At 70.0% G+C, this 57057-nt stretch carries 51 protein-coding genes and 4 tRNA genes (2 of these 55 cut by a window edge); 44 read left to right on the top strand and 11 right to left on the bottom strand.

The annotated features are described in order from the left end of the window. The 12 genes from ACFYM0_RS21205 to ACFYM0_RS21150 all read left to right on the top strand — a co-directional run. Nucleotides 1-83 carry the end of an NADH-quinone oxidoreductase subunit B family protein gene (locus ACFYM0_RS21205; RefSeq protein WP_327254446.1) on the top strand. Its footprint begins 547 nt before the window's first position, so the window shows 83 of its 630 coding nt (coding positions 548-630); its start codon lies off the left edge, out of view; its stop codon occupies nucleotides 81-83. After that, the gene (locus tag ACFYM0_RS21200) at nucleotides 80-1273 is read left to right on the top strand and encodes an NADH-quinone oxidoreductase subunit C (protein ID WP_388503479.1); all 1194 of its coding nucleotides are present in this window, start codon (nucleotides 80-82) and stop codon (nucleotides 1271-1273) included. The genes ACFYM0_RS21205 and ACFYM0_RS21200 overlap by 4 nt, the downstream gene beginning before the upstream one ends. Beyond that, nucleotides 1270-2238 carry an NADH-quinone oxidoreductase subunit H gene (locus ACFYM0_RS21195; protein WP_388503478.1) on the top strand — a complete coding sequence of 323 codons (969 nt, stop codon included), beginning with the start codon at nucleotides 1270-1272 and terminating at the stop codon, nucleotides 2236-2238. The genes ACFYM0_RS21200 and ACFYM0_RS21195 overlap by 4 nt, the downstream gene beginning before the upstream one ends. Continuing rightward, a complete protein-coding gene (locus tag ACFYM0_RS21190; RefSeq protein WP_388503476.1) occupies nucleotides 2239-2829 on the top strand; it encodes a NuoI/complex I 23 kDa subunit family protein in 591 nt (196 codons plus the stop codon). Next, a complete protein-coding gene (locus tag ACFYM0_RS21185) occupies nucleotides 2826-3431 on the top strand; it encodes an NADH-quinone oxidoreductase subunit J (RefSeq protein WP_388503474.1) in 606 nt (201 codons plus the stop codon). The genes ACFYM0_RS21190 and ACFYM0_RS21185 overlap by 4 nt, the downstream gene beginning before the upstream one ends. Beyond that, nucleotides 3431-3811 (top strand): NADH-quinone oxidoreductase subunit NuoK, encoded by a 381-nt coding sequence (gene nuoK / locus ACFYM0_RS21180; protein WP_388503471.1) that lies wholly within the window; start codon nucleotides 3431-3433, stop codon nucleotides 3809-3811. The genes ACFYM0_RS21185 and nuoK overlap by 1 nt, the downstream gene beginning before the upstream one ends. Then, complete coding sequence (locus ACFYM0_RS21175; protein ID WP_388503468.1) at nucleotides 3808-5859, top strand: NADH-quinone oxidoreductase subunit L; 2052 nt, start codon at nucleotides 3808-3810, stop codon at nucleotides 5857-5859. The genes nuoK and ACFYM0_RS21175 overlap by 4 nt, the downstream gene beginning before the upstream one ends. 38 nt (nucleotides 5860-5897) lie before the next feature. Then, nucleotides 5898-7466: a NuoM family protein gene (locus ACFYM0_RS21170; protein ID WP_388503638.1), complete on the top strand. Its 1569-nt coding sequence runs from the start codon at nucleotides 5898-5900 to the stop codon at nucleotides 7464-7466. Next, a complete protein-coding gene (locus ACFYM0_RS21165) occupies nucleotides 7463-9046 on the top strand; it encodes an NADH-quinone oxidoreductase subunit N (protein ID WP_388503466.1) in 1584 nt (527 codons plus the stop codon). Before ACFYM0_RS21170 ends, ACFYM0_RS21165 begins: the two co-directional genes overlap by 4 nt. A gap of 289 nt (nucleotides 9047-9335) precedes the next feature. Then, a complete protein-coding gene (gene htpX / locus ACFYM0_RS21160) occupies nucleotides 9336-10199 on the top strand; it encodes a zinc metalloprotease HtpX (RefSeq protein WP_388503463.1) in 864 nt (287 codons plus the stop codon). Further along, nucleotides 10196-10588: a YccF domain-containing protein gene (locus tag ACFYM0_RS21155; RefSeq protein WP_327254454.1), complete on the top strand. Its 393-nt coding sequence runs from the start codon at nucleotides 10196-10198 to the stop codon at nucleotides 10586-10588. The genes htpX and ACFYM0_RS21155 overlap by 4 nt, the downstream gene beginning before the upstream one ends. A 101-nt stretch (nucleotides 10589-10689) precedes the next feature. Next, on the top strand, nucleotides 10690-11730 hold the full coding sequence (locus ACFYM0_RS21150) for a glycosyltransferase family 2 protein (RefSeq protein WP_388503460.1): 1041 nt from the start codon (nucleotides 10690-10692) through the stop codon (nucleotides 11728-11730). 244 nt (nucleotides 11731-11974) lie between these two features. Here ACFYM0_RS21150 and ACFYM0_RS21145 read toward each other — a convergent pair whose 3' ends face one another. The 3 genes from ACFYM0_RS21145 to ACFYM0_RS21135 all read right to left on the bottom strand — a co-directional run bounded on the left by ACFYM0_RS21145 (nucleotide 11975) and on the right by ACFYM0_RS21135 (nucleotide 15415). Then, a complete protein-coding gene (locus tag ACFYM0_RS21145) occupies nucleotides 11975-13231 on the bottom strand; it encodes an APC family permease (RefSeq protein ID WP_388503636.1) in 1257 nt (418 codons plus the stop codon). Between the two features lie 27 nt (nucleotides 13232-13258). Continuing rightward, complete coding sequence (locus tag ACFYM0_RS21140) at nucleotides 13259-14686, bottom strand: SulP family inorganic anion transporter (protein WP_388503458.1); 1428 nt, start codon at nucleotides 14684-14686, stop codon at nucleotides 13259-13261. Nucleotides 14687-14926: 240 nt separating this feature from the next. After that, nucleotides 14927-15415: a YajQ family cyclic di-GMP-binding protein gene (locus ACFYM0_RS21135; protein ID WP_243333311.1), complete on the bottom strand. Its 489-nt coding sequence runs from the start codon at nucleotides 15413-15415 to the stop codon at nucleotides 14927-14929. A gap of 198 nt (nucleotides 15416-15613) precedes the next feature. Between ACFYM0_RS21135 and ACFYM0_RS21130 the strand changes: the two genes are divergently transcribed. Together ACFYM0_RS21130 and ACFYM0_RS21125 are read left to right on the top strand one after the other, a co-directional pair. Next, nucleotides 15614-15695 (top strand) — tRNA-Tyr (locus tag ACFYM0_RS21130). 165 nt (nucleotides 15696-15860) lie between these two features. Further along, nucleotides 15861-16298 carry a DUF3574 domain-containing protein gene (locus ACFYM0_RS21125; protein ID WP_388503456.1) on the top strand — a complete coding sequence of 146 codons (438 nt, stop codon included), beginning with the start codon at nucleotides 15861-15863 and terminating at the stop codon, nucleotides 16296-16298. A gap of 86 nt (nucleotides 16299-16384) precedes the next feature. On the opposite strand, the gene ACFYM0_RS21120 is transcribed toward ACFYM0_RS21125, so the two are convergent. Together ACFYM0_RS21120 and ACFYM0_RS21115 are read right to left on the bottom strand one after the other, a co-directional pair. Further along, on the bottom strand, nucleotides 16385-17041 hold the full coding sequence (locus tag ACFYM0_RS21120) for an SDR family oxidoreductase (protein WP_388503454.1): 657 nt from the start codon (nucleotides 17039-17041) through the stop codon (nucleotides 16385-16387). A gap of 54 nt (nucleotides 17042-17095) precedes the next feature. Further along, entirely contained in the window at nucleotides 17096-18418 is a 1323-nt protein-coding gene (locus ACFYM0_RS21115; protein WP_388503452.1) for an amidohydrolase family protein, read from the bottom strand. Between the two features lie 802 nt (nucleotides 18419-19220). Between ACFYM0_RS21115 and ACFYM0_RS21110 the strand changes: the two genes are divergently transcribed. The 10 genes from ACFYM0_RS21110 (at nucleotide 19221) to ACFYM0_RS21065 (ending at nucleotide 25319) form a co-directional block, all read left to right on the top strand. Further along, nucleotides 19221-19293: transfer RNA gene (locus ACFYM0_RS21110), tRNA-Thr, on the top strand. Between the two features lie 48 nt (nucleotides 19294-19341). Next, nucleotides 19342-19414 (top strand) — tRNA-Met (locus ACFYM0_RS21105). Between the two features lie 88 nt (nucleotides 19415-19502). Then, nucleotides 19503-19667, top strand: coding sequence for a 50S ribosomal protein L33 (gene rpmG, locus ACFYM0_RS21100; protein WP_003956487.1), 165 nt, complete (start codon nucleotides 19503-19505; stop codon nucleotides 19665-19667). A gap of 116 nt (nucleotides 19668-19783) precedes the next feature. Next, nucleotides 19784-20275: a MaoC family dehydratase N-terminal domain-containing protein gene (locus ACFYM0_RS21095; protein ID WP_388503449.1), complete on the top strand. Its 492-nt coding sequence runs from the start codon at nucleotides 19784-19786 to the stop codon at nucleotides 20273-20275. A gap of 1 nt (nucleotide 20276) precedes the next feature. Then, nucleotides 20277-20705 (top strand): MaoC family dehydratase, encoded by a 429-nt coding sequence (locus ACFYM0_RS21090; RefSeq protein ID WP_388503446.1) that lies wholly within the window; start codon nucleotides 20277-20279, stop codon nucleotides 20703-20705. Nucleotides 20706-20921: 216 nt separating this feature from the next. After that, on the top strand, nucleotides 20922-21482 hold the full coding sequence (locus tag ACFYM0_RS21085) for a TetR/AcrR family transcriptional regulator (protein WP_388503444.1): 561 nt from the start codon (nucleotides 20922-20924) through the stop codon (nucleotides 21480-21482). A gap of 132 nt (nucleotides 21483-21614) precedes the next feature. Next, nucleotides 21615-23135, top strand: coding sequence for an MFS transporter (locus ACFYM0_RS21080; RefSeq protein ID WP_388503634.1), 1521 nt, complete (start codon nucleotides 21615-21617; stop codon nucleotides 23133-23135). Between the two features lie 158 nt (nucleotides 23136-23293). Continuing rightward, nucleotides 23294-23737 carry a DUF3291 domain-containing protein gene (locus ACFYM0_RS21075; RefSeq protein ID WP_388503442.1) on the top strand — a complete coding sequence of 148 codons (444 nt, stop codon included), beginning with the start codon at nucleotides 23294-23296 and terminating at the stop codon, nucleotides 23735-23737. A 92-nt stretch (nucleotides 23738-23829) separates the two neighbouring features. Then, nucleotides 23830-24885 (top strand): UDP-N-acetylmuramate dehydrogenase, encoded by a 1056-nt coding sequence (locus ACFYM0_RS21070; RefSeq protein ID WP_388503439.1) that lies wholly within the window; start codon nucleotides 23830-23832, stop codon nucleotides 24883-24885. 17 nt (nucleotides 24886-24902) lie between these two features. Beyond that, complete coding sequence (locus ACFYM0_RS21065) at nucleotides 24903-25319, top strand: hypothetical protein (RefSeq protein ID WP_388503437.1); 417 nt, start codon at nucleotides 24903-24905, stop codon at nucleotides 25317-25319. A 14-nt stretch (nucleotides 25320-25333) separates the two neighbouring features. Here ACFYM0_RS21065 and ACFYM0_RS21060 read toward each other — a convergent pair whose 3' ends face one another. Together ACFYM0_RS21060 and ACFYM0_RS21055 are read right to left on the bottom strand one after the other, a co-directional pair. After that, nucleotides 25334-26353, bottom strand: a complete 1020-nt coding sequence (locus tag ACFYM0_RS21060) for an adenosine deaminase (protein ID WP_388503435.1) — start codon at nucleotides 26351-26353, stop codon at nucleotides 25334-25336. 265 nt (nucleotides 26354-26618) lie between these two features. Then, entirely contained in the window at nucleotides 26619-27845 is a 1227-nt protein-coding gene (locus ACFYM0_RS21055; protein ID WP_327254468.1) for a pyridoxal phosphate-dependent aminotransferase, read from the bottom strand. A 191-nt stretch (nucleotides 27846-28036) separates the two neighbouring features. On the opposite strand from ACFYM0_RS21055, the gene ACFYM0_RS21050 reads away from it, so the two are divergent. From ACFYM0_RS21050 to ACFYM0_RS21005, 10 genes are all read left to right on the top strand, one after another. After that, a tRNA-Trp gene (locus ACFYM0_RS21050) sits at nucleotides 28037-28109 on the top strand. Nucleotides 28110-28216: 107 nt separating this feature from the next. Further along, nucleotides 28217-28498 (top strand): preprotein translocase subunit SecE, encoded by a 282-nt coding sequence (gene secE / locus ACFYM0_RS21045; RefSeq protein ID WP_243333337.1) that lies wholly within the window; start codon nucleotides 28217-28219, stop codon nucleotides 28496-28498. Nucleotides 28499-28582: 84 nt separating this feature from the next. After that, nucleotides 28583-29554: a transcription termination/antitermination protein NusG gene (nusG, locus tag ACFYM0_RS21040; protein ID WP_388503432.1), complete on the top strand. Its 972-nt coding sequence runs from the start codon at nucleotides 28583-28585 to the stop codon at nucleotides 29552-29554. A 180-nt stretch (nucleotides 29555-29734) separates the two neighbouring features. Further along, nucleotides 29735-30169: a 50S ribosomal protein L11 gene (rplK, locus tag ACFYM0_RS21035; protein WP_053682632.1), complete on the top strand. Its 435-nt coding sequence runs from the start codon at nucleotides 29735-29737 to the stop codon at nucleotides 30167-30169. Nucleotides 30170-30255: 86 nt separating this feature from the next. Beyond that, a complete protein-coding gene (gene rplA, locus ACFYM0_RS21030) occupies nucleotides 30256-30984 on the top strand; it encodes a 50S ribosomal protein L1 (RefSeq protein WP_243333339.1) in 729 nt (242 codons plus the stop codon). Nucleotides 30985-31212: 228 nt separating this feature from the next. Continuing rightward, nucleotides 31213-32154, top strand: coding sequence for a hypothetical protein (locus ACFYM0_RS21025; protein WP_388503427.1), 942 nt, complete (start codon nucleotides 31213-31215; stop codon nucleotides 32152-32154). 296 nt (nucleotides 32155-32450) lie between these two features. Further along, nucleotides 32451-32981, top strand: a complete 531-nt coding sequence (rplJ, locus tag ACFYM0_RS21020) for a 50S ribosomal protein L10 (RefSeq protein ID WP_215023401.1) — start codon at nucleotides 32451-32453, stop codon at nucleotides 32979-32981. A gap of 110 nt (nucleotides 32982-33091) precedes the next feature. Further along, nucleotides 33092-33472 carry a 50S ribosomal protein L7/L12 gene (gene rplL / locus ACFYM0_RS21015; protein ID WP_385374967.1) on the top strand — a complete coding sequence of 127 codons (381 nt, stop codon included), beginning with the start codon at nucleotides 33092-33094 and terminating at the stop codon, nucleotides 33470-33472. A 587-nt stretch (nucleotides 33473-34059) separates the two neighbouring features. Continuing rightward, on the top strand, nucleotides 34060-37542 hold the full coding sequence (gene rpoB, locus ACFYM0_RS21010) for a DNA-directed RNA polymerase subunit beta (RefSeq protein ID WP_243333342.1): 3483 nt from the start codon (nucleotides 34060-34062) through the stop codon (nucleotides 37540-37542). Nucleotides 37543-37639: 97 nt separating this feature from the next. After that, complete coding sequence (locus ACFYM0_RS21005; protein ID WP_388503423.1) at nucleotides 37640-41539, top strand: DNA-directed RNA polymerase subunit beta'; 3900 nt, start codon at nucleotides 37640-37642, stop codon at nucleotides 41537-41539. A gap of 86 nt (nucleotides 41540-41625) precedes the next feature. Here the strand turns inward: ACFYM0_RS21005 and ACFYM0_RS21000 are convergent, their stop codons facing one another. Further along, nucleotides 41626-44100: a YfhO family protein gene (locus ACFYM0_RS21000; protein ID WP_388503420.1), complete on the bottom strand. Its 2475-nt coding sequence runs from the start codon at nucleotides 44098-44100 to the stop codon at nucleotides 41626-41628. Between the two features lie 382 nt (nucleotides 44101-44482). Between ACFYM0_RS21000 and ACFYM0_RS20995 the strand changes: the two genes are divergently transcribed. From ACFYM0_RS20995 to tuf, 5 genes are all read left to right on the top strand, one after another. After that, a complete protein-coding gene (locus ACFYM0_RS20995) occupies nucleotides 44483-45112 on the top strand; it encodes an ankyrin repeat domain-containing protein (protein ID WP_388503417.1) in 630 nt (209 codons plus the stop codon). A 325-nt stretch (nucleotides 45113-45437) separates the two neighbouring features. Then, nucleotides 45438-45809: a 30S ribosomal protein S12 gene (rpsL, locus tag ACFYM0_RS20990; protein ID WP_007265893.1), complete on the top strand. Its 372-nt coding sequence runs from the start codon at nucleotides 45438-45440 to the stop codon at nucleotides 45807-45809. Between the two features lie 3 nt (nucleotides 45810-45812). Continuing rightward, nucleotides 45813-46283, top strand: coding sequence for a 30S ribosomal protein S7 (gene rpsG / locus ACFYM0_RS20985; RefSeq protein ID WP_215023410.1), 471 nt, complete (start codon nucleotides 45813-45815; stop codon nucleotides 46281-46283). A gap of 39 nt (nucleotides 46284-46322) precedes the next feature. Beyond that, nucleotides 46323-48452 (top strand): elongation factor G, encoded by a 2130-nt coding sequence (fusA, locus tag ACFYM0_RS20980; protein ID WP_388503413.1) that lies wholly within the window; start codon nucleotides 46323-46325, stop codon nucleotides 48450-48452. Between the two features lie 148 nt (nucleotides 48453-48600). Continuing rightward, complete coding sequence (gene tuf / locus ACFYM0_RS20975) at nucleotides 48601-49794, top strand: elongation factor Tu (RefSeq protein ID WP_266912806.1); 1194 nt, start codon at nucleotides 48601-48603, stop codon at nucleotides 49792-49794. 171 nt (nucleotides 49795-49965) lie between these two features. Here tuf and rfbC read toward each other — a convergent pair whose 3' ends face one another. Then, on the bottom strand, nucleotides 49966-50565 hold the full coding sequence (gene rfbC / locus ACFYM0_RS20970; RefSeq protein ID WP_388503410.1) for a dTDP-4-dehydrorhamnose 3,5-epimerase: 600 nt from the start codon (nucleotides 50563-50565) through the stop codon (nucleotides 49966-49968). Further along, nucleotides 50562-51437, bottom strand: a complete 876-nt coding sequence (gene rfbA, locus ACFYM0_RS20965; RefSeq protein ID WP_388503408.1) for a glucose-1-phosphate thymidylyltransferase RfbA — start codon at nucleotides 51435-51437, stop codon at nucleotides 50562-50564. The genes rfbC and rfbA overlap by 4 nt, the downstream gene beginning before the upstream one ends. A gap of 216 nt (nucleotides 51438-51653) precedes the next feature. Between rfbA and rfbD the strand changes: the two genes are divergently transcribed. The 4 genes from rfbD to ACFYM0_RS20945 all read left to right on the top strand — a co-directional run bounded on the left by rfbD (nucleotide 51654) and on the right by ACFYM0_RS20945 (nucleotide 54761). Then, on the top strand, nucleotides 51654-52574 hold the full coding sequence (gene rfbD, locus ACFYM0_RS20960; RefSeq protein ID WP_388503406.1) for a dTDP-4-dehydrorhamnose reductase: 921 nt from the start codon (nucleotides 51654-51656) through the stop codon (nucleotides 52572-52574). A 154-nt stretch (nucleotides 52575-52728) separates the two neighbouring features. Continuing rightward, entirely contained in the window at nucleotides 52729-53418 is a 690-nt protein-coding gene (locus ACFYM0_RS20955; protein ID WP_388503403.1) for a glycosyltransferase family 2 protein, read from the top strand. After that, a complete protein-coding gene (locus ACFYM0_RS20950; RefSeq protein WP_388503401.1) occupies nucleotides 53415-53855 on the top strand; it encodes a DUF2304 domain-containing protein in 441 nt (146 codons plus the stop codon). The genes ACFYM0_RS20955 and ACFYM0_RS20950 overlap by 4 nt, the downstream gene beginning before the upstream one ends. Before the next feature lie 6 nt (nucleotides 53856-53861). Further along, nucleotides 53862-54761, top strand: coding sequence for a glycosyltransferase family 2 protein (locus ACFYM0_RS20945; protein WP_388503398.1), 900 nt, complete (start codon nucleotides 53862-53864; stop codon nucleotides 54759-54761). A gap of 2 nt (nucleotides 54762-54763) precedes the next feature. Here the strand turns inward: ACFYM0_RS20945 and ACFYM0_RS20940 are convergent, their stop codons facing one another. Further along, the gene (locus ACFYM0_RS20940; protein WP_388503397.1) at nucleotides 54764-56425 is read right to left on the bottom strand and encodes a hypothetical protein; all 1662 of its coding nucleotides are present in this window, start codon (nucleotides 56423-56425) and stop codon (nucleotides 54764-54766) included. Nucleotides 56426-56515: 90 nt separating this feature from the next. On the opposite strand from ACFYM0_RS20940, the gene ACFYM0_RS20935 reads away from it, so the two are divergent. Continuing rightward, a protein-coding gene (locus ACFYM0_RS20935; RefSeq protein ID WP_388503395.1) for a hypothetical protein crosses the window boundary here: on the top strand, nucleotides 56516-57057 show its start. 1264 nt of this gene lie beyond the right edge of the window; the window shows 542 of its 1806 coding nt (coding positions 1-542); the start codon lies at nucleotides 56516-56518; the stop codon falls past the right edge of the window.

The raw sequence follows: 57057 nt of genomic DNA, 5'->3' as shown, positions 1-57057 counted from the left end.
CTCCGCCGTCCCCGGCGCAGCTCACCAGCGGACTGATCACTCCTCCCCCCGCCCCCACGCCTGCTCCCGGGACGGACGCGTGAACCTCTACGACTCCCTCCCCGACGCGGCGGGAACGGTCTTCGGCGAGGAAGCGGTCGGCTCCTTCGCGTACTCCGTCCTCACGGTCGACGTCCCCACCGCGAGCTGGATCCCCGCGCTGGAGATCGCCCGCGACAAGCTGGGCTGCACCTACTTCGACTGGCTGAGCGCGGTGGACGAGCCGGGCACCGGCTTCCGCATCTGCGCGCACGTCGTCTCCCTCGAGAACCACCGCGTACGCCGCCTCCTGCTGCGGACCACCGTCCCGCACTCGGCGCCCTCCCTGCCCTCGGCCGTCGCCGTCTACGCCGGCGCCGAATGGCACGAGCGCGAGACCTTCGAGATGTTCGGGGTCGTCTTCACGGACCATCCGAACCTGGTCCCGCTGCTCCTCCCCGAGAACTTCGAGGGCCACCCGCTGCGCAAGGACTTCGTCCTGGCGGCACGCGTCGCCAAGGCCTGGCCCGGCGCGAAGGAGCCGGGCGAGGCGCACGACCCGGACGCCCCGAAGCGCCGCCAGATGCTGCCGCCGGGCGTACCGGACCCCAACGACTGGGGTCCCATGAAGGGCCAGCTCCCGCCGGCCCCCGCCCGCCCCGCCCGCACCCCCCGCGCGGCGGCCGGCGCCCCCGGCGACCGCCCGGTCCGGACCCCGCGCGCAGCGGCGGGAGCTCCCGGCGACCGCCCGGCCCGCACGCCGCGCGCCGCGGCCGGCACCGCCGACGAAGCCACCACGCCCGGCGCGCAAGCCCCGGCGACCGAAACCGAAGCGGCACCGGCCCGCCCGGTCCGCCGCACCCGCTCGGTCGCGGACGGCTCCGCGAGCCAGGCGGCGGCCCCGACCGAAGCAGCCGCGGCCCCGACCGAGGCGGCCCCGGGCCGTCCGGTGCGCCGCACCCGCTCGGTCGCGGACGGCTCCGCGAGCCAGGCGGCGGCCGCCCCGGCTCCGGCGGAGGCCCCGGGGCCCTCCGAAGCATCGGCGGCCTCGGCGGAAGCCCCGGTCCGCCCGGTGCGCGGCAGCGCGGACGCCCCCTGGCACAACCCGAAGCCCGCCTTCGACACCCCGGCGGGCTCCGCCGAATCCGACCCGGAGCCCGAGTCCGGGTCCGAGTCCGGGTCCGAGTCCGTCCAAGAGACGGACCCCTCGGAGACGGACCCCACCCCCAACGACCCCAACGGAGGCGCCGCGTGAACGACGTCCTCGACGTCGCCCTGCGGCTGATCGTCGTCTTCGCCGTCTTCCTCGTGCTCCCGCTCGTCGTCGGGCAGGCCGAGCACAAGGTGATGGCCCACATGCAGGGCCGCCTCGGCCCCATGTACGCCGGCGGCTTCCACGGCTGGGCCCAGCTCGTCGCCGACGGAGTCAAGTTCGCGCAGAAGGAAGACATCGTCCCGGCCAACGCCGACCGCCGTGTCTTCCAGCTCGCCCCCGCCGTCGCGCTCCTCCCTTACCTCTTGGTCCTCCTCGCCATCCCCATCGGGCCCGGCGAAGGCGCCGTCGGCCAGGTCATCGATGCCGGGCTCTTCTTCGCGCTCGCCGTCATGGGCGTCGGAGTGCTTGGCTCGCTCATGGCCGGCTGGGCCTCCGCGAACAAGTTCTCCCTCCTCGGAGGCCTCCGCACCGCCGCCCAGCTGCTCGCCTACGAGCTCCCCATGCTGCTCGCGGCGGCCTCGGTCGCCATGGCCGCCGGAACGGTGTCGCTCCCCGGCATCGTCGGCGCCTTCGAGTGGTGGTGGCTGCCGTGGCAGATCGTCGGCGGACTCGTCTTCTTCACCGCCGGCCTCGCCGAACTCCAGCGGCCCCCCTTCGACATGCCCGTCGCCGACTCCGAGATCATCTTCGGCGCGTACACCGAGTACACCGGCCTGCGCTTCGCACTGTTCCTGCTCGCCGAGTACGCCGGCATCGTCGTCCTGTGCGCCCTGACCACCGTCCTCTTCCTCGGCGGCTGGCACGGTCCCTTCGGCGGCGAGGACTTCGGCTGGGTCTGGACCCTGCTCAAGATCGCCGTGCTCTCCTTCGTGGTGATCTGGCTCCGCGTGAGCTACCCCCGGCTCCGCGAGGACCAGCTCCAGAAGCTCGCCTGGACCGTACTCATCCCGCTCGCGCTCGCCCAGATCGCGCTCACCGGCATCGTGAAGGTGGCGATCCAGTAAATGCCCCCCATCCCCGGCTCCGGCCTCGCCAAGGGCCTGGCCGTCACGCTGCGCACGATGACGAAGCGCTCGCACACCGCCCAGTACCCCGAGGTACAGCCCGAACTCCCGCCGCGCTCGCGCGGGGTCATCGGCCTGTTCGAGGAGAACTGCACGGTCTGCATGCTGTGCGCGCGCGAGTGCCCCGACTGGTGCATCTACATCGACTCGCACAAGGAGACGCTCCCGGCCGCCGCCCCCGGTGGCCGTGAGCGCAGCCGCAACGTCCTCGACCGCTTCGCCATCGACTTCTCCCTCTGCATGTACTGCGGCATCTGCATCGAGGTGTGCCCCTTCGACGCGCTGTTCTGGTCGCCGGAGTTCGAGTACGCCGAGACCGACATCCACGAACTGACCCACGAGCGCGACAAGCTGCGCGAGTGGATGTGGACCGTCCCGGCCCCGCCCGCCCTGGACCCGGCCGCCGAGGAGCCCAAGGAAATCGCGGCCGCCCGCAAGGCCGTGGAGAAGGCGGAGACCGCCGCTGCCGCGGCAGCAGCTGCCGCCGCGGCCGAGACCCTCGACACCCCGGCCCCGGAAGGAGACGCGTGATCACCGCAGCCGCCCAAGGCAACGGCTTCCTCTCCCCGACCGGCGTCGAGATCGCCTTCGTCCTCGTCGGCCTCGCCACCCTCGGCGCGGCCGCCGTCACGGTCACCACCAAGCAGCTCGTGCACGCCGCCCTGTGGCTGGTCGTCGCCCTGGGCGGGATCGCCGTCGAGTACCTGCTGCTGACCGCCGAGTTCATCGCCTGGGTCCAGGTACTGATCTACCTCGGTTCCGTGGTCGTCCTCCTCCTCTTCGGGCTGATGCTCACCAAGGCCCCCATCGGCCGCTCGCCGGACGCGGACTCGGGCAACCGCCCGGTCGCGCTCGGCGTCGCCCTCGTCGCGGCCGCCGCGCTCGTCTGGGTGGTCGTCGACGCCTTCCGCACCACCTGGATCGACCTGGACGGCCCCGCCCAGGGCTCCACCAAGGTCTCGGGAGAGATCCTCTTCCGGCACTGGGTGCTGCCGTTCGAGGCGCTCTCCGTCCTCCTCCTCGCGGCCCTGATCGGCGCCATCGTGCTGTCCCGCAAGGACAGCCCCGACAGCGCGCCCTCCGCCGCCGCGACACCCGCCGCGCCCGCCACCGACAAGAAGGGGCAGCGCTGATGCACCTCGCCTACCCCGCCGTGCTGGCGGCGCTCCTCTTCTGCACGGGCCTGTACGGAGTGCTCGCCCGGCGCAACGCCATCCTGGTCCTGATGTCCGTCGAGCTGATGCTCAACGCCGTCAACCTCAACCTGGTGGCCTTCGACGTCTGGCTGCGCGACACCCTGCACGCCGGCCAGGCCCTCACCCTCTTCACCATCGCCATCGCCGCCGCCGAGATCGGCATCGGCCTCGCGATCGTGCTGATGGTGTACCGCAACCGGGGCACCGCGGACGTGGACCGACTGCGCGACACCGCCGAGGGCCACGAGCCGGCCGGCTCGAACCCGGCCGGCTCGAACCCGGACAGCGCGAACCCTGCGACCGGAGCCGCCGCGTGAGCACCCCGACCCTCGCCGTACTGGTCCCCCTCCTGCCCTTCCTGGGCGCGCTGGCGGGACTGCTCCTCGGCCGCACCGCCCCCGGCTTCGTCAAGCCGCTCGCCGTCCTGCCGACCCTGGCCGCCGCCGTCCTCGCCGTGCTGGTCGCCTTCCGCCAGGCCGGCGGCAAGGCGATCGACACGGCCACCGAGCTGACCCCGACCGGCTCGGTGCCCATCGAGCTCTCGCTCCACCTGGACGGCTTCGCCGTCATGGTGGCCGTCCTCGTGGGCGTCGTCGCCACCTGCGTGCAGATCTACTCGACGGCCTACCTGCGCGAGGACCCGCGCTACCCGTCCTACGCGGCCCTGGTCTCGCTGTTCACCTCCGCCATGCTGCTCGTCGTCTACTCCGGCGACCTGATGGTGCTGCTGGTCGGCTGGGAGATCATGGGCATCTGCTCGTACTTCCTGGTCGGCCACTACTGGGAGACCGAGGCGGCCCGCTCCGCCTCCCTGAAGGCCTTCCTCGTCACCAAGCTGGGCGACGTCCCCTTCCTCATCGGCCTGTTCGCGCTCGCCACCGACGCGGGGTCCTTCCGGATCACGAAGATCCTGGGCACCGTCGCCGCGGGCGGGCTCGACCACCCGACGCTCATCGCGCTGCTCCTGCTCGCCGGAGTCGCGGGCAAGTCGGCGCAGTTCCCGCTGCACACCTGGCTTCCGGACGCCATGGCGGGCCCCACCCCGGTCTCCGCACTGATCCACGCCGCGACGATGGTCGCCGCCGGTGTCTACTTCGTGGCGCGCCTCCTCCCCGTCTTCGCGGCTTCCCGGGCCGCGCTGGTGGTCCTGGCCGTCATGGCGGCCGTCACGATGGTCGGCTCCGCCCTCGCCGCCCTGGCACAGGACGACATCAAGCGGGTGCTCGCCTACTCCACCATCGGCCAGCTCGGCTACATGACCGGGGCCCTGGCCGTCGGCGACCGCGCGGCCGCCGTCTTCCACCTCCTGTCCCACGGCGCCTTCAAGGCGCTGCTGTTCCTCGGCGCCGGCGTGATCATCCACGCCGCCGGCACGAATTCCCTCGCCGCCATGTCCCGCATGGACGGCCTGGCCAAGCGCATCCCCGATGCCTTCTGGACGATGACGATCGCGCTGCTCGCGCTCGCCGCCTTCCCGCCCTTCGCCGGCTTCTTCTCCAAGGAAGCCGTCCTCGTCGCCGCCGAGCACACCGCCGGCGGCCACTCGGAGTTCGCCCCGAGCGCGGCCGGCTGGGTGGTCCTCGTCGCCGGTGTGCTGACCGCACTGCTCACCGCCGCCTACGCCACCCGGCTGTGGCTGATGGCCTTCCGCGGCCGGGGCGAAGCCGCCCCCGACCACGGCAAGGAGCCCGTCGCCATGACCGGCGTGCTGTGGCTGCTGGCCGTCCCGTCCGTGGGCTTCGGCCTGCTGGCCGGGCCCCTCTCCGACTTCTTCGACGGCCGCGAGCTCACCCCGTCACTGACGACCTCGGTCCTGGGCACCGGAGCCGCCGCCGTCGGCGCGGTGCTCACCTACGCCCTGTGGCAGCGCGCCCAGGCCCAGGCCGCCCTGGCCCCGGCAGCCCCGTCCCGAGCCGGAGCCGCCACCGCCGGACCGCACGCCGCCGGTGCCACCGCCGCGGTACCCGCGGCCGTCGTCGCCGCCGAGTCCGCCGCCGAGAGCCCCGAAGTCGCCGAGGTCACCCACGACCATCCGGTCGTTTCCACGGCCCCCGCCGCCGACCCCGGCCGCGCGTTCCTCGGCCCGCTGCACCGGCACGCCGCCGTCGGCTTCCACCTCGACGCCGTCTACGACCGCCTGTTCGTCCGCCCCGTCCGAGCCGCCGCAGCCCTCGTGCGCTTCCTCGACCGCGAGGTCGTGGACTCGTACGTCCGTGGCGCGGGCCTCGGCCCCCGGCTGCTCGGCGGCCTCGTACGCCGTGCCCAGACCGGCAACGTGCAGAGCTACCTGAGTGCCCTGCTCGCCGGCGCCGTGGTCCTGGCGATCGCCACCGCCGTCCTCGCCAACGTCAACGCCGGATCGTGAGCCGTGAGTCAGCCGTGATTGATATCAGCCCGTCCGTGATGCAGTTCCTTCTGGCGTTCGTCGTGGCCGGCCCGCTCGTCGGCGCCGTCGCCGCCCTCCTGCCGGCCCCGCCCGGACTGAAGGGCAAGAGCCCCGAACAGGCCGTACTGCGCCACGGGGTGACCGTGACCGGTGCCATCCTCGCCGCGGCGGTCGTCCTCGCCGTGGGCTTCGACCACGACGCCCCGTCCCGCTTCCAGGCGACGACGGACATCAGCTGGATCCAGGCGCTGAACGTCCGGATCCACCTCGGCATCGACGGCATCTCGCTCCCCCTCCTCCTGATGACCGCGCTGCTGTTCTTCCTCTGCGCGCTCTACAGCTACTTCAAGCTCCCCGCGGGCCCCTCCGCGAAGGCATTCGTCGCCCTGCTCCTGGTCCTGGAGTCAGGCACCCTCGCCACCTTCGCCGTCCTCGACCTGCTGCTGTTCTTCCTCGCCTTCGAGATGGTCCTCATCCCGATGTACTTCCTCATCGCCCGCTGGGGCGGTGCTCAGCGGCAGGCCGCCGCCTGGAAGTTCATCCTCTACACCCTCCTCGGCTCCGTCGTCATGCTGCTCGGCCTGCTGCTGATCGGCCTGAACAGCGGCACATTCGACATGGTGGCACTCGCCTCCGACAACGGCCGCGAACTGTCCCACACCACCCAGGTCCTGGCCGTTCTCGCCATCGGCATCGGCCTCGCCGTGAAGACCCCGATGTGGCCGCTGCACAGCTGGCTGCCGGACGCGCACACGGCCGCGCCCACCGTCGGTTCCGTGCTCCTCGCGGGCGTCCTGCTGAAGATGGGCACCTACGGGTTCGTCCGGATCCTGCTGCCCGCCACCCCCGACGGCATGGCCACCTTCGCCCCGTACCTGGGCGCCTTCGCCGCCGTGGGCATCGTCTACGGGTCCCTGGCCTGCCTCGCGCTCGCCCGCAAGGGCAACAAGGGCGACCTCAAGCGCCTCATCGCGTACTCCTCCGTGGGCCACATGGGCTTCGTCCTGCTCGGGATCGCGTCCATGACCCCCACCGGTGTCAACGGCGCGCTGTTCGCCAACGTCGCGCACGGCCTGATCACCGGCCTCCTCTTCTTCCTCGTCGGCGCGCTCAAGGACCGTTACGGCACGGCCGATCTGGACACCCTCGCCGGAGCCACCGGAGCGGCCCTCTACGGCCGCGCACCCCGCTTCGGCGCCCTGCTCGCCTTCGCCGCCATCGCCTCGCTCGGCCTCCCCGGCCTGGCCGGGTTCTGGGGCGAGATGCTGGCCCTCTTCGGCGCGTTCGACCCGGCCGACGGCCTGTCCCGGCCCGCGTTCCTCACGTACATGTCCGTCGGCGCGTTCGGCACCCTGCTCACCGCCGCCTATCTTCTGATCGTCGTACGGCGGGTGTGCATGGGCGACCCGAAGGCCGCGCGCGAAAGCGCCGCCGCCCCCGTGGTCCTCGCGGACATCCAGCGCTACGAGTACGCCGCCTGGACCCCGCTCGTCGCCCTCACCCTCCTCGCCGGCCTGTGGCCCGCGGTCCTCCTCGGCCTCACCGATCCGGCCGTCCAGAAGCTCCTCGCCGGAGGGAACTCATGACGGTCCTCAGCCCCATCACCAGCACCGCCATCGCCGCCGCCGATGCCCCCGGCATGGTCCAGTCCGTCGACTGGCTCGCCATCGCGCCGGTCGTCATCACCGCCGCCGTCGGCCTCCTCGTCCTGGTCGCCGACCTCTTCCTGCCGGAGCACCGCAAGCCGCTGCTCGGCTGGATCTCGGTCGCCGGACTGGCCGCCGCGACCGCCACCCTGCTCCCGCTGCGCGCCGGCGACCGCACCACCTTCTGCCTCACCGGACCCGGTACGGCGGACCCGGGCGCGTGCAGCTACGCCGCCGACCACTTCGCGCTCGTCGTCCAGTTCCTCGTCCTCGGCGGCGCGCTGGTCACCGCCCTGCTGTCGGTCACGGCCGTGCGCGAGGCGCGCATGCCGGCCGGCGAGTACTGGTTCCTGCTGCTCTCCTCCGCCGCGGGCGCGGCCCTGCTGCCGGCCTCCCGCGACCTCGCCACCCTGATCGTCGCCCTCGAAGTCGCCTCGCTGCCCGCCTTCGCCCTCGTAGGCATGCGGCGCGGCGACCGGCTCTCCTCCGAGGCCGCCCTCAAGTTCTTCCTGTCCTCGGTCACCGCCACCGCCGTGTCCCTGATGGGCGTCAGCTTCGTCTACGCCGCCACCGGCTCCCTGCACCTCACCCAGGTGGCCGACCGGCTCGGGAACGTCCCCGGGCAGCTCGACACACTCGCCATGGCCGGCGTCGCGCTCACCCTGGTCGGCTTCGCCTTCAAGACGGCAGCCGTTCCCTTCCACTTCTGGGTCCCGGACACCTACGTCGGCGCCCCGCTGCCCGTCGCCGGATACCTGTCGGTCATCGGCAAGGCCGTCGGCTTCACCGGCCTCATCCTCGTCACCGTGATCGCCTTCCCGGCGTACTCCGACGTATGGGGCCCGGCCCTGGCCGTCCTCGCCGCGCTCACCATGACCCTCGGCAACGCGGCGGCCCTGCGCCAGTCCGCCGACCGTCCGGGCGGCGCCGTACGGCTGCTCGCCTGGTCCTCCGTGGGCCAGGCCGGCTACCTGCTGGTCCCGATCGCGGCCGCCGCCTACGCCGGCCGCGACCAGATCGGCTCCACCGTCGCCTACGCCCTCATGTACGCCGCCGTGAACCTCGGCGCCTTCTCCGTGGCCGCCCTGGTGGCCCGTACGAAGCCCCTGCACCGCCTCCGCGACTACCGGGGCCTGTACGCCGAGAGCCCGCTCGCCGCCCTCGCGATGGCCTTCTTCCTGCTCTGCCTGGCCGGCCTGCCGCCGGGCATCATCGGGCTCTTCGCGAAGGTCACCGTCTTCCGCTCGGCGGTCGACGCGGGACTGGGCTGGCTCGCCGTGGTCATGGCCGTCAACGTCGTCATCGCGCTGTACTACTACCTCCGCTGGACCGCCCTGCTCTTCCGCGCCCCCGACACGGACGCGGCCCACGGGGGTGCCCAGGAGGGCGCGCAGCCCCGTACGAGGACCCCCTGGCCCGTCACGGCGGCCATCGTGCTCACCGCCGCCACCGCCCTGGTCCTCTCGGGCGCCCCGCAGCTCGTCCTGCGCTTCGCCACGGGCAGCCTCTTCCCGCTGTAGAGCCGCGCCGGGAGTACCGCCGGGGCCCGGCCGGAGCCCCTTCAGAGCCCTTCCCGGGCCCTGTCAGGGCCGTGGCCCGCCCCGCGTCCGTAACCCGTACGGCCCAACCTCCATCGCGCCCGCCGCGGCCACGCCCCCCGGTCCACCGGGGCGGCGGGCACGGGCACGCCCGGGGAACCTGCCGCGCTCACCTCGCGTTGACCAGGAAGGAAGGGTCCACTGGACCGTAGGCCCTCCGATCCCCAGATCCTGGACGGGTCCCCCTGCCGCACCACTTGGAGGGCGCACCGTGCACCGCCGGCACAACGGGCTGAAGACCGCCGTACTCCTCGGTGGTCTGTCGGCCCTCATCATCCTCATCGGAAGCTTCTTCGGCCGGGGCGGTCTGATCGTCGCGGTCCTCGTGGCCCTCGGCACCAACGCGTACGCGTACTGGAACAGCGACAAGCTGGCTCTGCGCGCGATGCGGGCCCGCCCCGTCAGCGAGTTCGAGGCACCCGAGCTCTACCGCATGGTGCGCGAGCTCTCCACGTCCGCGCGCCAGCCCATGCCCCGCCTCTACATCTCCCCGACGGAGGCCCCCAACGCCTTCGCCACCGGCCGCAACCCGCGCAACGCCGCGGTCTGCTGCACCGAGGGCATCCTGCGGATCCTCGACGAGCGCGAGCTGCGCGGGGTCATCGGCCACGAGCTCAGCCACGTCTACAACCGCGACATCCTGATCTCGTCGGTCGCGGGCGCCCTCGCCTCCGTGATCATGTTCCTGGTCAACTTCGCCTGGCTGATCCCCATCGGCCGCTCCAACGACGACGAGGGCCCGGGGCTCTTCGGCATGCTGCTGATCATGATCCTGGGACCGCTGGCGGCCTCCGTGATCCAGCTCGCCATCAGTCGCTCGCGCGAGTACGAGGCGGACGCCTCCGGGGCCCAGCTCACCGGGGACCCGCTCGCCCTCGCCAGCGCCCTGCGCAAGCTGGACGCCGGCACCAAGCAGCTCCCGCTGCCCGCCGAGCCGCGACTGGAGACGGCGAGCCACATGATGATCGCCAATCCCTTCCGTCCCGGTGAGGGATTGTCCAGAATGTTTTCCACGCACCCCCCGATGGCCGAGCGCATCGCCCGGCTCGAACAGATGGCAGGCCGCAGTCAGTGAAGACCATCCTGAATCTCATTTGGCTCGTCCTCAGCGGAGTCTGGCTCTTCCTGGGCTACTGCCTGGCGGGCGTGATCCTCTGCATCACCATCATCGGAATCCCCTTCGGCATAGCCTCGTTCCGCATCGCGGTGTACGCCCTGTGGCCCTTCGGGTACACCGCCGTCGAGCGGCGTGACGCGGGCGCCGCGTCCTGCGTCGGGAACGTGCTGTGGCTGGTCCTCGCGGGCTGGTGGCTGGCCCTCGGCCACATCGCCACCGGCATCGCGCTGTGCCTGACGATCATCGGCATCCCGTTCGGCATCGCGAACTTCAAGATGGTCCCGCTCTCCCTGCTCCCGCTGGGCCGCGAGATCGTCCCCACGGACGCCCCGTTCGCCTCGCGCTGAGCCGCGCCGGGCCCGGAGCCGGTTCATCCACTCGTATTACAGTTCCGGGTTGCGGAGAGTGACGCGGACGAGCGGCACGCACGACGGGCAGGGAAGAACCGATGTCGACTGAGCCCTTTGAGCCCTCTCAGCCCTCTGAGCTTTCCGAGCACCCCGAGCACCCCGAGCCCTCCGAGCTCCCCACGACCCTCTCGGTGGTCGTGCCGATGTACAACGAGGAGGACGCGCTGCCGGCCCTGGTCGGCAGGCTGCGCCCGGCACTCGACGCCATGGCCGTCCGCTACGAGGTCGTCGCCGTCGACGACGGCAGCAAGGACCGCACCGCGGAACTGCTCACCGAGTTCCAGACCAAATGGCCCGAGCTGCGGGTCGTGCGGCTGCGCGGGAACTCCGGCCACCAGGCGGCCCTGACCGCGGGCCTGCACAGTGCCTCGGGCGCGTACGTGGCCAGCATCGACGCGGACCTCCAGGACCCGCCGGAGAAGATCCCGGAGATGCTCGGCCTGGCCCGTGCGGACGGCCTCGACATCGTCTACGGGGTCCGGGCCGACCGGAGCACCGACACCGGGTTCAAGCGGCACACGGCCGGCGCCTACTACTGGCTGATGCGCCGCCTGGTCGGCAAGCAGGTGCCAGCGCAGGCGGGCGACTTCCGGCTGCTGAGCCGCGCGGCGGTCGACGCCGTCAAGGCCATGCCCGACCAGCACCAGGTGTACCGCCTGCTCGTGCCCTGGCTCGGATTCCCCAGCGGCCAGGTCACCTACCAGCGCGAGGAGCGGGTGGCGGGCGAGACCAAGTACCCGCTGAGCAAGATGCTCCGGCTCGGCGTCGACAGCGTCATCAACTTCTCCGCCGCTCCGCTGCGCCTGGCGACCTGGCTGGGCGTGGCCAGCTTCTTCGGCTGCCTGCTGATGGTGGGCGCCACCCTGGCGATCTACCTGAAGGGCAAGACCGTCCCCGGCTGGACCTCGCTGTTCATCGTGATGCTGTTCCTCGGCGGGGTGCAGCTGATCTGCGTCGGCCTGCTCGGCGAGTACATCGGCCGGATCTACACGGCGGTGCAGCGCCGGCCCACCTTCTTCGTCGGGTACGACTCGCACGCCGCCGCAGCGGCGCCGAACACGGAACGCCAGGCGGACTGAGGCTCCTGAAGTCGCAGGTCAGGGCGATTGTCAGTGGGGGATGTCACTCTGTGTGCATGAATGACTCCGATGCCACCGATGCCACCGAGCAGTTGCCGAAGCAGGTCGCCGGTCGCGCGCACAGCTCCCACCGGGGGCGGTACGCGGGCACCGGCACTCCGGCCGCACCCCTTCAGGAACCCCTTCAGGAACCCCGTCCGGCAGCGTCCTCCCCATAGCCGACCGGCCGCGCCCTGGGCGGGCTTCAGAGCCCGCGTGTGAGCCGTCGGCGCACGCCGTAGACCAGTGCCCCCAGCGCCAGCACCGAGGCCCCCGTGACCGCCGACGCGGCGGGCAGCGAGCAGGCCAGCACCACGCAGCCGGACAGTCCCACCGCTGCCACGGCCCGGTCCTTGACACCTGAATCGAGAGTCCACGCGGAGGCGTTCGCGATCGCGTAGTAGGCGAGCACGCCGAAGGAGGAGAAACCGATCGCGCCCCGCAGGTCGGTGGTGGCCGCGAGCACCGCCACCACCGCGCCCACCGCCAGCTCGGCGTGGTGCGGCACCTGATGCCGGGGATGTACGGCGGCCAGCGCGCGCGGCAGGTGGCCGTCCCGGGCCATCGCCAGGGTGGTCCGCGACACCCCGAGCACGAGCGCCAGCAGCGAGCCCAGCGCCGCCAGGGCCGCCCCCACCCGGACGACGGGAGTCAGTCCGGGCCAGCCGGCCGCGCGCACGGCATCGGCCAGCGGTGCCGCCGACCGACCCAGCCCGTCGGCGCCGAGCACCGACAACGCCGCCACCGAGACCGCGGCGTAGACGAGCAGGGCGATCCCCAGGGCGAGGGGCACCGCCCGCGGGATCGTGCGCTCCGGGTCACGCACCTCCTCGCCCAGGGTGGTGATCCGGGCGTAGCCCGCGAAGGCGAAGAACAGCAGCCCGGCACCCTGGAGCAGCCCGGCGGCCGCCCAGTCCGCGCCGCCGAGACGGCCGGCGTCGGCCGCACCGGAGGACAGGCACGCCACGACGACCCCGGCCAGGACGGCCAGCACCACCGCCACGATCACCCGGGCGATCCGGGCGGACTTCTGCACCCCGCCGTAGCTCGCCGCGGTCAGGGCCACCACCGCGGCCACGGCCACCGCGTGCTGCTGCCCGGGCCATGCGTAGGCCCCGACGGTGAGGGCCATCGCCGCGCAGGACGCCGTCTTGCCGACGACGAAGCCCCAGCCGGCCAGATATCCCCAGAAGGACCCGAGCCGTTCGCGCCCGTACACGTAGGTGCCGCCCGAGGAGGGATAGCGCGCGGCCAGCCGAGCCGAGGAGTGCGCGTTGCAGTACGCCACCAGGGCCGCGAGCGCGAGCGCCGCGAGGAGCGCCCCGCCGGCCGCGCGCGCCGCCGGGGCCAGCGCGGCGAAGATCCCCGCGCCGATCATCGCGCCGAGCCCGACGACTACGGCGTCGAAGACGCCCAGGGTGCGCTTCATTTCGCTGTGCGTGGCATTGGCGTTGGCGTTCATGGCGTTCACGGCCGGAGGGTATCCGGGCTAGGTGACGCCTTCCCTGCCGGGGACGGGCGTACGGCTGCGCTCCCAGCCGTCCAGTGCGGTCAGACAGGCGTGGTCGAGGTGGCGCAGCCCGCTCAGGTCGAGGCGGACGGCGCCGCCGCGGGGCAGCGCGTCCAATTCGTCGAGCAGTTTGGGCAGTCGGAGGAAGCTGGCGTTCCCCAGGATCCGGACGTGCAGTTCGTCGCCCTCCCACACCGGCTCGATGTGGACGTGGGAGGTCTCCCAGGCCGCCTTGGCGACGGCGAGTCCCAGCCCGGCGAGCACCCCCTCGAAGAGGTTCGTGGCCACGATCGCCGAGGCCGTCGACACCAGGACGACCGCCTCACCCCGGTGCGACCGCCACAGGGCGGCCACGGCCCGCACCGGCAGCAGCTTCCAGCCGGCGTGCAGCAGCACCCCGGCCAGCGCGGCGAGCGGGACGGACTCCAGCAGTCCGGGGACGGCGACGGCGAACAGCAGGAGCCAGCCGCCGTGCAGGATCCGGGAGGCCCGAGTGCGGGCGCCGGCCTCGACGTTGGCGGCGCTGCGGACGATGACGGCGGTCATCGGCAGGGCCCCGAGCAGCCCGCAGAGGGTGTTCCCGACGCCCTGGGCGACCAGTTCGCGGTCGTAGTCGGTCCGGTCCCCGTCGTGCATGCGGTCCACGGCCGCGGCACTGAACAGCGTCTCGGCGGAGGCGATCAGAGCGAGCGCGACCACGGTTCCGACGGCCCCCGCGGAGGCCAGCACTCCGAAGTCCTCCCAGTCGGGCGGGGTCACGGCCGACAGGACGCCCGTGACCCGGACCCGCTCCACGGGCAGCCGCAGCAGTACGGCCGCGGCGGTCGCGGCCGCGACCCCGACGAGCGCCCCCGGCACGAGCCGCAGCCGGTCGGGCAGCCGCCGCCAGGCCACCAGGACCGCGACGGTCCCGGCCCCGAGTGCCACGGCGGTCCAGTCGACACGCCCGCCGAGATCCAGGGCTCCGGCCAGTTTCTCCAGGGTCCGCGCCGGGGCCTCCACACCGGCCAGGGCGTAGAGCTGACCGGCGATCAGCACGAGCCCGATGCCGGCCAGCATTCCGTGGACGACGGCCACGGAGATCGCCCGGAACCACCGTCCGAGCCGTAGCGCGCCCATGCCCAGCTGCACCAGTCCGGCGGCCAGGACGAGTACGCCGAGCGCGGGCAGCCCGTAGGTCCGTACGGCCTCGTAGACGAGCACGGTGAGTCCGGCGGCCGGGCCGCTCACCTGGAGGGAACTGCCCCGGAACCAGCCGGTGACCAGCCCGCCCACCACCCCGGTGAGGATCCCGAGCTCGGCCGGCACCCCGGAGGCCACGGCCACTCCGACGCAGAGCGGTAGCGCGACCAGGGCGACCACCACGGACGCCCCGAAGTCTTCACGAAACGTGCCGGCCCCAGGCATGCGGGAACCCCCTGTCGAGGCGGTGACGGACACCCCTCACCCTGGTGGGCGCACTCCCCGCGGCCCAAGTGCACACGGAGGACACCACAGGCGCGTACGCCGTTCACGCCCGGCACACACCCGCCGAGCGCCGGTCTCCGCGACACCGCCCGCGGCACCCCGCCGCAACGACCGCGGCCCGGCGGTCCTCGAAGGACCGCCGGGCCGGCGTACGGGCTGAGCCGAGGCCTAAGCCGGTGATCAGCGGTAGTTCACGAACTGGATCGCGAAGTCCAGGTCCTTGCCCTTGAGGAGGGCCTGGACTTCCTGGAGGTCGTCGCGGCTCTTGGAGCTGACGCGCAGCTCCTCACCCTGGACCTGGGCCTTGACGCCCTTGGGGCCCTCGTCACGGATGATCTTCGCGACCTTCTTGGCGTTCTCCTGGGAGATGCCCTCCTCGATCGTGGCGAAGATCTTGTACTCCTTGCCGGACAGCTGCGGCTCACCGGCGTCGAGCGCCTTGAGGGAGATCCCGCGCTTGACCAGCTTGGTCTCGAAGACGTCCAGGACGGCCTTGACGCGCTCCTCGGAGTTCGCCTCCATCAGGATCTTCTCGCCGGACCAGGCGATCGTGGCGCCGGTGCCCTTGAAGTCGTAGCGCTGCGAGAGCTCCTTGGCGGACTGGTTGAGGGCGTTGTCGACCTCCTGCCGCTCGACCTTCGAGACGATGTCGAAACTGGAGTCGGCCATGTGCTGTGGCTCCTTGAAGTCGGTAGTGACGGCCCCGAAGGGCACGGCCGGACATCCCCGGACCGCTCCGCAAAGCCTAGCCACCGCGCCCACGTGCGGCGCTGATCAATCCGGTGGCGAAGCACCCCCGGTCATCAGGTATCGTTTACGTCGTTGCCACGGAGCGCCGCCGCAAGGCGGAAAGATGGCAGCGATCATGGCGGTGTGCCCGAGTGGCCAAAGGGAGCAGACTGTAAATCTGCCGGCTCAGCCTACCCAGGTTCGAACCCTGGCGCCGCCACGCGAGTGAAACCCTCGCTCATTGCAGAAATGCGATGGGCGGGGGTTTTCTCGTATGCCCGGAAGGGGCCGCCCGCGCGTCGCCCGCGGCCGGTCCGAGCAGGGCGCGGTGAGCCCATCGGGCGGATCTGGCGTGCCGATGCGGGGTCCCGGTCGTTCATCCGGCGTGAAATGGACTTCTGACGCACGCGGAAAGGTCGGCGGCGGGGTGCTCCTCGCCCTGCTGGGAGCGGGGATCCCGGCTCTGGTCGGAGCCGCGCTGAACAGTGATGTGGGGCATCCCTACCAGGAGACCCGGCTCTACTTCGGCACCGAGCGGCCGGACGGCCGTCCACCGGTGGGGGAGCGGGAGTTCATGGGGTTCCTCGAACGGGAGATCACCCCTGCCTTCCCCGAAGGGCTGACCCTCCATGACGGGCGCGGCCAGTGGCAGCGGGACGGGGAGATCATCCGTGAGACCTCGTACGAGGTGGTGCTGCTGTACCCGGAGAAGGAGGCCGGCGAGCGCGGCGAGCGCATCGAGCGGATCCGGGAGGCGTACGAGAAGCAGTTCGAGCAGGACTCCGTCGCGCGTTCCGACGACCGGTTGACCGCCGATTTCTGACCGCCGATTTCCGACCGGCCGACCGGTGGTCCGCGACCGGCCGTACCCCGGCCGGCTTCGGGCCGGCCGGGGCCCGACGGGCGGGGCTAGTTGCCCGCCACGTCCTTGACCGCCACCGGGACCGGGGTCGATCCCGCGATCAGCTCCAGGGTCAGACCCGCGGTCGCCGGTGTCTCGATCAGCTCCGCGAGCACCGCCGCCACGTCGTCGCGGGTGACCGGCCCACGGCCCGTCTGCGCCTCCAGGCGGACCAGGCCCGCACCCTCGTCGTCGGTCAGCGAGCCCGGGCGCAGGATCGTCCACTCCAGTCCCAGACGGGTGCGGACGTGCTCGTCGGCCTCGCCCTTGGCCCGCAGGTAGGCGTCGAAGACCTCGTCCCCCTCGCGCCGGGTGTCGGCGCCCATCGAAGAGACCATCAGGAAGCGGCGCACCCGGGCCCGTTCGGCGGCGTCCGCGAACAGCACCGCCGCGCCCCGGTCGACCGTGTCCTTGCGCCCGGCCCCGCTGCCGGGGCCCGCGCCCGCCGCGAACACCGCGGCGTACGCGCCCTGCAGGATGCCCGCCACGTGCTCGACCGACGCCGATTCCAGGTCGCACAGCACCGGTTCGGCGCCCGCCTCCCTGAGGGCGTCGCCCTGTGCCGGATCGCGGATGATGCCCGCGACCTCGTACCCGCGCGCGGCGAGCAGGCGCTCCAGCCGCAGCGCGATCTGACCGTGTCCACCCGCGATGACGATGCGCATGTCACGACCGTACGACGAGCCGGGCGCCCGCGCCCGGGAACATGCGGTGAACCCTCAGGGACCGGGCTCCATACGGCCCTGCCGGGGCAGGTCCAGGGCCACCGCGACGGCGGAGTCGCAGTACTCCCGTACGGCACTCGTCCGGGCTACCACCCGCCCGCGGTGGATCACGATCCGGCTGTACGCGAGGGACAGCACGCTCGCGATCCGGTCCCCGCGCACGGCGAGCAGCTCCGCCGGGAAGCCGGCCTCCACCCGTACCTCGGGCAGGCCCATCGCCTCGCGGGCGGCGCCGGCGACCGAGTGGTAGGCCTCGGCGGCGCGGAGCCCGCCCTGGGAAGCCAGGAGGTACGCGGCTTCGAGCGGGTCCCCCCGCCCGACCGGGTTGCCCGCGTCGCGCAGAGCCCCGCTGCCGGCCGCGACACGGACCCCGGCGGCGCGCAGCAGCCGTACGGGGGCGGTGCGCAGGCCCCGCCGTTCCAGGGCCGCGCAGTCGCCCTGGGGGAGGCAGGTCACCTGGACGCCGGCGGCCGCCAGCTGGTCGGCGGCCCGGGTCGCCACGTCCAGCGGGAGCCGGGACAGACCGCCGCAGGGCCCGATGGAGACCCCGGGCCGCAGCCCGCCGGCCATCGCCGCGAGCCGGGACAGGCGGGCGGGGTCGTCTCCGTCGGTGTGCAGGTCGACGGGGCAGCCGTGCTCGGAGGCCAGTTCCAGTACGGCTTCGAGGAAGCCGGTGGGGTCGGGGTCGAGGTCGGGGCAGCCGCCGATGACGGAGGCACCCATCTTCACGGCGTCCCGCAGCATGGCGAGCCCGTCGGCCCCGGCCACCCCGGTCAGCAGGCGGGGCACGGCGACGGTGGTGAGATCGGTGAGCCCGCGCAGGGAGCGGCGGGCCTGGAGCACGGCCTCCAGGGGGCCGAGGCCGTGTACGTCGGCGATGCGCACGTGGGAGCGGACGGCCGTGGCGCCGTGCCCGAGCTGGAGCAGGGCGGCCTCGGTGGCGCGGCGCTGCACCTCGTCGGGGGCGTAGGAGACGGGCCCCTCGCTGTCCGCGGTCAGGGCGGTGTCCCCGTGGGAATGGGGCTCGGCGGGCGCGGGGAGCAGCAGGTAGCCGGTGAGGTCCACGCGGGCGCCCGCGGCGGCGGGCAGGCTGCCGGCCGTCCCGACGGCCTGGATCCGGCCGCCGCCGAGGCGGACGTCGACCGTGCGGCCGTCGGTGAGGCGGGCGCCGGTGAGGAGCAGAGTGGAGGACTCGGGGGCCACCGGGCCCTGGCTGCCCCGGGCGCTCTCGGGGCCGTGCCCCTGTCCCTGCCCCTGGCCGCTGCCGGGGCGGTTGCGCGGGGAGTGGGACGGCTGCTGCGGCGGGCTGTCGGACATCGCGCTCCTGCGGTGGCTCGGGCGGTTCCTGGGGCCGTGGCCGCGGCCCGCGGCCCAAGATCACGCAGCGTGCTCAGAGCCTAGGGGGCAGGGGTGCTCGCTTCGCGGAAGAGGGCAATAGTCGTACCGGTGCGTCCGGGTGGACCGCACTGCCTAGGTCCCTCGAGGGCCCGAGAGGAGCCGGGGCCGGACCGGGCCGGGGCCGGACCGGGCCGGGGCCGGACCGGAGCGGGAGCCGAACCGGAGCGGGAGCCGAACCGGACCGGACCGGGGCCGGACCTGAAGCCGGGCCCGGAGCTGACCTGCGGCCCTTGGAGCGCGTCCCCGGAGCCGGCCCTCGGATATCCCCCGGGTCCCCCCCCAGCTCACCTCCCGGCTCCCTCGGAGCCCACTTCCCGAGCCCACTTCCCGAGCCCACTTCCCGAGCCCGCCTCCCGGAGTCACCCGTAGGGACTCGCGTCCCGCCCCCGCCCCCGCCCCCGTCCCCGTGCCCGCCCCGCCCCGTGCCGGCGTGACGACGTGCCGGCGTGACGGCTCGGTGGTGGTGGGGAGAGGGCCCCGCGGGGATGGCTTCGGCGGGTAGGGGTTCCGTCGGGGGTTCGGCGGGGCTGGGTGGTGACTCAGGGTGGAACTCGGGTGAGCGCGGGTGTGATGCCTGACACCTTTCGGGGTGAAAGGCGCCCGGAGGGGGGTCGCGGACGCGTTTCGCGCGGATCAAGAAAGGCGCTGATGGTGCTCCGAGGCCAGTCCCCGCAAAGGATTTGGGCGATCGGCGGGCGACCGTGTAATGTCTTCCTCGCTCGCCCCAATAGCTCAGTCGGTAGAGCGTCTCCATGGTAAGGAGAAGGTCTGCGGTTCGATTCCGCATTGGGGCTCTGGTGAGAGAGGTTCCCCACCCTCGGGTGGGGAGCGGATCTCATCAAAGCGGCGTAGCTCAGTCGGTAGAGCAAGCGGCTCATAATCGCTGTGTCACCGGTTCAAGTCCGGTCGCCGCTACACACAGTAGCCGATTGCGGGGTCGGTCTCCCGATCGGCTACTCTTTTATGCGTTCATCCGTCCAATTGTCCGTCAAGGAGCACTCACGTGGCTGCCACCGACGTCCGCCCGAAGATCACGCTGGCCTGCGTGGAGTGCAAGGAGCGGAACTACATCACCAAGAAGAACCGGCGTAACAACCCGGACCGTCTTGAGATGAAGAAGCACTGCCCGCGTTGCAACTCGCACACCGCGCACCGCGAGACCCGCTAACAACTGGCGAAGTCTCGTACAACAGGCACAGTCTTACCGTCATGAGGTCGTCCCCTTCATTGGGGGGCGGCCTTGTGTCGTTTCGACAGATCGTTTCAACAAGGAGGTAGGGAGTCATGGCGCTCGACCAGTCCTTCGTGGGGCGGAGCTACCCGCCCACCGATCCGTACGAGGTCGGCCGGGAGAAGATCCGCGAATTCGCGGTCGCCGTGGGTGACGCCAATCCGGTGTACGTGGATCCCGAGGCAGCCAAGGCGTGCGGTCACCAGGACGTCATCGCCCCGCCGACCTTTGTGTTTGCCATCACATTCGCGGCGGCCGGCAAGGTCATCGACGACCCGCAGCTGGGACTGGACTACAGCCGCGTCGTGCACGGCGACCAGAAGTTCGCCTACACCCGCCCCGTGCGGGCCGGTGACCGGCTGACCGTGACCTCGACCATCGAGGCCATCAAATCGCTCGCGGGCAACGACATCGTCGACATCCGCGGCGAGGTCCACGACGAGTCCGGCGAGCACGTGGTGACCGCCTGGACGAAGCTCGTCTCCCGGGCGCCCGAGCCCGCCGCCGAGCCCGTCGCCGCCGGTTCCGCTCCCGAGGAGGCCTGAGATGGCTGCCCAGATCCAGTACGACGACGTCGAGGTCGGCACCGAGCTGCCGGCGGCGTCCTTCCCCGTCACGCGGGCGACGCTGGTGCGGTACGCGGGTGCGTCGGGCGACTTCAACCCGATCCACTGGAACGAGAAGTTCGCCACCGAGGTCGGACTGCCCGACGTGATCGCCCACGGCATGTTCACCATGGCCGAGGCGATCCGCGTGGTGACCGACTGGGTCGGCGACCCGGGTGCGGTCGTCGAGTACGGGGTGCGGTTCACGAAGCCGGTCGTCGTTCCGAACGACGAGCAGGGTGCGCTGATCGAGGTCACGGCCAAGGTCGCGGCGAAGCTGGACGACAACCGGGTGCGGGTTGACCTGACGGCCATGAGCGCCGGGCAGAAGGTGCTGGGGATGTCGCGCGCGGTGGTGGCCCTCGCGTAGCGGGTCCCCTCCCGCCGGGTCTCCTGGGAGTCCCTCGGGTCCCTGGGTCCCACGGATCCGTCGGGTCCCTGGTCCCTCGGGTCCCTCAGGCCCCATGCGTTTCAGGCGTTGCCGACAAGGCTCTGACCGGCGAGGAAACTCGCAGGTCAGAGTCTTTTTGGTGCTCGTTCCGGGATACGGCTTGTTAAGTTAGTGATTGAGCACTAACTTTGAAGCATGGCAAGGATGAGTGCGGAAGAGCGGCGCGAGAGCGTCATCCTGGCGGCGATGGGTGAGTTCGCTCGGGGCGGGTACTACGGGACCTCCACCGAGGCGATCGCCAAGCGGGTCGGGGTGTCCCAGCCTTACCTGTTCCGGCTCTTCCCCAATAAGCAGGCCATCTTCCTGGCCGCCGCCGCGCGGTGCATGGAGGACATCCGGCTCGTCTTCGAGGAGGCCGCCAAAGCCCTCCCGGTCGAGGGTGAGGATGCGGTCGAGGTGCTCGGCGCGGCCTACATGAAGCTGATCGCCGATCAGCCCGAGAAGTTGCAGATGCAGCTCCAGACGTACGTGACCGTCGCCGCCGCCGAAGCCGCCGGGGAGCCGGAATTCGGCCAGATGGTGCGGGCCGCCTGGATGGAGCTGTGGGACACCGTCCACGTACCGCTCGGGGCGGACGTGGCCGAGACGACCACCTTCCTGGCCTACGGAATGCTGATCAACACCCTGTCCGCCATGGGGTTCCCGGCCCAGCACCGGGTCTGGGACGGCTGCTATCCGGGCCTGCGGCCCCAGTAGGGCCGATCAGGGCCGATCAGAGGCCAAGCAGGGACCGGTGCGCCGATTGCGCCGGCCGGGTCTGCCACCCCGGCGGTGCAGGGGCACGGTCATGCCCGTTGAAGTTAGTGATCAATAACTAGTTTTGGGGGAATCGTGCAAGACACCAAGCTTCGCGGGCCTGCGGTCTGGGCCCTCGTCATCACCGGGGCCGCCAGCTTCATGGCCGCCCTCGACAACCTCGTCGTCACCACCGCGCTCCCGTCCATCCGTGAGGACCTCGGCGGCAAGCTGGAGGACCTGGAGTGGACGGTGAACGCGTACACGCTCACCTTCGCCGTCCTGCTCATGTTCGGCGCGGCCCTCGGCGACCGGTTCGGCCGCCGGCGGCTCTTCATCGCCGGTACGGCCGTGTTCACCGTCGCGTCCGCCGCCGCGGCCATGTCGCCCGGCATCAACGAGCTCATCGCCGCCCGGGCCGTTCAGGGAGTCGGCGCGGCGATCATGATGCCGCTCTCGCTCACGCTGCTGACCGTCGCCGTCCCCGCCGCCCGGCGCGGAATGGCCCTCGGCATCTACGGAGCCCTCACCGGCCTCGCCGTCGCGAGCGGGCCGCTCATCGGCGGCAGCCTCACCGAGCACATCTCCTGGCAGTGGATCTTCTGGCTGAACGTCCCGGTCGGGCTGGCGCTCATGCCCCTCTCCCGGATGCGGCTCGGTGAGTCCACCGCCCCCCAGGCCAAGCTCGACGTCCCGGGCACCCTGCTCATCAGCGGCGGGCTCTTCGGCATCGTCTACGGCCTGGTCAACGCCAACGCGGACGGCTGGACCAGCCTTCCCGTGCTCACCTCGCTGCTGGTGGGGGCCGCACTCGTGGGCGGGTTCATCCACCACGGCTTCCGCAACGCCAACCCGGTGCTGCCCATGCGGCTCTTCCGCGACCGGGGCTTCTTCGGCATCAACATGGCGAGCCTGCTGATGTTCGTCGGGATGTTCGGCTCGATCTTCCTGCTGAGCCAGTTCCTCCAGGGCGTCCTCGGCTACTCGCCCACCGAAGCCGGGCTGCGCATGCTCCCCTGGACGGCCATGCCCATGATCGTGGCCCCGATCTCCGGGATACTCTCCGACCGGATCGGCAGCCGGCCCGTCGTGGTCACCGGGCTGGCGCTCCAGGCCATCGGCCTCGGCTGGTTCGCCGTGATCCTGGGCACCGAAGTCTCCTACGCCGCCCAGCTCCCCGCGATGATCATCAGTGGCATCGGGATGGGCCTGTTCTTCGCCCCCGCCTCCAACGCCCTCATGTCCACCGTCGCCCCCGCCGACCAGGGCAAGGCCGCCGGCGCCAACAGCGCCCTGCGCGAAGTCGGCGGAGCCCTCGGTGTCGCCGTCCTCGCCTCCGTCTTCTCCGCCCAGGGCGGCTACCAGTCCGGGCAGACCTTCACCGACGGCACCGTCCCCGCCCTGTGGATCGGCGGCGCGGCCGTCGCCGTGGCGGCCGCACTCGCACTGCTGCTCCCCGGCCGGGCCGCGGAGAAGGCCCGGGCCGCCCTGTCGATGGAGGACCGGCCGGCGCAGGACCGGCCGGCGGACGCCCAGCCGGAGGGTGACCGGCCGGCGGACGACCGGGGTACGGCCCCGGCCGGCGGGCGCGCCCCCGAGAAGGCGGCCGTCTGAGGGTCCCGCTCGCCGGCCGGGGCCCGCGCGGCGGCCGGCCGGGGGGACCGCAGCAGCCGCACCGCACGCAGTCCCGTACGGCATGACCACGACACGACACGGCACGACACGACACGGCACGACACGACGCGAAAGAACACGAGCGAGGAAGGACCGTCATGCCCGACGTCCCCTGGTCCACGCCCACCCGGCCCGACCCCGGCGCCGAGGTCTACGTCATGGCCTCGCGCTTCGAGACCGCGAGCCTGACCGGAGCCCTGCGGTTCTTCCTGAAGTCGCCCGGCATCGTCCTCCAGATGCGCAAGGCCCCCGGAGCCCACGGGGTCGCCCTGCGGGCCCGGGTCCTGCGCCGCACCTTCCTGACCCTGTCCGCCTGGGAGGACCGGGACGCCCTCTACCGCTTCGCGGGCAGCGAACCGCACCGCTCCAGCTCCCGGTCGGCCGCCGCTTACACGAAGGAGGCCGGGTTCGCCTTCTGGACCGTCCCGGCGAGCGAGCTCCCCATCGGCTGGGCCGAGGCGGAACGCCGCCTCGCCGAGGCGAAGAAGGCGAAGACGGAGAAGGAAGAGCAGAAGGAAGAGCAGAAGGAGGGGCGGGGCTGAGGCGGGCCGATCCCGCCCCGTACGGCCCTGCGGTACGCGTACGGTCCGTGGCCCCGCCCGGTCGGGGGGACGCGGACCGTACTCTTGTCCACGTGCAGGAACTCCACGACGCCCCCCTCGCCCCGCTGACCACCTTCCGGCTCGGCGGCCCCGCCGCCCGGCTGGTCACCGCGACCACCGACGCCGAGGTCGTCGCCACCGTGCGCGCCGCGGACGAGAGCGGCACCCCGCTCCTGGTCATCGGCGGCGGCAGCAACCTCGTCATCGGTGACCAGGGCTTCGACGGCACCGCCCTGCGGATCGCGACCACCGGGTTCGCGCTCGACGGGACGCGCCTGGAGCTCGCCGCGGGCGAGAACTGGAGCGAGGCCGTCGCCCGCGTCGTCGACGCCGGGCTCGCGGGCATCGAATGCCTCGCCGGGATCCCCGGCTCGGCCGGCGCCACCCCGATCCAGAACGTCGGTGCGTACGGCCAGGAGGTCTGCGACACGATCACCGAGGTCGTCGCCTACGACCGCACGCGCGGGGAGACGGTCACGCTCCCGGCCGACGAGTGCGCGTTCTCGTACCGCGACAGCCTCTTCAAGCACCAGCCCGACCGGTACGTCGTCCTGCGCGTCCGGTTCGCCCTGGAGGACGCGGGCGGCCTGTCCGCGCCGGTCAAGTACCCCGAGACGGCCCGCGCCCTCGGCGTGGAAGCCGGCGACCGGGTGCCCGCGGCGCAGGCCCGCGAGACCGTCCTGCGGCTGCGCGCCGGCAAGGGCATGGTCCTCGACCCCGCCGACCACGACACCTGGTCGGCCGGCTCCTTCTTCCACAACCCGATCCTCGGCGACGAGGCGTACGCCTCCTTCCTCGCCCGCGCCCGGCAGCGGCTCGGCCCCGACGCGGCCCCGCCCGCGTACCCGGCCGGCGAGGGCCGTACGAAGACCAGTGCGGCCTGGCTGATCGACAAGGCCGGCTTCACCAAGGGCTACGGCGACGGCCCCGCCCGCATCTCCACCAAGCACACCCTCGCGCTCACCAACCGGGGCGAGGCCACCACCGAAGACCTCCTCGTCCTGGCCCGCGAGGTCGTCGCGGGCGTCCACGCGGCCTTCGGCGTCACCCTGGTCAACGAGCCGGTGACGGTCGGCGTCAGCATCTGAGGAGTCCCGGCCCGCCCATGCTCTGTCCCCTGCACGGGGCCGGTACGGACCCCACCCGGCTGGTGGGACGCACGATCGACAAGGTCGTCGCGTCCTGGCACATCAGTGACGGCGAACGCTCCGAGGCTCCCCTCGACGTCTGGCTCCTCGACAGCGACGGCGAGTCCACCCGGATCACCACCGGGTCCGACGCCTGTCTCATCGTGGAATCCGAGGCACCGCACGAGCCCTACGACATGGGGGAGTGGGGCCGCATCGAGGTCGGCGAGGACCTCGGAGACCACCCCTTCCTGCGCCACCTCGGCGAGACGGTGGAGTCGGTCGCCGAGTACGCGCTGCCCGCGCAGGGGCGCACCCACCTGGAGATCGGGTTCCCGGACGGCGCCCGGGTGCGTGCCGACTGCCACGAGGGCGACCTGCGGCTCACGCGCTGACGCGCGCCGCCCCCTTACGAGGCGATCCAGTGGTCGATCCCGGCCAGCAGCTTGTCCTGGACGTCGGAGGGGGCGGCGCTGCCGCGCACCGACTGCCGGGCCAGCTCGGCCAGCTCCGCGTCCGTGAAGGCGTGGTGCCTGCGGGCGATCTCGTACTGGGCGGCGAGCCGGGACCCGAAGAGCAGCGGATCGTCGGCGCCCAGGGCCATCGGGACCCCGGCCTCGAAGAGGGTGCGCAGCGGGACGTCCTCGTGGCGCTCGTACACCCCGAGGGCGACGTTCGACGCCGGGCAGACCTCACAGGTGATCTGGCGGTCGGCGAGGCGTCTGAGCAGGCGGGGATCCTCGGCGGCCCGGACGCCGTGCCCGATGCGGGCGGCGTGCAGATCGTCGAGGCAGTCGCGGACGGAGGACGGGCCGGTGAGCTCGCCGCCGTGCGGGGCCGCGAGCAGTCCGCCCTCGCGGGCGATGGCGAAGGCCCGGTCGAAGTCGCGGGCCATGCCCCGGCGCTCGTCGTTCGAGAGGCCGAAACCGACGATGCCGCGGTCGGCGTAGCGGACGGCGAGCCGGGCCAGGGTGCGGGCGTCGAGGGGGTGCTTCATGCGGTTGGCGGCGATGACGACGCGCATGCCGAGGCCGGTCTCGCGGGAGGCTGCGTCCACGGCGTCGAGGATGATCTCCACGGCCGGGATCATCCCGCCGAGGAGGGGGGCGTAGGAGGTGGGATCCACCTGGATCTCCAGCCACCCGCTGCCGTCGCGGACGTCCTCCTCCGCGGCCTCGCGGACCAGGCGGCGGATGTCGTCGGGCTCGCGGAGGCAGGAGCGGGCGGCGTCGTAGAGCCGCTGGAAGCGGAACCAGCCGCGCTCGTCCGTGGCGCGGAGCTTCGGTGGCTCGCCGGAGGTGAGGGCGTCCGGGAGGCGGACGCCGTACTTGTCGGCGAGCTCCAGCAGGGTCGACGGGCGCATCGAGCCGGTGAAGTGCAGGTGGAGGTGGGCTTTCGGCAGAAGCGTGAGATCGCGTGCGTGCTCCATTTGTTGATCCTGCCGCACCGCCGCCCTCGGCGGGAGGGGGTTTTACCGATCGGGGGCTTGCGCGAACGCATGAGCGGGCCTGCGGGGAGCGGAGACCGCTCGGCGCGGGTCCGGGGCGGAGCCCCGGGGAACGGAGGAAGGGCGGCAGGGGACAGGCCCTGCGCGGCGGCACCCTGAAGGCGGGCCGGGCCGGGCGGCAAACGCCTGAGCGGCGGCTCCCCGTGGGGAAACCGCCGCTCAGGTCAGGCTGCGAACCGCCGGAGGCCTAGGCCTTCGCCTCCGCGAGGAGCTTCTGGATGCGGGAGACGCCCTCGACCAGGTCCTCGTCGCCCAGGGCGTAGGAGAGGCGGAGGTAGCCGGGGGTGCCGAAGGCCTCGCCCGGGACGACCGCGACCTCGGCCTCGTCCAGGATCAGCGCGGCGAGCTCGACGGAGGTCTGCGGACGCTTGCCGCGGATCTCCTTGCCGAGGAGGTCCTTGACCACCGGGTAGCAGTAGAAGGCGCCCTCGGGCGTCGGGCAGAAGACGCCGTCGATCTCGTTCAGCATCCGCACCATCGTCTGGCGGCGGCGGTCGAAGGCCGTGCGCATCTCGTGGACGGCGTCCAGGTTGCCGGAGACGGCGGCGAGCGCCGCGACCTGGGCCACGTTGGAGACGTTGGAGGTGGCGTGCGACTGGAGGTTGGTCGCGGCCTTGACCACGTCCTTCGGGCCGATGACCCAGCCCACCCGCCAGCCGGTCATGGCGTACGTCTTGGCGACGCCGTTGACGATGATGCACTTGTCGGCCAGCTCGGGAACGATCGCCGGGAGGGAGACGAACTTCGCGTCGCCGTAGACCAGGTGCTCGTAGATCTCGTCGGTCAGGACCCACAGGCCCTTCTCGACGGCCCAGCGGCCGATCGCCTCGGCGTCGGCCTCGGAGTAGACGGAGCCGGTCGGGTTCGACGGGGAAACGAAGAGGACGACCTTCGTGCGCTCGGTGCGGGCCGCTTCGAGCTGCTCGACGGAAACCCGGTAACCGGTGGTCTCGTCGGCGACGACCTCGACCGGGACACCGCCGGCCAGACGGATCGACTCCGGGTACGTGGTCCAGTAAGGGGCCGGGACGATGACCTCGTCACCCGGGTCCAGGATCGCCGCGAACGCCTCGTAGATCGCCTGCTTGCCGCCGTTGGTCACCAGGACCTGGGACGCGTCGACCTCGTAACCGGAGTCGCGCAGCGTCTTCGCGGCGATGGCGGCCTTCAGCTCGGGCAGACCGCCGGCCGGGGTGTAGCGGTGGTACTTCGGGTTGCGGCAGGCCTCGACCGCTGCGTCGACGATGTAGTCCGGAGTCGGGAAGTCGGGCTCACCGGCTCCGAAACCGATCACCGGACGCCCGGCGGCCTTGAGGGCCTTGGCCTTTGCGTCGACGGCGAGGGTGGCGGACTCGGAGATGGCACCGATACGGGCGGATACGCGGCGCTCGGCGGAAGGCGTTTCAGAGGTCATGCGGCCAATCGTCCCAGACGGGAAACGAGCGCCGCACGCTGTTTCAGTTACCGGACGGACGCTCCCCGGACGGCGCTGTTCGACGTCAGGGCCCGGACCACGTACACTCAACCGTCGTTGGCCCTCGTCGACCGCTGCAGAGCGTGAGCACACCGTGCACTCGCCTGGATGCGGTAGGTTGAGGGACGCAAAGGGTCGTAGCTCAATTGGTAGAGCACTGGTCTCCAAAACCAGCGGTTGGGGGTTCGAGTCCCTCCGGCCCTGCTCCACACTCCTTCTCGGAAGTGTGTGCGCAGGTACGTACTTAGATGCAGTGCCGTGCGGCGCAACCGGGCGCGGCTACGGCCACGACCCGGATTCAGGTGAGAGACGTGACGGACGCCCTGGGCTCCATCGACATGCCTGACGCCGAGGATGACACTCGCGAGAAGAAGGCCCGCAAGGGCGGCAAGCGCGGCAAGAAGGGCCCTCTGGGTCGTCTCGCGCTGTTCTACCGCCAGATTGTCGCGGAACTCCGCAAGGTTGTTTGGCCCACTCGCAACCAGCTGACGACGTACACCTCTGTGGTGATTGTCTTCGTCGTCATCATGATCGGTCTGGTGACCGTGATTGACTATGGGTTCCAGGAAGCCATCAAGTTCGTCTTCGGCTGATCCCCGCGGAGGGCGGCGCCTTGATGGGTGCCGCCCGTTTTCGCATGTTCGACCACCTTTTGTATCCAGGAAGAAGCAGCCACCGTGTCTGACCCGAACCTGAACGTGAGCCCCGACTCCGTCGAGTCCGTCGAGGACGAGCTCGACATCGTCGAGGCTGCAGACGCTGTGGACCCGGACGAGGCCGAGCTCGCCGACGCCGAGGCGGGTGTCGCCGCCGAAGAGGCCGCGCTGCACGTCGAGGGCGAGGTCGACGCCGAGGCTGATGTCGAGTACTCCAACGACGCCGACGACGCTGACGAGGACGACGCCGAAGAGGCCGACGACTCCGAGGACGCCGACGAGGACGAGGCCGACGAGGCTTCCGACGACGCCGTCGAGGCCGAGGCCGACGACGCGGAGGCCGAAGAGGCCGCCGACGCCGAGCCCGCCGAGCCCGTCGACCCCATCCAGGCCCTGCGCGAAGAGCTGCGTCTCCTGCCCGGCGAGTGGTACGTCATCCACACCTACGCCGGCTACGAGAAGCGCGTGAAGGCCAACCTGGAGCAGCGCGCCGTCTCGCTCAACGTCGAGGACTTCATCTACCAGGCCGAGGTGCCCGAGGAAGAGATCGTCCAGATCAAGAACGGCGAGCGCAAGAACGTCCGGCAGAACAAGCTGCCCGGTTACGTTCTCGTCCGCATGGATCTGACGAACGAGTCCTGGGGCGTCGTCCGCAACACCCCCGGTGTCACCGGCTTCGTGGGCAACGCGTACGACCCGTACCCGCTGACCCTGGACGAGATCGTCAAGATGCTCGCTCCGGAGCTGCAGGAGAAGGCCGCCAAGCTGGCAGCGGAAGAGGCCGGTCTGCCGGCGCCCGCCGTCAAGCGCGCCATCGAGGTCCTGGACTTCGAGGTCGGCGACTCGGTCACCGTCACCGACGGCCCGTTCGCGACGCTGCAGGCGACCATCAACGAGATCAACCCGGACTCGAAGAAGGTCAAGGGTCTCGTCGAGATCTTCGGCCGCGAGACCCCGGTCGAGCTCAGCTTCGACCAGATCCAGAAGAACTGATCCGGGTCGGATCAACCTCTTCTGACTCGCGCTTCCGGACAGGTCAGATTGCCCCCTTGCGGGCGGTCTGACCTGCTCGGTTTTCAGCCTCGCACCGATACCCGTTATCGTGGTGCGGTATGCCTCCATCCGGATGACCGGATTGGCGGCGAAAACTCTCACTAGGACCCGGAGAGAGCAATGCCTCCCAAGAAGAAGAAGATCACGGGGCTTATCAAGCTCCAGATCAAGGCCGGTGCGGCCAACCCGGCTCCGCCGGTCGGCCCCGCGCTCGGTCAGCACGGCGTCAACATCATGGAGTTCTGCAAGGCCTACAACGCCGCGACCGAGTCGCAGCGTGGCATGGTCGTGCCGGTGGAGATCACGGTCTACGACGACCGCTCCTTCACCTTCATCACCAAGACGCCGCCGGCCGCGCGCCTCATCCTGAAGAGCGCCGGCGTGGAGAAGGGCTCTGGCGAGCCGCACAAGACGAAGGTCGCGAAGCTTACGCGTGACCAGGTTCGCGAGATCGCCACGCTCAAGATGCCTGACCTGAACGCCAACGACATCGACGCGGCCGAGAAGATCATCGCCGGCACCGCGCGTTCGATGGGCATCACGGTCGAAGGCTGATTCAGCCACCCCAGCACCACAGTGGTAGGGCCAAGCGCTGGTCCGCACCACGACTCCACACCTGAAGCCACAACACAGGAGCAGAAGTGAAGCGCAGCAAGACTCTCCGCGCTGCGGACGCCAAGGTCGACCGGGAGAAGCAGTACGCCCCGCTCGAGGCCGTCCGTCTCGCCAAGGAGACCTCCACCACGAAGTTCGACGGCACCGTCGAGGTCGCCTTCCGCCTGGGTGTAGACCCGCGCAAGGCCGACCAGATGGTCCGCGGCACCGTGAACCTCCCGCACGGCACCGGCAAGACCGCCCGGGTCCTGGTCTTCGCGACCGGTGACCGTGCTGCGGCCGCGGAAGCCGCCGGCGCCGACATTGTCGGCGACGACGAGCTCATCAACGAGATCGCCAAGGGCAACCGCCTCAACGAGTTCGACGCCGTTGTCGCCACGCCGGACCTCATGGGCAAGGTCGGCCGCCTCGGCCGCGTGCTCGGTCCCCGTGGCCTGATGCCGAACCCGAAGACCGGCACCGTCACGATGGACGTCGCGAAGGCTGTCACCGAGATCAAGGGTGGCAAGATCGAGTTCCGCGTCGACAAGCACTCGAACCTGCACTTCATCATCGGCAAGGTCTCCTTCTCCGATGAGCAGCTGGTCGAGAACTACGGCGCGGCCCTGGACGAGATCCTTCGTCTGAAGCCGTCCGCCGCGAAGGGCCGCTACATCAAGAAGGCCGCCCTCAGCACCACCATGGGCCCCGGCATCCTGCTGGACTCGAACCGCACCCGGAACCTCCTCGTCGAGGAAGACCCGGCCGCGGTCTGATCAGCCCCGAGCCTTCGGGCTCTGAGCCCCACGGCTCGCTGAACGGCCGAATCCGGGCCCTTCACCCCCTTCCAAGGGGGCGAAGGGCCCGGATTTTTTTGTCGGTGGGCGTCGCCGGGCCGCCCCTAACCTGCTCGACAGGCGATCCACACGTGGTTCACAGTGAACTGCCTGCGATGCGCAGGCAGTTTGCGATCGCTCAGCAGTGCGTCATCCAAGGGGTGGGGAATGAACAAGAAGTCCGTATGGACGCGTGCCGGTGTCTCGGTGGCCGCGGTCACCGTCATGGTCGGCGTCGCGGGATGTCAGGACGGAGCCACGAAGGCCGCGGACGAGCCCGCGGCCCAGTCTCCGGCCGCGGTGAAGCAGAGCCCCCTGGCGGCCGTCCAGGCCGCCTACAAGAAGACGGCGGCCGCGAAGTCGGCCAAGGTCCGCATGACGATGACGACGTCGCTGTCGGCGGACAGCAAGGCCGGTGGCGGCACGGTGGAGCTTTCCGGGGTCCAGGGGTGGGACCCGGCCGTCATGGACATCACCATGAAGGGCTCGATGCTCAAGGAGCTCGCCGGCGCGGGCGGCGGGGAGGTCCCCGACGCCATCCGCATGATGATCTCGAACAACGTCATGTACATGGACATGGGCACCGCCAACGCCGCCCAGATGGACGGCAAGCGCTGGATGAAGCTGGACCTGAACGCCGCCGCGCAGGCCGGGGGCGCGGGCGCCGCCGACCTCGGCGCCATGAGCGGCATGAACCAGGACCCGGCACAGCAGATCGCGCTCCTGCTCGACTCGAAGAACCTCAAGCACGTCGGCACCGAGCAGGTCGAGGGCGTGGGCGCCGAGCACTACCAGGGCACGCTGACCTTCGAAGAGATGCTCGCCTCCGACGAGTCCTCCAAGGTGCTGCCCGAGGCCGACCGCGCGGAGCTGGTCGAGACCGTCAGGAAGACCGGCCTCAAGGGCTACGACACGAACCTCTGGCTCAACAAGGACGGCTACCCGGTCCGCATGGCCGTCTCCATGGAGATGGCCGGAGGGAAGATGGACCTGGACGCCTACTACTCGGACTACGGCTCGGCGGCAGCCGTGCAGACCCCGGCCGACAGCGAGACCTTCGACCTCTTCGCGATGCTCAAGGAGATGGGCGGGGCGGGCTCGGGGGCCTGATCGCGGCCTGATCGCGGCCCGGCCCCGGCCGGCCGCGGGCCTCCCGGCTGACCGATTTGCCTGACCGGCGAACGGTCACGTACTCTTCCGGAGAAGCCAAAGACCGCTGGTCGTTGCCGTGCCCGCAAGGGTGCGGTGGCCGAAGGATCCGCTAACCGCGGACGTCCTGCGCAGGTGTTCAAGGAAAGTTCCCGGACTCGCTCCGGTTGAGCTACGCCCTGGCGCCTGCGCCGGGGCGTTTCGTGTTTATGCCCCTTCTGAGCGGTCCTCATCACCCGGAAGGAGGCCGACGCACTATGCCGACGCCCAACAAGGCTGCCGCGGTAGCCGAGCTCACGGACCAGTTCCGCGACTCGAACGCCGCCGTGCTGACCGAGTACCGGGGTCTCACCGTCGCGCAGCTCAAGACGCTGCGTCGCTCTCTCGGTGAGAACGCCCAGTACGCCGTGGTGAAGAACACGCTGACCAAGATTGCGGCCAACCAGGCCGGGATCACCGCGCTGGACGAGCACTTCGCTGGTCCCACCGCGGTCGCCTTCATCACCGGTGACCCGGTGGAGTCGGCGAAGAGCCTGCGTGACTTCGCCAAGGAAAACCCGAACCTCATCATCAAGGCGGGTGTCCTTGATGGTAAGGCGCTCACCGCCGATGAGATCAAGAAGCTTGCGGACCTCGAGTCCCGCGAGGTTCTGCTCAGCAAGCTGGCCGGCGCGTTCAAGGGCAAGCAGTCTCAGGCTGCCTCGCTCTTCCAGGCGCTGCCGTCGAAGTTCGTCCGCACTGCGGAAGCGCTTCGCGTCAAGCTCGCCGAGCAGGGCGGTGCCGAGTAATTCGGCTCGCGCACTGATCCACGCCGCCTAGTGCGTGGGTCAAAGCGGGCCGTTACGCCCGCCTCTATATACATCCGGCACCTGCCGATTTAGTGGAAGGATCGCCCATCATGGCGAAGCTCAGCCAGGAAGACCTGCTCGCTCAGTTCGAGGAGCTCACCCTCATCGAGCTCTCCGAGTTCGTGAAGGCGTTCGAGGAGAAGTTCGACGTCACCGCCGCCGCGGCCGTCGCCGTTGCCGGTCCGGGTGCCCCGGCCGCCGCTGAGGCCGTCGAGGAGCAGGACGAGTTCGACGTCATCCTCACCGGTGCCGGCGACAAGAAGATCCAGGTCATCAAGGTCGTGCGCGAGCTGACCTCCCTCGGCCTGAAGGAGGCCAAGGACCTCGTCGACGGCGCTCCGAAGCCCGTCCTCGAGAAGGTCGCCAAGGAGGCCGCTGACAAGGCTGCCGAGACCCTCAAGGCCGCCGGCGCCACCGTCGAGGTCAAGTAACACCTCTGAGGCCTCTCTGAGGCCTCAACCAAGGGCGATCACCCGTAAGGGTGGTCGCCCTTTGGCGTACCCGGAGTGCCTGATTTGCCCCCGTCTCGTTGGGGAGTAGGGTGATCTTCGTTGCTCTGCGGCAGGGTCCTTCGATGATCCGCTCGGAGCAGGGGGCCTTGACGAACGGGACGCGGCGCGCAATTCTCAGATCCGTCGCGAGATCGGCAGACTCGATCCGAGATCCGAGGCATGGATCGGGCCCGTATCGGGCATGGATCGACTACGAAGAGGGCAGTACTGTTACGCGCTCTGTATGCGAGAGCCGAACCGTTGGACGCAGTTGAAACGACATGGGGAAGGCCTGTTGCCGGTTTCCGGAAACCTGGTCTGGACATCAGTGAGCCTAGTGGCTACACTGACCCTTTGCGCTGCCTGTTAGCTGCCCCCTGCCCGTCGCCAGGGGCATGCCCACGCATGAGCACACTTGATTGAACGGCCCTGAGCTGGTCCTTTGACCAGATGGGGGGCGCTTGTCTTCTGTGTCAGCTGGGACCGGTACGCGCGTAGTGAGTCCGAGCCCTCGGAAGGACCCCCTCTTGGCCGCCTCGCGCAACGCCTCGACCAATACGAACAACGGTGCCAGCACCGCCCCGCTGCGCATCTCCTTTGCAAAGATCAAGGAGCCCCTCGAGGTTCCGAACCTCCTGGCGCTGCAGACCGAGAGCTTTGACTGGCTGCTCGGCAACGCCGCCTGGAAGTCTCGCGTCGAGTCGGCGCTTGAGAGCGGACAGGACGTTCCCACCAAGTCCGGTCTGGAAGAGATCTTCGAGGAGATCTCGCCGATCGAGGACTTCTCCGGGTCGATGTCGCTGACGTTCCGCGACCACCGTTTCGAGCCGGCGAAGAACTCGGTCGACGAGTGCAAGGACCGCGACTTCACGTACGCGGCGCCGCTTTTCGTCACTGCCGAGTTCACGAACAACGAGACCGGAGAGATCAAGTCTCAGACGGTCTTCATGGGCGATTTCCCGCTCATGACCAACAAGGGCACCTTCGTCATCAACGGCACCGAGCGTGTCGTCGTGTCGCAGCTCGTCCGTTCCCCCGGTGTCTACTTCGACTCCTCCATCGACAAGACGTCCGACAAGGACATCTTCGCTGCCAAGATCATCCCTTCCCGGGGTGCCTGGCTCGAGATGGAGATCGACAAGCGCGACATGGTCGGTGTTCGCATCGACCGCAAGCGCAAGCAGTCCGTCACCGTGCTCCTGAAGGCTCTCGGCTGGACCACCGAGCAGATCCTCGAGGAGTTCGGCGAGTACGAGTCCATGCGCGCCACCCTGGAGAAGGACCACACCCAGGGCCAGGACGACGCGCTGCTCGACATCTACCGCAAGCTGCGTCCCGGCGAACCGCCGACCCGCGAAGCCGCTCAGACGCTGCTCGAGAACCTCTACTTCAACCCGAAGCGCTACGACCTCGCGAAGGTCGGCCGCTACAAGGTGAACAAGAAGCTCGGCGCCGATGAGCCGCTGGACGCCGGCGTGCTCACCACCGACGACGTCATCGCGACCATCAAGTACCTGGTCAAGCTGCACGCCGGTGAGACCGAGACCGTCGGTGAGTCGGGTCGTTCGATCGTCGTCGAGACCGACGACATCGACCACTTCGGCAACCGTCGTCTGCGCAACGTCGGCGAGCTCATCCAGAACCAGGTCCGTACGGGTCTGGCTCGTATGGAGCGCGTCGTCCGCGAGCGGATGACGACCCAGGACGTCGAGGCGATCACGCCGCAGACCCTGATCAACATCCGGCCGGTCGTCGCCTCCATCAAGGAGTTCTTCGGCACCAGCCAGCTGTCGCAGTTCATGGACCAGAACAACCCGCTGTCGGGTCTCACCCACAAGCGCCGTCTGTCGGCGCTTGGCCCGGGTGGTCTGTCCCGTGAGCGGGCCGGCTTCGAGGTCCGAGACGTTCACCCGTCGCACTACGGCCGCATGTGCCCGATCGAGACCCCCGAAGGCCCGAACATCGGCCTGATCGGCTCGCTCGCGTCCTACGGCCGCGTCAACGCGTTCGGTTTCGTCGAGACCCCGTACCGCAAGGTCATCGAGGGTGTCGTCACCGACGAGGTCGACTACCTGACGGCCGACGAGGAAGACCGCTTCGTCATCGCCCAGGCCAACGCCGGCCTGTCCGACGACATGCGCTTCACCGAGAACCGCGTGCTGGTTCGCCGTCGTGGTGGCGAGATCGACTACATCGCCGGCGACGACGTCGACTACATGGACGTCTCCCCGCGCCAGATGGTGTCCGTCGCGACCGCGATGATCCCCTTCCTCGAGCACGACGACGCCAACCGTGCCCTCATGGGCGCGAACATGATGCGCCAGGCCGTTCCGCTCATCAAGGCGGAGGCGCCGCTCGTCGGCACCGGCATGGAGTACCGCTGTGCGGTCGACGCCGGTGACTCGATCCGTGCGGAGAAGGACGGTGTCGTCCAGGAGGTCTCGGCCGACTACATCACCGTCGCCAACGACGACGGCACGTACACCACGTACCGCGTCGCCAAGTTCTCCCGCTCGAACCAGGGCACCTCGGTCAACCAGAAGGTCATCGTCAACGAGGGTGACCGGATCATCGAGTCCCAGGTCCTCGCCGACGGTCCTGCGACCGAAGAGGGCGAAATGGCCCTCGGCAAGAACCTGCTCGTCGCGTTCATGCCCTGGGAAGGTCACAACTACGAGGACGCGATCATCCTGTCGCAGCGCCTCGTACAGGACGACGTCCTCTCCTCGATTCACATCGAGGAGCACGAGGTCGACGCCCGTGACACCAAGCTGGGCCCCGAGGAGATCACCCGGGACATCCCGAACGTCTCCGAGGAGGTCCTGGCGGACCTCGACGAGCGCGGCATCATCCGCATCGGTGCGGACGTCGTCGCCGGCGACATCCTGGTCGGCAAGGTCACGCCCAAGGGCGAGACCGAGCTGACCCCGGAAGAGCGCCTGCTCCGCGCGATCTTCGGTGAGAAGGCCCGCGAGGTGCGTGACACCTCGCTCAAGGTTCCTCACGGTGAGATCGGCAAGGTCATCGGTGTCCGCGTCTTCGACCGCGAGGAGGGCGACGAGCTTCCCCCGGGCGTGAACCAGCTGGTCCGCGTCTACGTCGCCCAGAAGCGCAAGATCACCGACGGTGACAAGCTCGCCGGCCGCCACGGCAACAAGGGTGTCATCTCCAAGATCCTTCCGATCGAGGACATGCCCTTCCTTGAGGACGGCACGCCGGTCGACATCATCCTGAACCCGCTGGGTGTCCCGTCCCGAATGAACCCGGGACAGGTCCTGGAGATCCACCTCGGCTGGCTCGCCAGCCGCGGCTGGGACGTCTCCGGCCTCGCGGAGGAGTGGGCCGAGCGACTGAAGGTCATCGGCGCCGACCGCGTCGAGCCCGGCACCAACGTCGCCACCCCGGTGTTCGACGGTGCCCGCGAGGACGAGATCTCCGGCCTGTTCGAGCACACCATCCCGAACCGCGACGGGGACCGCCTGGTCCTCCCGTCCGGCAAGGCGCGTCTGTTCGACGGCCGCTCCGGCGAGCCGTTCCCGGAGCCGGTCTCGGTCGGCTACATGTACATCCTGAAGCTCCACCACCTGGTCGACGACAAGCTCCACGCTCGGTCGACCGGTCCGTACTCGATGATCACGCAGCAGCCGCTGGGTGGTAAGGCGCAGTTCGGTGGCCAGCGCTTCGGTGAGATGGAGGTGTGGGCGCTCGAGGCTTATGGCGCCGCTTACGCCCTCCAGGAGCTGCTGACCATCAAGTCCGATGACGTGACCGGCCGCGTGAAGGTCTACGAGGCCATCGTCAAGGGCGAGAACATCCCCGAGCCGGGCATTCCCGAGTCCTTCAAGGTGCTCATCAAGGAAATGCAGTCGCTCTGCCTCAACGTGGAGGTGCTGTCCTCGGACGGCATGTCCATCGAGATGCGCGACACCGACGAGGACGTCTTCCGCGCGGCGGAGGAGCTCGGTATCGACCTGTCCCGGCGTGAGCCGAGCAGCGTCGAAGAGGTCTGACGGGCCTGACGGGGGGCTCGCTCAAGAGCCCCCCGTCATCCCCGGGACCGTTCAGACCATGATTGAGACTCGACCCCGAAAGAGGGATTGACGCACAGTGCTCGACGTCAACTTCTTCGACGAGCTGCGGATCGGCCTTGCCACCGCGGACGACATCCGAACCTGGTCCCACGGCGAGGTCAAGAAGCCGGAGACCATCAACTACCGCACCCTCAAGCCCGAGAAGGACGGACTCTTCTGCGAGAAGATCTTCGGTCCGACCCGGGACTGGGAGTGCTACTGCGGTAAGTACAAGCGTGTCCGCTTCAAGGGCATCATCTGTGAGCGTTGTGGCGTCGAAGTCACGCGCGCCAAGGTGCGTCGCGAGCGGATGGGCCACATCGAGCTTGCCGCTCCCGTCACCCACATCTGGTACTTCAAGGGCGTCCCGTCGCGCCTCGGATACCTGCTGGACCTCGCGCCGAAGGACCTCGAGAAGGTCATCTACTTCGCCGCGTACATGATCACGTTCGTGGACGACGAGCGCCGCACCCGCGACCTCCCGTCCCTGGAGGCGCACGTCTCCGTCGAGCGCCAGCAGATCGAGAACCGTCGCGACTCGGACCTCGAAGGCCGTGCCAAGAAGCTCGAGACCGACCTGGCCGAGCTCGAGGCCGAGGGCGCCAAGGCCGACGTACGCCGCAAGGTGCGCGAAGGTGCCGAGCGCGAGATGAAGCAGCTCCGTGACCGCGCCCAGCGCGAGATCGACCGCCTCGACGAGGTGTGGGCCCGCTTCAAGAACCTCAAGGTCCAGGACCTCGAGGGCGACGAGCTGCTCTACCGCGAGCTGCGCGACCGCTTCGGTACGTACTTCGACGGCTGCATGGGCGCCGCGGCGCTCCAGAAGCGTCTGGAGTCCTTCGACCTCGACGAAGAGGCCGAGCGCCTCCGCGAGATCATCCGTACCGGCAAGGGCCAGAAGAAGACCCGTGCGCTCAAGCGCCTCAAGGTCGTCTCCGCGTTCCTGCAGACCAGCAACAAGCCCAAGGGCATGGTTCTGGACTGCGTGCCGGTGATCCCGCCGGACCTGCGTCCGATGGTGCAGCTGGACGGTGGCCGCTTCGCGACCTCCGACCTGAACGACCTGTACCGCCGCGTGATCAACCGCAACAACCGTCTGAAGCGCCTCCTCGACCTCGGTGCCCCCGAGATCATCGTGAACAACGAGAAGCGCATGCTTCAGGAGGCCGTCGACGCCCTCTTCGACAACGGTCGTCGTGGTCGTCCGGTGACCGGTCCCGGTAACCGCCCGCTGAAGTCCCTGAGCGACATGCTCAAGGGCAAGCAGGGTCGATTCCGTCAGAACCTTCTCGGCAAGCGCGTGGACTACTCCGCGCGTTCCGTGATCGTCGTCGGTCCCCAGCTGAAGCTGCACCAGTGTGGTCTGCCCAAGGCCATGGCGCTGGAGCTCTTCAAGCCGTTCGTGATGAAGCGCCTGGTCGACCTGAACCACGCGCAGAACATCAAGTCGGCGAAGCGCATGGTCGAGCGCGGCCGCACGGTCGTCTACGACGTGCTCGAAGAGGTCATCGCCGAGCACCCGGTTCTCCTGAACCGTGCGCCCACGCTGCACCGCCTCGGCATCCAGGCCTTCGAGCCCCAGCTGGTCGAAGGCAAGGCCATCCAGATCCACCCGCTCGTCTGCACCGCGTTCAACGCGGACTTCGACGGTGACCAGATGGCCGTGCACCTGCCGCTTTCGGCAGAGGCGCAGGCCGAGGCCCGCATCCTGATGCTGTCCTCGAACAACATCCTGAAGCCGGCAGACGGTCGTCCCGTCACCATGCCGACCCAGGACATGGTGCTGGGTCTGTTCTTCCTCACCACCGACGGCGAGCTCCGTGACGTCAAGGGCGAGGGCCGTGCGTTCGGCTCGACCGCCGAGGCGACCATGGCGTTCGACAACGGTGAGCTGGCTCTCCAGTCGGCCGTCGACATCCGCTTCCCGGTGGGCACCATCCCGCCGCGCGGCTGGGTGGCCCCGGTCGCCGAAGAGGGCGAGCAGGAGTTCCAGCCGGGCGACAGCTTCCGTCTGAAGACGACCCTGGGTCGCGCGCTCTTCAACGAGCTGCTTCCCGAGGACTACCCGTTCGTCGACTACTCGGTGGGCAAGAAGCAGCTCTCCGAGATCGTCAACGACCTGGCGGAGCGCTACCCCAAGGTGATCGTGGCGGCGACGCTCGACAACCTGAAGGCGGCCGGCTTCCACTGGGCGACCCGTTCGGGCGTCACCGTGGCCATCTCCGACGTCGTCGTGCCCGAGGCCAAGAAGGCCATCGTCAAGGGCTACGAGGAGCTGGACGAGAAGGTCCAGAAGCAGTACGAGCGCGGTCTGATCACCAAGGACGAGCGCACGCAGGAGCTCATCGCGATCTGGACCAAGGCGACCAACGAGGTTGCCGAGGCGATGAACGCGAACTTCCCCAAGACGAACCCCATCTTCATGATGGTTGACTCGGGTGCCCGAGGAAACATGATGCAGATGCGACAGATCGCCGGTATGCGTGGTCTGGTGTCGAACGCGAAGAACGAGACCATCCCGCGTCCGATCAAGGCGTCCTTCCGTGAGGGCCTCACCGTTCTGGAGTACTTCATCTCCACGCACGGTGCCCGTAAGGGTCTGGCGGACACCGCCCTGCGTACCGCCGACTCGGGTTACCTCACCCGTCGTCTGGTGGACGTCTCGCAGGACGTCATCATCCGCGAGGAGGACTGCGGCACCGAGCGCGGCCTGAAGCTGAAGATCGCCGTTCGCGGCGAGGACGGCGTGCTGCGCAAGGCCGACGACGTCGAGACCTCGATCTACGCCCGCATGCTGGCCGAGGACGTCGTCATCGACGGCAAGGTCATCGCGCCGGCCAACGTCGACCTCGGTGACGTGCTCATCGACGCCCTGGTCGCCAACGGCGTCGAGGAGGTCAAGACCCGCTCGGTCCTGACCTGTGAGTCCGCGGTCGGCACCTGTGCCTTCTGCTACGGACGCTCGCTCGCCACCGGCAAGCTGGTCGACATCGGTGAGGCGGTCGGCATCATCGCCGCCCAGTCCATCGGTGAGCCCGGTACCCAGCTGACGATGCGTACCTTCCACACCGGTGGTGTGGCCGGTGACGACATCACGCAGGGTCTGCCGCGTGTCGTCGAGCTCTTCGAGGCCCGTACCCCGAAGGGTGTCGCCCCGATCTCCGAGGCCGCCGGCCGCGTGCGGATCGAGGAGACCGAGAAGACGAAGAAGATCGTCATCACGCCCGACGACGGCAGCGAGGAGACGGCCTTCCCGATCTCCAAGCGCGCCAAGGTCATCGTCGGCGAGGGCGACCACGTCGAGGTCGGCCAGAAGCTGACCATGGGTGCCACCAACCCGCACGACGTGCTGCGCATCCTCGGCCAGCGTGCGGTCCAGGTCCACCTGGTCGGCGAAGTCCAGAAGGTCTACAACTCGCAGGGCGTGTCGATCCACGACAAGCACATCGAGATCATCATCCGGCAGATGCTGCGCCGAGTGACGATCATCGAGTCCGGCGACGCGGAGCTCCTGCCGGGCGAGCTCGTCGAGCGGTCGAAGTTCGAGACCGAGAACCGTCGTGTGGTCACCGAGGGCGGTCACCCCGCCTCCGGCCGTCCGCAGCTGATGGGTATCACCAAGGCCTCGCTCGCGACCGAGTCCTGGCTGTCGGCGGCGTCCTTCCAGGAGACGACCAGGGTTCTGACGGACGCGGCGATCAACGCCAAGTCCGACTCCCTGATCGGCCTCAAGGAGAACGTCATCATCGGTAAGCTCATCCCGGCCGGTACGGGCCTCGCCCGCTACCGCAACATCCGGGTCGAGCCGACCGAGGAAGCCAAGGCCGCGATGTACTCGGCCGTCGGCTACGACGACATCGACTACTCGCCCTTCGGCACCGGCTCCGGCCAGGCTGTCCCGCTGGAGGACTACGACTACGGCCCGTACAACGGCTGAGCTCGTTAGCTGGTACGAAGAAGCCCCCCGCCGCTCCGAGAGGAGCGGCGGGGGGCTTCTTCGCGTCCTGGACGGCCCGGCGGGGATCAGGGCCCGGTGCGGCGGCGGCGCAGGCCCGCCACGGTGACCGAGGCCAGGGCCAGGAGGCCGAGGGCGGCCCCGGCCAGACCGGGGGTGAGGCCCTTGGGGCTGAAGGTGCAGGACACCTTGTCCGTGCCCTGCGGGATGTCCAGGGAGACGAGGCCGTGGAAGCTCTTCACCGGGGCGGAGCACTGCCAGCCGGGGACGGCGGTCATCGCGAAGACCGCGGTCCCGGAGGCCTCCTTCGGGAGGGTGGCCTCGATGGTGTGGCCGCCCGCGCTGACCCGGGTGGCGCCCGTGACCGTGAGGCGGCCGACCCTCGTGGCGAGTGCGGCCCGGTCCAGGCAGCCGACGGGGTGCGGGCCGGCGGTGCCGCCCCGGGTACGGGTCCGCACGGTGACGTCGACCCGGCCCGAGGCGGGTACCTCGCCCAGGCGCAGGACCCCGGCCATCCGGTCCTGCAAGGGCCTCTCGGCGCCCCCGAAGGAGAGGGCGCCGTACAGCCGGGGCGAGTACCAGAAGGCTTCGGAGCCGGGGGTGCACCGGGCGGTGTACCGCTGTTTCGCGGCGCTGCCGCCGCGGGCGACGGGCGGGACCTGGTAGACGGTGGCGCCGAGCACCTGCTCCTGGTGGGCGTAGACGCCGCCCGGGGGGTTGGGGGAGGTGTACGGGGCGCTGCGGACGGTGACCAGCGGAGGGGCGGGGAAGGTGCGGGCCGTCCAGCTGTTCTTCTCCGGGCCCGGTTCGGCGCGGGCGCCGATCGAGAAGATCGCGTCCAGGACGGGATTGTCGGCGCCGAAGATGGTGCGGCCGTCGTTCTTGTGGCCGTAGCCGAGGGGTTCGAGGGCCTTGTAGGTGGCCTCGGGGAGGTAGCTGCTGTAGTACTGCGGGCCCTGCGCCCGGAGCGCGAGCGCGTCGTTGTACGAGGTCTGCGGGCCGCCCGAGTCGGTGCGGTACGCGGGCCAGCCCTCGACGGAGCGGACGGCGTCGAAGTGGTTCGTGATCGACGGGCCGGAGGTGGCGATCGGCTTCGCCCAGCGCTCGCGGGCGCGGCGGGCGTCCGCGTTGGCCGCGGCGGCGGTGGATTCGGCGAAGACGACGCCGACCATGAGGACCGCGGCCACGGGGATCAGTAGGCGGTGGCGGTCGCCCAGCGCCAGCAGGACCAGCGCGAGGAGCGACACGGCGCCGCCGCCCAGGACGGCCGGCCAGGTGGTCCCGCCGAAGTCGTGGGTGTGGCGCAGCGCGAAGGCGGCGGCGACCAGCAGGGCCGCCGTCAGCGCCAGGTGCGGCGGGCGCGGCCGGCCGGTCAGCGACAGCCAGGCGATGATCACCACCATGCCGCTGAACACGAAGGTCTCGCGGTACGGGTTGCCGTTGGGCACCGCGAGCCCGTGCCATACGTACTGGGTGGGCGGGAACTGGAACGAGAGGGCGACGAGCAGGGCCGCCCCCGTCCATGCCAGGCGGGTCCTGCGCGCGATCCCCGTGTTGAGGAGGAAGGACCCGGCCAGGATCAGGCCGAGCGAGGCCACGTACAACCGGGGCCGGCCGCCCCACAGGTGGGTGCCCGGGAGCATGCCCGTCAGGAAGGCGTCGATCCGGACGGGATCGAAGGCGGCCGCCCCGGTGGGCTGGGCGGCCCTGCTGGCGAGGAACGCGGGCAGCAGCAGGGGGAGCGTGAGCAGGACGCCCGTCGCGGTGGCCGTCCCGGCCCGCCACGCTGCGCGCAGCCGCTGGGCACCGGTCAGCTCGAGGACGACGAGGCGGACGGCGAGCAGCACGCAGGCGGCCATCGTCGCCATCATCGCGGTGTAGAAGTTCCCGAACCAGGCGAGCGCGACCAGCAGGGCCACGCCGGGCCAGCGGCGGTCCTCCAGGCACCACTCGACGGCGATGCCCAGGAGCGGCAGCGCGACCAGGCCCCACAGCCACATGGGGATGTACGAGGCGTCGCTGAGAGCCCAGCCGCACAGCCCGTAGACGGCTCCGAGGACGCCCCGCTGCCACCAGGGGCCCGGGTGGAGCTTGCCGAGGTAGACGGTCATCAGGGCGGCGGCGGTGCCCATCGTGACCGGGGTGATCGCGAAGACGGCGAGGTCCACGTGGGCGCGGGGGACGAGGACGGCCAGCCACGAGAAGGGGTTGCCGAGGTAGGTGTGGTAGTCGGACAGGAACTGCTGGCCGAAGCCGCCGTTCCAGGTGAAGAGCAGATCGCCGGCGGCCCGGCCGTGCACCAGGTCCCACAGGGCCCGGTGGAAGGGGACGTACTGGTTGGCCTGGTCGTTGACGGCCCGGCCGGTGTCGCCGAAGGGGTAGGTGCCCCGGGCCGCCCAGGACGCGCAGAAGGCGCCCGAGGCGATGAGGAACGCGAGGAGCGGGCCGTGGAAGGGGGTGGCCCGGCGCGGTGCGGGCCGGGGCCGGTCCTGACCGGGGGGCGGGCTGCTCTGCGTCGCGGGCTCGACGGCCAAGATCCCCAAGGGTCTGCTCCCTGCTGGTCGGCTGTCCGACCGGTGGCACACACGGCTGTTCTGTCCGGCTCGGACCAGGAGGGCCGCGATCCGGCGACCCGGGCGAATCCGGCCACCATGGTGCCGCGCGGCGGCTCCGGTTCCACGGCGGCGCACGGCCGGTCCCGTAGGTGCGGGGCCGGGCGCGTCGGCTCCGGCGGGCGGCCGGACGGCTCCCGGCGGGGTGGTCCGGACGCGTGTGCGCAGGGTGCGCCCGCCGGATCCGGCCCCCGGGGTTCCCCCTTTCGGTGGAGCAGGGGGTCTCGGGTTGCCGGGCCCCGGGTTGTCGGCGCTCGAGGGGCCCGGGGAATCTCTGTGGCACGGCGGCCGGGCGGCCGGGGATCATGCGGTCATGGACCTATCGAACCAGCTGGCCAGGGCTGCGGAAGAGGGCGATGCGCCGACGGTGATCCGGCTGCTCGCGGAGGGGGCCGAGGCGGACGCCCCGAACGCGCGCCGGCGTACCCCGCTGGAGCTCGCGGTGAGCGCGGGGCAGGCCGAGACCGTCCGGCTGCTCCTGGCAGCGGGCGCGGATCCGGGCGGGCCGGCGGGTGAGTACGCCGAGCTGACGCCCATGCTCCTGGCGGCGATGCACCCCGACCTCGAGGTGGTCAGGGCCCTGCTCGACGCCGGAGCTCCCGTGGGCCCCCAGGGGGAGATGGAGCTGGTCCCGCTGCCGGTGGCGGCCACCAGCGGGGACGAGGGCCACCCCCACATCGTGGCGCTGTTCCTCGACCGGGGCCAGGACGTCGACGTGGTGATGAGGGGCCGCACGGCTCTGGAGCTCGCGGTCCGCCAGGGGAGGCCGCGGATGGCGCGCTGGCTGCTCGGCCGCGGCGCGAGGGCGACGGAGCACGCCCTGGGCGTGGCCTACCACCGGGCACGGCGCTCGCCCGAGGAGGAGGCGCTGTACAAGCCGCTCTTCCTGGCCCTGTATGCCGCGAGGCCCGGGAAGGACGGCGAGGAAGGGGCCGGCGCCTAGCACATGTGCACCACGGCCGCACGTCGCAGGGCCCGCATCCGGGCTTCGGCCTTGTGGCGACTGGTCAAAGGGCCCTTCGGGCTTCCTGGCCCGGGGCTTTTGTTTTGACCGGAGTGGATGCGGTAGGTACGCTCAGACCTTGTGCCTGGGGTGTGCCTGGGCTCCTGTGCGTGTCCATCAACCGCACCTGAGCCGTATCAGCCACCGCGATTCATGCGTTTCCACGCTTGCGTGGAGGTCCGCCGGATCCGACACACCCGACCGCGTGGGTCGGCAAATGTTCCAGGTTAGCTTCACTACACGGCACACAGAAACCGGAGAAGTAGTGCCTACGATCCAGCAGCTGGTCCGTAAGGGCCGGCAGGACAAGGTCGAGAAGACAAAGACCCCCGCGCTTGAGGCTTCGCCCCAGCGTCGCGGCGTCTGCACGCGAGTGTTCACGACCACCCCGAAGAAGCCGAACTCGGCGCTGCGTAAGGTCGCGCGTGTGCGTCTGACCTCTGGCATCGAGGTCACCGCTTACATTCCGGGTGAGGGACACAACCTGCAGGAGCACTCGATCGTGCTCGTGCGTGGTGGCCGTGTGAAGGACCTGCCGGGTGTTCGTTACAAGATCATCCGCGGTGCGCTTGACACCCAGGCTGTCAAGAACCGCAAGCAGGCCCGCAGCCGCTACGGCGCCAAGAAGGAGAAGTAAAAAATGCCTCGTAAGGGCCCCGCCCCGAAGCGCCCGGTCATCATCGACCCGGTCTACGCATCTCCTCTGGTGACGTCGCTCATCAACAAGATCCTCCTGAACGGCAAGCGCTCCACCGCCGAGCGCATCGTTTACGGCGCCATGGAAGGCCTCCGCGAGAAGACCGGCAACGACCCGGTCATCACGCTGAAGCGCGCGCTGGAGAACGTCAAGCCGTCGCTCGAGGTCAAGTCCCGCCGCGTCGGTGGCGCCACCTACCAGGTGCCGATCGAGGTCAAGCCGGGTCGTCAGTCGACCCTCGCGCTGCGCTGGCTCGTGGGTTACTCCCGCGCCCGCCGCGAGAAGACGATGACCGAGCGCCTCATGAACGAGCTGCTGGACGCCTCCAACGGTCTTGGCGCTGCCGTCAAGAAGCGCGAGGACACGCACAAGATGGCCGAGTCCAACAAGGCCTTCGCGCACTACCGCTGGTAGTCCCAACCCACATCGAGACCGAGAGAAGACTGAGCCGATATGGCTACCACTTCGCTTGACCTGGCCAAGGTGCGCAACATCGGCATCATGGCTCACATCGACGCGGGCAAGACGACCACCACCGAGCGCATCCTGTTCTACACCGGTGTGTCTTACAAGATCGGTGAAGTCCACGACGGCGCTGCCACGATGGACTGGATGGAGCAGGAGCAGGAGCGCGGCATCACGATCACGTCTGCCGCGACGACCTGTCACTGGCCGCTCGAAGACGTCGACCACACCATCAACATCATCGACACCCCGGGTCACGTTGACTTCACGGTCGAGGTGGAGCGTTCGCTCCGCGTCCTCGACGGTGCCGTCACCGTGTTCGACGGTGTCGCCGGTGTGGAGCCGCAGTCCGAGACCGTTTGGCGTCAGGCGGACCGCTACGGCGTCCCGCGCATCTGCTTCGTCAACAAGCTGGACCGCACCGGCGCCGAGTTCCACCGCTGTGTCGACATGATCAAGGACCGCCTCGGTGCGGTTCCGATCGTCATGCAGCTCCCCATCGGTGCCGAGATGGACTTCCAGGGCGTTGTCGACCTGGTCACCATGAAGGCGTTCGTCTGGTCCGCCGAGGCGACCAAGGGCGAGATGTACGACATCGTCGACATCCCGGACACCCACAAGGAAGCCGCTGAAGAGTGGCACGCCAAGCTGGTCGAGACGGTCGCCGAGAACGACGACCAGATCATGGAGCTGTTCCTCGAGGGCGTCGAGCCCACCGTCGAGCAGCTGCACGCCGCTGTGCGTCGCATCATCATCGGCTCCAAGGGTGAGAGTGGCGCCACCGTCACCGCGGTGTTCTGTGGCACGGCGTTCAAGAACAAGGGCGTTCAGCCCCTGCTCGACGCCGTCGTCCGCTACCTCCCCTCGCCCCTGGACGTCGAGGCCATCGAAGGCCACGACGTCAAGGACGCCGAGGTCGTCGTGAAGCGCAAGCCGTCTGACGAGGAGCCCCTCGCGGCGCTCGCGTTCAAGATCATGCGCGACCCGCACCTCGGCAAGCTCACCTTCGTCCGGGTTTACTCGGGCCGCCTGGAGGCCGGCACTGCGGTGCTGAACTCCGTCAAGGGCAAGAAGGAGCGCATCGGCAAGATCTACCGCATGCACGCCAACAAGCGTGAAGAGATCGAAGCGGTGGGCGCCGGTGACATCGTCGCCGTCATGGGCCTGAAGCAGACCACCACCGGTGAGACGCTGTGTGACGACAAGAACCCGGTCATCCTGGAGTCCATGGACTTCCCGGCCCCGGTCATTCAGGTCGCCATCGAGCCCAAGTCCAAGGGTGACCAGGAGAAGCTGGGTGTCGCCATCCAGTCTCTCGCGGAGGAGGACCCCTCCTTCCACGTTCACTCGGACGAAGAGACCGGCCAGACCATCCTCGGTGGTATGGGCGAGCTGCACCTCGAGGTGCTGGTCGACCGTATGAAGCGCGAGTTCAAGGTCGAGGCCAACGTCGGCAAGCCGCAGGTCGCTTACCGCGAGACGATCCGCCAGACGGTGGAGCGTCACGACTACACCCACAAGAAGCAGACCGGTGGTACCGGTCAGTTCGCCAAGGTGCAGATCGCGATCGAGCCGATCCTCGAGGCCGACGGTCCGGCGTACGAGTTCGTGAACAAGGTCACCGGTGGCCGCATTCCGAGGGAGTACATCCCCTCGGTCGACGCGGGTGCGCAGGAAGCCATGAAGTTCGGCATCCTCGCCGGCTACGAGATGACCGGCGTCCGCGTCATTCTTCTCGACGGTGGCTACCACGAGGTCGACTCCTCCGAGCTCGCCTTCAAGATCGCCGGTTCGCAGGCCTTCAAGGAGGCCGCGCGCAAGGCTTCTCCCGTGCTCCTCGAGCCGATGATGGCCGTCGAGGTCACCACGCCGGAGGAGTCCATGGGTGACGTCATCGGTGACATCAACTCCCGTCGTGGCCAGATCCAGGCCATGGAGGAGCGTCACGGTGCTCGCCTCGTGAAGGGCCTCGTGCCCCTCTCGGAGATGTTCGGCTACGTCGGAGACCTCCGCAGCAAGACCTCGGGTCGCGCCAGCTACTCGATGCAGTTCGACTCCTACGCCGAGGTTCCCCGGAACGTCGCCGAGGAGATCATCGCGAAGGCCAAGGGCGAGTAACTCTTCCGAGTACACGCTTTAGGCTTGTCACCGGAGCCTCAGGGGCAACAGGAGTAACCCTCCCGTTGCCCCGGGGTACCGGCTTTCCAGCAAAGATCACCTGGCGCCGATCTGTAAGGCGTACAGAACCACTCTCCAGGAGGACCCCGTGGCGAAGGCGAAGTTCGAGCGGACTAAGCCGCACGTCAACATCGGCACCATCGGTCACATTGACCACGGTAAGACGACCCTCACGGCCGCCATTACCAAGGTGCTGCACGACGCGTACCCGGACCTGAACGAGGCCTCGGCCTTCGACCAGATCGACAAGGCTCCCGAAGAGCGCCAGCGCGGTATCACCATCTCCATCGCGCACGTCGAGTACCAGACCGAGGCGCGTCACTACGCCCACGTCGACTGCCCGGGTCACGCGGACTACATCAAGAACATGATCACCGGTGCCGCGCAGATGGACGGCGCGATCCTCGTGGTCGCCGCCACCGACGGCCCGATGCCGCAGACCAAGGAGCACGTGCTCCTGGCCCGCCAGGTCGGCGTTCCGTACATCGTCGTCGCCCTGAACAAGGCCGACATGGTGGACGACGAGGAGATCCTGGAGCTCGTCGAGCTCGAGGTTCGTGAGCTCCTCTCCGACTACGAGTTCCCGGGCGACGACCTTCCGGTCGTCCGCGTCTCCGCGCTGAAGGCGCTCGAGGGCGACAAGGAGTGGGGCGAGAAGCTTCTCGGCCTCATGGCTGCCGTCGACGAGGCGATCCCGACCCCGCCGCGTGACACCGAGCTGCCGTTCCTCATGCCCGTCGAGGACGTCTTCACGATCACCGGTCGCGGTACCGTCGTCACCGGCCGTATCGAGCGTGGTGTCCTGAAGGTCAACGAGACCGTCGACATCATCGGTATCAAGGAGACCAAGACCACCACCACGGTCACCGGTATCGAGATGTTCCGCAAGCTGCTCGACGAGGGCCAGGCGGGCGAGAACGTCGGTCTGCTCCTCCGTGGCATCAAGCGCGAGGACGTCGAGCGCGGCCAGGTCATCATCAAGCCCGGTTCGGTCACCCCGCACACCGAGTTCGAGGCCCAGGCCTACATCCTGTCGAAGGACGAGGGTGGCCGTCACACCCCCTTCTTCAACAACTACCGTCCGCAGTTCTACTTCCGTACCACCGACGTCACGGGTGTTGTCACCCTGCCGGCCGGCACGGAGATGGTCATGCCGGGCGACAACACCGAGATGACGGTCGCGCTGATCCAGCCGGTCGCCATGGAGGAGGGCCTCAAGTTCGCCATCCGTGAGGGTGGTCGTACCGTGGGCGCCGGCCAGGTCACCAAGATCACGAAGTAATTCGTGTTCTGACCTGGTAGCTCGCGCGAGCGGGCACCATGTTTGACAGGAGGGCCCCTTCCCCGTCGTTCACGCGACGGGGGAGGGGCCCTTCGTCGTACGGGCACACGTGCCGAGGGCCGCACCCCCGGGGGCGCGGCCCTCTCGCGTACGCGGCTCCCCGATCGGCGGCTACTTCTCCCGCAGGGACTCCGTGAACTCGACGCAGGCGGCATAGTCCGGCAGCAGGCCGGAGGCGGTGGCCTCGGCCAGAGAGGCGGCCGCGTCGTCACGGGCCGACAGCAGCGGAACGTCCGCTGGCCAGTCGATGCCCAGGTCGGGGTCGAGCGGGTGGACCGAGTGCTCACCCGTCGGGTTGTACGTCTCCGAGCAGAGGTAGGACAGGGTGGCGTCGTCGGTCAGCGCGCAGAAGCCGTGGCCCATGCCCTCGGGGAGGTAGACGGCGCGGCGGTCCAGGTCGTCCAGGCGGACGCCTTCCCAGCGGCCGAAGGTCGGGGAGCCGACGCGGACGTCCACGATGACGTCGAGCACGGCGCCGCGCACGCAGGTGACGTACTTGGCCTGGCCGCGCGGGACGTCGGCGAAGTGGATGCCGCGGACCACCCCGCGCTGGGAGACCGAGAGGTTGGCCTGCGCCAGCTTCAGGGGGTGCCCGACGACCTCGGCGAGGCGGTCGAAGCGGTACCACTCCATGAACATGCCGCGCGGGTCACCGTGCTGCTGGGGCGTGATCTCGAAGGCGCCCTCGATGGAGAGCTCGCGGAACTTCATCGGGCGGCCTCCTCTTCGAGTAGACCGATCAGGTAGTCCCCGTATCCGCTCTTGGTGAGCGGCTCGGCCAGCGTGCGCAGCTGCGCGGAGTCGATCAGGCCCGCCCGCCAGGCGGCCTCCTCGATGCAGCCGATCTTGAAGCCCTGTCGTTCCTCGATCACGCGCACGAACTCCGAGGCCTGCACCATCGAGACGAAGGTGCCGGTGTCCAGCCAGGCGGTACCGCGGTCGAGGATGGTGACCTTCAGCTGTCCGGCCTGGAGGTACGCGTCGTTGACGGCGGTGATCTCCAGCTCCCCCCGGGCGCTGGGCTTCAGCCCGCGGGCTATCTCCACGACCTGGTTGTCGTAGAAGTACAGGCCGGGCACCGCGTAGCGGGACTTGGGCTTGTCGGGCTTCTCCTCGATGGATATCGCCTGGCCGTCCTCGTCGAACTCGACCACGCCGTACGCCGTCGGGTCCGCCACCGGGTACGCGAAGACCCGGCCGCCCTTGCAGTCGGTGTGCAGCGCGAGGCGGGTGCCGAGGCCGCTGCCGTGGAAGATGTTGTCGCCGAGGATCAGGGCGACGGAGTCGTCGCCTATGAAGTCGGCGCCGAGGACGAAGGCCTGGGCGATGCCTTCGGGGCGTTCCTGGACGGCGTACTCCAGCCGGATGCCGAACTGCGAGCCGTCGCCGAGCAGGCGCTCGAACTGGTCGCGGTCGTCCGGGGTGGTGATGACGAGGATCTCGCTGATCCCGGCCATGACCAGAGTCGAGAGCGGGTAGTAGATCATCGGCTTGTCGAAGACGGGCAGCAGCTGCTTCGAAACTGCCCGCGTCAGCGGCCAGAGTCGGGATCCGGTGCCGCCGGCCAAGAGAATTCCACGCATGGCGCCACAGTATGCGAGGGGGCGGGGCAGTTTCCGGTTAAGTCCGTGCCCGGTGCGGCACGCGGCTAATGTTCACTTCATGTGCATCCTGGTGAGGGGCGGATTCCGGCCCAGACGGAACGACCGGTTATCGGAGAGGGACATTCCGCCTTACGGAAACGGAGGCGCCGAATATGGATGCGCCCCGCGGGCCGAGACGAAGGCGGAACGGCAGAAGTGACCGGTGACCGGGGTAAAGGCCGATGGCTCGTCACGGGCGCGGCCGGAATGCTGGGCCAGGACGTCCTGGCAGAACTGCGGCGCCATGCCATCGAGGCCGTCGGCCTCGGCCGTGCCGAGCTTGACATCACCGACCGGGCCGCCGTCCGGTCCGCCCTCCGGGGCGTGACCCTCGTCGTCAACTGCGCCGGCTGGACCGACGTGGACGGCGCGGAGACGGCCGAGGAGGCCGCCGCCGCCGTCAACGGCACCGGCGTACGGATCCTCGCCGGGGCCTGCGCCGCCAACGGGGCCCGCCTGCTGCAGATTTCCACGGACTACGTACTGCCCGGCGACGCCGCGGAGCCCTACTCCGAGGACGCGGCCACCGGGCCGGTGAACGCGTACGGCCGCTCCAAGCTGATCGGCGAGCAGGCCGTGGCCGAACTCCTGCCGCAGGACGGCTACGTGGTCCGCACCGCCTGGCTGTACGGGGAACACGGCCCGAACTTCGTCGCCACCATGCTCGCTCTGGCCGCCCGGCGGGACACCCTCGACGTGGTCGACGACCAACAGGGTCAGCCCACTTGGTCCGCCGCGCTCGCCAGGCGGCTCGTCGAGCTCGGACGCGCCGCACTGGCCGGCCGGGCCCCCGCGGGCATTTACCACGGCACCGCGAGCGGCGCGACAACCTGGTGCGGGCTGGCCCGCGAGGTCTACCGGCTGTGCGACCTGGACCCCGAGCGGATCCGTCCGACCACCTCCGACTCCTTCGTGCGGCCCGCGGTCCGCCCCGCCTTCAGCGTCCTCGCACACGACCGCTGGGCCCGGGCGGGCCTGGCCCCGATGAGCGACTGGCAGCAGCAGCTGGCCGAGGCCCTCGCCACCCCCGGCTTCACCGCTCTGGCCCGTCCGGCCCGGGAAAGCAAGGTGGGTTGAGGACCCCGCCGGACACCACGCTGTCCGTGTGAACGTTGCCTGCGCGCCAGCTTCGCGAAACCCGAACTGGCTAGGTTGGGGCGCCTGGGGCCCCGAGATACGGCCGCCGTGAGAGGGCTGGCACGCCCGCGTGCCTCGTTCCGTTGGAGCTGCCGTGTCCGAGTACGACGATGTCTGGCTGGTCATCCCCGCCTACAACGAGGGCCAAGTGGTCGCCGACGTGGTCGAGGAGGCCCGCAAGACCTTTCCGAACATCGTCGTCGTGGACGACGGCAGCACCGACGATTCGGCCGAGCACGTGGCGACCACGGGCGCCCACCTGGTGCGTCATCCGGTCAACCTCGGTCAGGGCGCGGCCCTGCAGACCGGCCTCACCTACGCACTCGCCCAGCCCGGCGCACAGTACTTCGCAACCTTCGACGCGGACGGTCAGCACCAGACCAAGGACGTCGAGACGATGGTCGCGGTCCTGCGGGACGGCGCCGCCGACGTGGTGCTCGGCTCCCGGTTCATCGAGCGGAACGGCCAGGTGCCGTGGATCAAGCAGGTCGTGCTGCGCACGGCCGCCGCGGTCAGCCCCACCGCACGCAAGCTGGGGCTCACCGACGCGCACAACGGTCTGCGGGTACTGGGCCGCGGGGCCGCCGAGCGGCTGAACATCACCATGAACGGCATGGCCCACGCCTCCGAGCTCGTCGGCTTCCTCGCCGGCTCCGACCTGCGGGTCACCGAGATACCGGTGGACATCCTCTACACCGATTATTCGCGTGCCAAGGGCCAGTCCCTCATCAACGGCGTCAACATCGTTTTTGATATCTCACTGCGGGAGCGTGGGCGTCGATGAAATATTTCTGGATCCAGCTGCTGCTCATCGCCGGTTCCGTTTCCATGGCGCTGGTGTTCATCCGTACCTGGAGCCAGGCCAAGAACCGGGCCTGGAAACGAATTGCCTTTTCGGTGTTCGTCGTCGTCAACGTGTACGCGGTGCTCCGCCCGACCGACGTGACCTGGGTCGGCCGGCACCTCGGTGTCGGCCGGGGCACCGACCTCGTGCTCTACGTGATGGTCCTCGCGATGGGCTTCCTCACGCTCAACACCTTCCTGCGCTTCCGCTCGCTGGAGCAGAAGATCACCGACCTCGCCCGGACGGTCGCCATCAACGAAGGCGTCCGGCACAACGACGTCCGGCTCGGACCGCCCGACGGCCCGGCCGGGCCCGCCGGCGCCGGGTCCTCCTCCGGCGCCGGGTCCTCCTCCGGCGCGGACTCCGTCAAGGCCTGACGTCCCATGGGGTCCTTCGACTTCATGCTCCCCTACTACGGGGACGTGCGGCAGATGCAGGACGCCGTCCGCAGCGTCCTGGCGCAGACCGACCGCGACTTCCGGCTCGTCGTGATCGACGACGGCCGGGAGCCGGACGTGCCCGGCTGGTTCCGGGGGCTGGGCGACGCGCGCGTGGAGTACCTCCGCAACGAGCGCAACCTCGGCATCACGAGGAACTTCCAGAAGTGCGTCGAGCTCTCCGAGGCCGACCACGTGGTCATCATGGGCTGCGACGATCTGCTGCACCCGCACTACCTGGAGACCGTGCGCGGGATCCTCGGCGCCCACCCCGGGGTCGGCATGGTCCAGCCCGGCGTCGAGGTGATCGACGGCGCGGGGCGGGTCAGGCGGGGCCTGCCCGACGCGGCCAAGCGGTGGATGTTCGCCCCGCGGGTCAAGGGCCAAAGGGTGATGGCCGGCGAGGAGCCGGCCGCCGGCGTGCTGCGCGGGAACTGGCTCTACTTCCCGTCGATCACCTGGCGCGGCCCGGCGCTGCGCCGGGTGAACTTCCGGGACGACTACTCGGTGATCCTGGACCTGGCCCTCGTCGTGGACCTGCTCGAAGCCGGCGAGCGGATGGTGATCGACGAGTCCACCACGGTCTTCCGGTACCGCCGGCACGCGGCCAGCGAGTCCTCCGTCCAGGCCCTCTCCGGCACCCGCTTCACCGAGGCCGAGCGCTACTTCTCGGCGGTCGCCGAGCGGATGGAGGCCCGCGGCTGGCCCAGGGCCGCCCGCGCGGCCCGTCTCCACCACGGCTCCCGCCTGCACGCGCTCGGAATGCTGCCCGGCGCACTGCGCCGGGGACACCGGGCGGGCGTCCGGACGCTGGCCCGGCACGTCTTCACCACCGGGCGGGGGTGAGCTCAGTCCTTCCTCGTGCGCTTCAGCGGGTGGTACGGCGTGCACTTTCCGTGAGGTGCGTACTTCGGGCACTTCCCGTTGGGCATTCCCGTGGTGTGCGCCGTCCAGGCCAGGGTGCCGAGGGTGTTCCCGGAGGGGGGCCGGGGCATGTAGGAGTCGGCCGTGGACGATCCGGCCGAGCCGAAGAGGAGCCCGAGCGAGACCAGGACACCGATCACGGCGGCCCGGGGACTGCGCCCGCCCGCCCGCAGGGCCTCGCGGCCGGGCAGCCGCACCTCGTGGGCGCGGGCCCACGCCCGGAGGCGCCGTACGCCGAGGTACACGGCCACGCCCGACAGCGCGAGCATGCAGTAGACGATCTGCAGGCTGGTGCGCGGGTACAGCTGCACGGCGCCGTCGGCCGCCATGTGCGAGGCGTACCAGTAGCGCAGCAGGAAGGCGCTGCCGGTGCAGGCCGCCAGGGTCAGCACCAGCGGCCGGCGCAGGCCGAGCGCGATGGCCGCGCCCAGGCCGACGACCAGCAGGACGGTGAAGAGGCCGACACCGCCGAGCTCGCCCGGCAGCGGCCACCCGAGGGAGCGCAGCGGGCCGGGGAACGCGGTGCCCGACGAGGCGAAGTAGGCCGGATCGGTGGCGGTGTCGAAGTAGAAGTACGTGTCCCGGGTGGCTCCGCTCGCGCCGAGCAGCCGGAGCATGTAGCGCCCCGCCAGTGCGAGGAAGACGACGGAGGCGGTCGCCAGCGGCAGCAGCGCGTCCAGCAGCGCGCGCTTCCCGCCCGAGCGGGCACGGCCGGTCAGCACCACGGCGAAGAGCACGATCACGCCGACCGCCGACCACACGAACCAGCCCGCGTACAGCAGGAACAGCGCGGCGAGCAGCGCTCCGAGACCCGCGCCGATCGCGAGCGAGCGCTTGCGTCCGGGCTCCGAGGAATCCGTCACCACCTGCGCGAGCTTGGCCAGCACGGGGATGACGACGATCAGGACGATCGGGGAGTACGGCTTGTACGGCTCGATCAGCGTCAGGGACGCCGTGACACCGATGCCGAGGGCCCACAGCGGGGGCAGCAGCATGCGCCAGGCCAGATAGGCGACCGGGCCGGAGACCGCCAGGAAGCCGATCATCACCCACTTGACGGCGAGCGAGGCGTTGCCGTCGAAGAACAGCCGGGAGGCCCAGGCCAGCACGTGCGGGAAGCCGGGCGGGTACTCGGCCGGCAGGGGCACCCCGTCCATGACGTGGAACGCCCACTGCTGCAGGTTGCCGATGTCACCGCCGTACCCGTTGTACGGCCAGCTGGTTCCCCGCAGGGCCACCACGCTGCCGCTCGCGGTCACACCGGTGGCCAGGCCGGCCACGGCCGCCGCGCCGATGCGCACTGCCGCACCGGGCATCCACCGGGACAGGACCAGGTAGAGCGCCACGGTCGCGGCCAGCAGCACCAGCAGCCGCAGCTGGATGCCGGCCAGCCCGCTGACCTGCCCGACCCGCTGCAGGGGATTCACGGCGAGGCGCTCGCTCAGGAAGACGAGGAGCAGGGCCGCGAGAACCGACACGGCCGCCTCGGCGGCCGTGAGGGCGAAGGCGCGAGGTATGCGGCCACTGGAGCTGCTCGGGGCCCGGTGCTCGGCTACCGGGACGGGCACGGGAGCGGTGACGGTCATGTCCGCGGACTTTACCTCCAGGAGACCGCACGCCTCGGCGAGCGGTCCCAACGTGAACAGGACGTACCAGAGTTGAAGGCGGGAACCGAAATGATGGGCAAGGCCGGAGTGAACGACACGTCCGCTCCCGAGCGGCCGGCGAAGCCGGCCGGGACCGGGCGGCCGCTCGCACGGCGGGAGTGGGAGTCCTTCGCCGGCCGGCGGTGGTTCTGGCCGGCGGCGCTCACCGCCGGATACCTCGCGCAGGTGCTGTTCCGCCTCTCCCTGGTGTGGGGCAAGGCCTACCCGGCGGTCCACGCGGACGAGTCCTCGTACCTCGTGCTGGCGCGGGTGCTCGCGGGGCGGCCGACGACGGAGATGCCGGTCGGCTCGGTCATCCCCGGCGGCTATGCGCTGCTCATCTCCCCGGCCCTGCGGATCGCGGACGATCCGATCACCGCCTACCAGCTGGTCATGGGGATCAACACGCTGCTCAACGCGCTCGTCTTCCTCCTGGCCTTCGCCGCCCTGCGCCGGCTCGACCTGTCCAGGGGACTCTCGTTCCCGATCGCCACGGCGGCCGCGCTGATGCCGCCCGTGGTCTTCTACTCCGAGTTCGCCATGGCCGACACCGTGCTCCCCGCGGTCCTCCT

It is taken from the genome of Streptomyces sp. NPDC006487, from assembly GCF_042870555.1.
Taxonomy (GTDB): Bacteria; Actinomycetota; Actinomycetes; order Streptomycetales; family Streptomycetaceae; genus Streptomyces.
Note: the sequence above shows the minus strand (reverse complement) of the source record. Positions and strands in the feature narration are given on the sequence as shown.

Bases quoted from the DNA above. Each gene is read 5' to 3' on its own strand.
- ACFYM0_RS21190 (WP_388503476.1), top strand. From the start codon at position 2,239: ATGCCCCCCATCCCCGGCTCCGGCCTCGCCAAGGGCCTGGCCGTCACG.
- nuoK (WP_388503471.1), top strand. From the start codon at position 3,431: ATGCACCTCGCCTACCCCGCCGTGCTGGCGGCGCTCCTCTTCTGCACG.
- ACFYM0_RS21170 (WP_388503638.1), top strand. From the start codon at position 5,898: ATGCAGTTCCTTCTGGCGTTCGTCGTGGCCGGCCCGCTCGTCGGCGCC.
- ACFYM0_RS21165 (WP_388503466.1), top strand. From the start codon at position 7,463: ATGACGGTCCTCAGCCCCATCACCAGCACCGCCATCGCCGCCGCCGAT.
- ACFYM0_RS21150 (WP_388503460.1), top strand. From the start codon at position 10,690: ATGTCGACTGAGCCCTTTGAGCCCTCTCAGCCCTCTGAGCTTTCCGAG.
- ACFYM0_RS21145 (WP_388503636.1), bottom strand. From the start codon at position 13,231: ATGAACGCCAACGCCAATGCCACGCACAGCGAAATGAAGCGCACCCTG.
- ACFYM0_RS21140 (WP_388503458.1), bottom strand. From the start codon at position 14,686: ATGCCTGGGGCCGGCACGTTTCGTGAAGACTTCGGGGCGTCCGTGGTG.
- ACFYM0_RS21135 (WP_243333311.1), bottom strand. From the start codon at position 15,415: ATGGCCGACTCCAGTTTCGACATCGTCTCGAAGGTCGAGCGGCAGGAG.
- ACFYM0_RS21120 (WP_388503454.1), bottom strand. From the start codon at position 17,041: ATGCGCATCGTCATCGCGGGTGGACACGGTCAGATCGCGCTGCGGCTG.
- ACFYM0_RS21115 (WP_388503452.1), bottom strand. From the start codon at position 18,418: ATGTCCGACAGCCCGCCGCAGCAGCCGTCCCACTCCCCGCGCAACCGC.
- ACFYM0_RS21095 (WP_388503449.1), top strand. From the start codon at position 19,784: ATGGCGCTCGACCAGTCCTTCGTGGGGCGGAGCTACCCGCCCACCGAT.
- ACFYM0_RS21090 (WP_388503446.1), top strand. From the start codon at position 20,277: ATGGCTGCCCAGATCCAGTACGACGACGTCGAGGTCGGCACCGAGCTG.
- ACFYM0_RS21085 (WP_388503444.1), top strand. From the start codon at position 20,922: ATGGCAAGGATGAGTGCGGAAGAGCGGCGCGAGAGCGTCATCCTGGCG.
- ACFYM0_RS21075 (WP_388503442.1), top strand. From the start codon at position 23,294: ATGCCCGACGTCCCCTGGTCCACGCCCACCCGGCCCGACCCCGGCGCC.
- ACFYM0_RS21065 (WP_388503437.1), top strand. From the start codon at position 24,903: ATGCTCTGTCCCCTGCACGGGGCCGGTACGGACCCCACCCGGCTGGTG.
- ACFYM0_RS21060 (WP_388503435.1), bottom strand. From the start codon at position 26,353: ATGGAGCACGCACGCGATCTCACGCTTCTGCCGAAAGCCCACCTCCAC.
- ACFYM0_RS21055 (WP_327254468.1), bottom strand. From the start codon at position 27,845: ATGACCTCTGAAACGCCTTCCGCCGAGCGCCGCGTATCCGCCCGTATC.
- rplK (WP_053682632.1), top strand. From the start codon at position 29,735: ATGCCTCCCAAGAAGAAGAAGATCACGGGGCTTATCAAGCTCCAGATC.
- ACFYM0_RS21025 (WP_388503427.1), top strand. From the start codon at position 31,213: ATGAACAAGAAGTCCGTATGGACGCGTGCCGGTGTCTCGGTGGCCGCG.
- rplJ (WP_215023401.1), top strand. From the start codon at position 32,451: ATGCCGACGCCCAACAAGGCTGCCGCGGTAGCCGAGCTCACGGACCAG.
- rplL (WP_385374967.1), top strand. From the start codon at position 33,092: ATGGCGAAGCTCAGCCAGGAAGACCTGCTCGCTCAGTTCGAGGAGCTC.
- ACFYM0_RS20995 (WP_388503417.1), top strand. From the start codon at position 44,483: ATGGACCTATCGAACCAGCTGGCCAGGGCTGCGGAAGAGGGCGATGCG.
- rpsG (WP_215023410.1), top strand. From the start codon at position 45,813: ATGCCTCGTAAGGGCCCCGCCCCGAAGCGCCCGGTCATCATCGACCCG.
- fusA (WP_388503413.1), top strand. From the start codon at position 46,323: ATGGCTACCACTTCGCTTGACCTGGCCAAGGTGCGCAACATCGGCATC.
- rfbC (WP_388503410.1), bottom strand. From the start codon at position 50,565: ATGAAGTTCCGCGAGCTCTCCATCGAGGGCGCCTTCGAGATCACGCCC.
- rfbA (WP_388503408.1), bottom strand. From the start codon at position 51,437: ATGCGTGGAATTCTCTTGGCCGGCGGCACCGGATCCCGACTCTGGCCG.
- ACFYM0_RS20950 (WP_388503401.1), top strand. From the start codon at position 53,415: ATGAAATATTTCTGGATCCAGCTGCTGCTCATCGCCGGTTCCGTTTCC.
- ACFYM0_RS20945 (WP_388503398.1), top strand. From the start codon at position 53,862: ATGGGGTCCTTCGACTTCATGCTCCCCTACTACGGGGACGTGCGGCAG.
- ACFYM0_RS20940 (WP_388503397.1), bottom strand. From the start codon at position 56,425: ATGACCGTCACCGCTCCCGTGCCCGTCCCGGTAGCCGAGCACCGGGCC.